The sequence below is a fragment of the Streptomyces sp. NPDC008313 genome, assembly GCF_042956125.1.
In the GTDB taxonomy this organism is placed as follows: domain Bacteria; phylum Actinomycetota; class Actinomycetes; order Streptomycetales; family Streptomycetaceae; genus Streptomyces.
Genome location: NZ_JBIBFR010000036.1, coordinates 1 through 48,331 on the forward strand (window position 1 = coordinate 1; position 48,331 = coordinate 48,331).

Here is a 48,331-nt window from a genome sequence, read left to right on the forward strand (position 1 = left end):
CGGTTACATTCCGAACCCGGAAGCTAAGCCTCACAGCGCCGATGGTACTGCAGGGGGGACCCTGTGGGAGAGTAGGACGCCGCCGAACTACCTTTGAAAAAGGGCTGGTTCCCGAACTTCGGTTCGGGGACCAGCCCTTTTTTGTCGGCCGACACTTGGCGTTCACGTTGTGCGGCCAACATCCCTGCACATGGGGACTGTTGAGATGCTCAGAGCCGCAGGCGTCGGGATGGGCGACGAGGTCGTCGTGCCGGCGTTCGGAAGCGCCGAACTCGCCCAGGCCGTGAGCCTGACCGGCGCCGTACCGGTCTTCGCGGACATCGATCCGGCGACGTACTGCCTTGACGCAGCTGCTGTCGAGGCAGTCGTGACCGCGCGGACGGCGGCACTCGTGGTCGTCCACCGCTTCGGCCGGCCGGCCGACGTGCCCCGGCTGCGGGACGTCGGTGACCGCCGCGGGCTCCTGGTGCTCGAACACGGGGAGACGCGGGAGCCGTACGACGAGATCGCGCAGCGCAGGGTGCGCGCCGCCTATCTGGACGCCCGGTTGAACGGGGTGCGTACACCGGAGGCTGTCGACGGGCACACGTATCAGCAGTACGTGGTACGGGTGCCGGGCAACGGCCGGCCAGACCGTGACGCCTTCGCACGAGCCGTACAGGCCAGGGGAGTCCACTGCCGCGTGCCGGTTCAGACCCCCGTTCACCGGCTGCCGGAATTCCGGCGGGACGTGTGTCTTCCCGAGACCGAGCGGGCGGCGGACGAGACGCTCGCGCTGCCGCTGCGAGCGGCCTCGGACAAACGGGAGATGCAGCGGATCGTGTCCGCGTGCAATGCGCTCGGAGGGCTGCTCCAGCCGGCCTTCTGAACAGCGCTTTCCCTGAACGGCCGGCATGGCGGGTCGAGCGCGGGCAGGACTCGAACAGGGTTGGGAGCACGCTTCTGTTCGGGGTATGCTCTATTCCGTTGCCGCGAGGGAAACCTCGAAAGGGCGACAGGCCCCTATAGCTCAGTCGGTAGAGCGTCTCCATGGTAAGGAGAAGGTCAACGGTTCGATTCCGTTTGGGGGCTCGCAGAGAATAGGCCTCCGCCCGTCAGGGCGGGGGCCTTTCGCATGTGCCGACCGAATTCGGCCCGCCCGGTCCGTGCGCGGTTCAGTCCGTGCGCAGGCCCGGTACGCGCATCGCGAGAATGGCCATGTCGTCCGACGGGGCGTCCGAGGCGAAACGCTCGACCGCGCGCATGATGCGGGCCGCGACCGCGCCGGCCGTCAGACCCGTGCAGGTCGTGAGGACGTCCGCGAGGCCGTCGTCCCCGAGCATGCGGGTGCCCTCCCGGCGCTCCGTGACGCCGTCCGTGACGCACAGGAGGACATCGCCCGGGTCGAGCGTCACCGTCTCCTCGTAGAGCTCCAGGTCGTCCATGACACCGAGCAGCGGCTGGGGTTCGGCGGCCGGCTCGACCGTGCCGTCCTGGCGCAGCCGCAGCGGGAGGGGATGGCCGGCGCAGACCACCTTGAGCAGCGCCGAGCCGTCCTCCTGCGGCCACAGCTCGCCGTAGAGCAGCGTCAGGAAGCGGCTGCGGGCGCCCTCGTCGAGGATCGCGGAGTTGAGGCGCTCCAGGACGGCGGGGCCGCCGAAGCCCTCGCGCGCCAGCAGACGCAGCGCGTGCCGGGCCAGGCCGGTGACCGCCGCCGCCTCCGGGCCCGTACCGCAGACGTCGCCGATCGCGAAGCCGTACGCGCCGTCGCGGATCGGGAAGAGGTCGTAGAAGTCGCCGCCCACCTCGTTGCCCTCGCCGGCCGCCCGGTAGATGACCTCAACCTCGACGTTCGGGACGTCGGGGAGCTCCGGCGGCAGGAGGCTGCGCTGGAGGGACTGGCTGATGGCCGTGCGCTCCGAGTACAGGCGCGCGTTGTCCAGGGCGAGGGCGGCACGTCGGGAAAGGTCCTCGGCGAGTTCCAGGATCTCCTGGCGGAAGTGCTCGTCCGTGGGCTTGCCGAGGGTCAGCATCCCGATGACGCGGTTGCGGGCGACCAGCGGCAGCACGACGGTCTCCCCGCCGACCGCCGAGGCCGTCGACAGGGTCGTGCCCACACCTGAGGTGACCGTGGAGGGTTCGCCCAGGCCGAGGCTGCGCATGGAGGTGCGCAGGGCCGCCTGGTGGGCGGCCTCCGCGGGCGCCTGCCACACCCGGGCCCCGGGGGTCGGCACCGGGTCGGGCGGCGAAATCTTCGACAGCAGGGCCTTGAGGCCGTCGATCCGCTCCTCGTCCTCGTGCAGGACGTACGAGAGGTACGGCTCGGAGGCCTGGTCGGCGATCGTGTAGACGGCGCACCAGGTGGCCAGGGTCGGCACGGTCATCTGGGCCATCAGGGCCAGCGTCTGGTCGCGGTCCAGGGTGCCCGCGAGGAGGTCGGAGGCCTCGACCAGGAAGGAGAGGGAGCCGCGGCGCAGGCGCTCCAGCTCGCCCAGCCGGGCGGACTCCACGGCGAGGGCGATGCGGTCGGCGGCGAACTGGAGGCGCAAGGCCTCCTCGTTCGAGTATCTGCCGGGGCCTTCGGCGGCGACGCCGAGCGAACCGGTGAGACGGCCCTCGACCTTGAGCGGCACGGTGACGACCGAGCGCATGCCGGTCCCGTTCAGCAGGGGGACGGCGCCGGGTACGACGGTCAGGTCCTCGTGGACGGCGGGCATACGGGCCGAGCCGTAGCGGCCGGGGCCGGCCTCGACGGGGACGCGGGCGAAACGCTGGCGGGCGGAGGGCAGACCGGTGGAGGCGCGCACCTCCAGCTCCGTCTCGTCGTCGGTCGCCAGGAGCAGGAAGGCGGAGTCGGCGTCGAGCATGTCGCGGGCCCGCTCCACCGTGCGCTGGAGGAGGCCGTCCAGGTCGTCGGGGGCCGGTGATCCGATGAAGATCTCGAAGGGATCCGAGGGCTGCCCCTCGGAGCCTGCCGAGGCGTCCGAGGAGGACATCCGGGTGGGGGTCTGCAGGACGGCGCGCTCGTGCTCCCGCACGAGGAGGCAGACCGTGGAGGGTTCGCCGGTGGTGTCGCGGACCCTCAGGTGCGAGGCGTACACGGGGACGACGCGGCCGGCGGAGTCACGGACGCCGTAACTGCCTTCCCAGCGGGAGAGTTGGAGGGCCTCGACGATGCCGGTGCTGGTACCCGGGGTGTGCGGCCAGGCCGCCAGGTCGGTGAGGGGTTTGCCGGCGACCTGCTCGGCCGCGTACCCGAAGAGCTCCTCCGCGTCCTCGTTCCAGGACGTGATCGCGCCGACGCGGTCGATCTGGACGACCGCCACGCGCACGCGCGTGTCGGCGAGCGGGAGGAGTTCGGCCGGAAGGGCCGGGCCGGCCGAGCGCGTGCCCACCGGGCGGTCGGGGAGGTCGAGTTGGAACCAGACCTGCTTGTGGGCGGGCGTGTACTCGACGCCCCAGCGGCGCGCCAGGGCCGCACACAACTGAAGGCCCCGGCCGCCCTCGCGGTCGGGGCTGCCCATGTCGACGGACGCGCCCTGGAGCGGGACCTCGCGCTCCGGGTACCGGTCCGCGACCTCGATGCGCACGCCGTAGTCGGTGCGCAGGCAGGTGACGTCGGCTGCCGTGCCCGCGTGCACCACCGCGTTGGTGACCAGTTCGCTGGTGAGGACGACCGCGTCGTCGACGATGTCGGCGCAGCCCCAGCCCTGGAGGGTGTCGCGGACGAAGGAGCGGGCGGTCGCGACCGATCGTCCGACGGGCTCGAAACTGGCGGCCGCGCGCGCGGTGATCACAGAACTCCCTGTCTCTACGTGCGGGGCATGGCCGGCCGGCCCCTGCTGTTCGGGCAGCAGACGGTCCCCCGTCGGCCGGGGATCCTGGGGTTGCCCCCCGGGATGGAGTCCGGTGGTCATGGTGCGGTGCCCCTTCGACGCCTGCCCGCTCGTGGTCGTCCACCGTCCAGGCCGGACGGGTTTCAGGTGGCTGGACAGCCGCATGCAAGGTTACTTACCTTCACCGTCCATGCGGATGCCGGTCGCCAGTGTTTCCCCCGAGGGTGTGCGGACGGTGTGCGAAGCTGCCGAACTGTTATGGCCTGGTTCAGCCATGGTGAAACACTGGGCAGGCTTAGGAGGAAGGTCCGGGCAGGCAGAGTGGTAACCGAGCGGTAGCAGAGCAGTACCTGAGTACGCCGAGCAGTAATGGTCGACCCTTGCGGGAGGGACACAGTGGAGTCTGGCGCAGCGACGCGGGGCACTGAAACGCGCGCAAAAGGCGGACAACCCCACGGTAACCAGCGCAAACCACGCAATGGGACGACCGAGGTGGACACGGCTGCCCTGAATCGGTTGATGGCGGCGCTGGTGTCGATGCGGGACGGCAATTTCCGCAAGCGGCTGACGGTCTCGGGCGACGGGGTGATGTCCGAGATCGCGGCGGTCTTCAACGAGGTCGCCGACCGCAATCTGCATCTGACCGGTGAGCTGTCGCGGGTGCGGCGCGTGGTCGGCCGTGAGGGAAAACTCACGGAGCGGCTGGAGACGGGCGCCTGCGAGGGCTCCTGGGCGTCGGCGATCGACGCGTCCAACGCCCTGGTCGAGGACCTCGTCCGGCCCGTCTCCGAGGTGGGCCGGGTGCTCTCCGCGGTGGCGGAGGGCGATCTGGAGCAGCGCATGGAGCTGCGCACCCAGGTGCCGGACGGCGGCGGGCATCCGCTCCGGGGCGAGTTCCTCAAGGTCGGGCGGACGGTCAACAACCTGGTCGACCAGCTGTCGACGTTCACCGACGAGGTCACGCGGGTGGCCAGCGAGGTGGGCACGCAGGGCAAGCTGGGCGGGCAGGCCCGGGTGCGCGGGATGTCCGGTTCGTGGAAGGACCTCACGGACTCCGTCAACACCATGGCGCACCGGCTGACGGCGCAGGTGCGTGACATCGCTCTCGTGACGACGGCCGTCGCGAAGGGCGATCTGTCCCGCAAGGTCACGGTGCACGTGGCCGGGGAGATGCTGGAGCTGAAGAATACCGTCAACACGATGGTGGACCAGCTGTCGTCCTTCTCCTCCGAGGTGACGCGCGTCGCCCGCGAGGTCGGCACCGAGGGCGAACTCGGCGGCCAGGCGCGGGTGCCGGGTGTGGCCGGCGTGTGGAAGGACCTCACCGATTCGGTGAACCTGATGGCCGGCAACCTGACCGCGCAGGTGCGGGGGATCGCCGAGGTCACCACGGCGGTCGCCAGCGGCGACCTGTCACGGAAGGTCACCGTGTCGGCGCGCGGCGAGGTCGCGCAGCTCGCCGAGACGATGAACCAGATGACCGAGACGCTGCGCACGTTCGCGGACGAGGTCACACGCGTGGCCAACGAGGTCGGGGCCGAGGGCAGGCTCGGCGGTCAGGCGAACGTGCCGGGGGCGGCGGGGACGTGGAAGGACCTCACCGACTCGGTGAACACGGTCTTCCGCAACCTCACCACCCAGGTGCGTGACATCGCGGCGGTGACGACGGCGGTGGCCAACGGTGACCTGTCGCAGAAGGTCACCGTCGACGTGGCCGGCGAGATGCTGGAGCTGAAGAACACCGTCAACACCATGGTCGACCAGCTGTCGTCCTTCGGTGACGAGGTCACGCGCGTGGCCCGGGAGATCGGTGTCGAGGGTGAGCTGGGTGGCCAGGCGCAGGTGCCGGGCGCGGCCGGTACCTGGAAGGACCTGACGGACTCCGTCAACACCGCGTTCCGCAACCTCACCGGTCAGGTGAGGAACATCGCGCAGGTGACGACGGCGGTGGCCAACGGTGACCTGTCGCAGAAGGTCACCGTGGACGTCTCCGGCGAGATGCTCCAGCTGAAGAACACCGTGAACACGATGGTCGACCAGCTGTCGTCGTTCGCCGACCAGGTGACGCGCATGGCCCGGGACGTCGGCACGGAGGGCCGCCTCGGCGGCCAGGCGCGCGTGGACGGCGTCTCCGGTACGTGGAAGGAACTCACCGACTCCGTCAACTTCATGGCGGGCAATCTCACCTCCCAGGTACGGCAGATCGCCCAGGTGACGACGGCCGTGGCGCGGGGTGACCTGTCGCAGAAGATCGACGTGGACGCGCGCGGCGAGATCCTGGAGCTGAAGAACACCATCAACACGATGGTCGACCAGCTCTCCGCCTTCGCCGACCAGGTGACGCGGGTCGCCCGTGAGGTGGGTACGGAGGGCCGCCTCGGCGGTCAGGCGCAGGTGCCCGGCGTGGCCGGTGTGTGGCGCGATCTCACGGACTCCGTGAACGGCATGGCCGGCAACCTCACCGCCCAGGTGCGCAACATCGCCCAGGTGGCGACCGCGGTGGCGCGGGGTGACCTGTCGCAGAAGATCGACGTGGACGCGCGCGGCGAGATCCTGGAGCTGAAGAACACCCTCAACACCATGGTCGACCAGCTCTCGAACTTCGCGGAGCAGGTCACGCGGGTGGCCCGAGAGGTGGGAACCGAGGGCATGCTCGGCGGCCAGGCCGAGGTGCAGGGGGTCTCCGGGACCTGGAAGGACCTCACCCAGTCCGTCAACTTCATGGCGAACAACCTCACCATCCAGGTGCGCAACATCGCCGAGGTGACGACGGCGGTCGCCAAGGGCGACCTGTCGAAGAAGATCACCGTCGACGCCAGGGGAGAGATCCTCGAACTCGTCACCACGGTCAACACGATGGTCGACCAGCTGTCCAACTTCGCCGAGCAGGTGACCCGGGTGGCCCGCGAGGTGGGCACCGAGGGCAACCTGGGCGGCCAGGCCCGGGTGCCCGGTGTCACCGGCATCTGGAAGGACCTGAGCGACAACGTCAACGTCATGGCGAACAACCTCACCAACCAGGTGCGGAACATCTCCCAGGTCGCGACGGCGGTGGCCAACGGCGACCTGACCAAGGAGGTCACGGTCGAGGCGAGCGGCGAGGTCGCGCAGCTCGCGGACACCGTCAACACCATGGTCAAGACGCTGAGCTCGTTCGCCGACCAGGTCACGCGGGTGGCCCGCGAGGTGGGCACGGACGGCATCCTCGGCGGTCAGGCGCGCGTACCCGGCGTGTCCGGCACGTGGAAGGACCTGACCGAGTCCGTGAACGGGATGGCGTCCAACCTGACCGGTCAGGTGCGCAACATCGCGATGGTCACCACGGCCATCGCCAAGGGTGATCTGACCAAGAAGATCGACATCGACGCGCGCGGCGAGATCCTGGAGCTCAAGACCACCATCAACACCATGGTCGACCAGCTCTCGTCCTTCGCGGAGGAGGTCACCCGGGTCGCCCGCGAGGTGGGTACTGAGGGACAGCTGGGCGGCCAGGCGCGGGTGCGCGACGTCGACGGCACCTGGCGGGACCTCACCGAGTCGGTGAACGAGATGGCCGGGAACCTCACCCGGCAGGTGCGCGCCATCGCGCGGGTGGCGACCGCGGTGACCCGCGGCGACCTGAACCTGAAGATCGACGTGGACGCCTCCGGGGAGATCCAGGAGCTTCAGGACTACATCAACAAGATGATCGCCAACCTCCGCGACACCACCATCGCCAACAAGGAGCAGGACTGGCTGAAGGGCAATCTCGCCCGGATCTCGGCGCTCATGCAGGGCCGGCGGGACCTCGCCGACGTGGCCTCGCTGATCATGAGCGAGCTGACCCCGGTCGTCTCCGCGCAGCACGGCGCGTTCTTCCTGTCGATGCCGCTGGTCGACGGCAGGGACCCGAGCGGCGAGGACGAGGACGCGTACGAGCTGCGGATGCTCGGTTCGTACGGGTACTCGATGGGCTCCATGCCGACGTCGTTCCTGCCGGGGGAGGCGCTGATCGGGACGGCCGCCAAGGAGCGGCGCACGATCCTCGTGGAGAAGGCGCCGAGCGGCTATCTGAAGATCTCCTCCGGGCTCGGGGAGGCGCCCCCGGCGCAGGTGATCGTGCTCCCCGTGCTCTTCGAGGGGACCGTCCTGGGAGTCATCGAGCTGGCGTCGTTCACGCCGTTCACGCAGATCCAGCGGGACTTCCTCAACCAGATCGCCGAGATGATCGCGACGAGCGTCAACACCATCTCCGTCAACACCAAGACGGAGGTGCTGCTCAAGCAGTCGCAGGAGCTGACCGAGCAACTGCGTGAGCGGTCGGAGGAGTTGGAGAACCGGCAGAAGGCGCTGCAGGACTCCAACGCCGAACTGGAGGAGAAGGCCGAGCTGCTGGCCCGGCAGAACCGCGACATCGAGGTCAAGAACACCGAGATCGAGGAGGCGCGGCAGGTCCTGGAGGAGCGCGCCGAGCAACTCGCCGTCTCCATGCGCTACAAGAGCGAGTTCCTGGCCAACATGTCGCACGAGCTGCGTACTCCGCTCAACTCACTGCTGATCCTCGCCAAGCTGCTCGCCGACAACGCGGACTCCAACCTCACCCCGAAGCAGGTCGAGTTCGCCGAGACGATCCACGGCGCGGGCTCCGACCTGCTCCAGCTGATCAACGACATCCTCGACCTGTCCAAGGTGGAGGCGGGGAAGATGGACGTCTCCCCGACGCGCATCGCCCTGGTCCAGCTCGTCGACTACGTGGAGGCCACGTTCCGGCCGCTGACCGCGGAGAAGGGTCTGGACTTCTCCGTACGGGTGTCGCCGGAGCTGCCCGCCACGCTGCACACGGACGAGCAGCGGCTCCTGCAGGTGCTGCGCAACCTGCTGTCCAACGCGGTGAAGTTCACCGACACGGGAGCGGTGGAACTGGTGATCAGGCCGGCGGGCGCGGACGTGCCCGTGGCCATCAGGGAACAGCTCCTGGAGGCCGGATCGCTGCGGGACGCCGACGCCGATCTGATCGCGTTCTCCGTGACCGACACGGGCATCGGTATCGCCGCCAGCAAGATGCGGGTCATCTTCGAGGCCTTCAAGCAGGCGGACGGGACGACGAGCCGGAAGTACGGCGGTACCGGACTCGGCCTCTCCATCAGCCGGGAGATCGCGCGGCTGCTCGGCGGGGAGATCCACGCGCAGAGCGAACCGGGGCGCGGCTCCACGTTCACGCTGTATTTGCCGCTGCACCTGAGCGAACTGCCCCCGCAGGGCTACGGGCAGCTCGCGCCCGCCATGGAGCCCGGTGAGCTGCTCGCCTCCGAGGCCGTGCCGTCCGGGCCGGGCGTCGAGACGCCGGCCGAGGTGAAGTCGTACCAGGAGACGCAGAACGGGCCCGCCGCGCTCTTCAGGCGGCGCCGTCGGCCGGCACCGGCCGTGGAGCAGGGGTCCGTGCCCGCGGGGCAGTCGCCGGCCGCGGCGGGCCAGGAACAGTGGGCGTCCGCCGACGGGCAGGAGACGGGGTCGCAGCCGCGGCGCGGCATCCGGTTCGAGGGCGAGAAGGTGCTGATCGTCGACGACGACATCCGTAACGTCTTCGCGCTCACCAGCGTCCTGGAGCAGCACGGTCTGTCGGTGCTGTACGCCGAGAACGGCCGCGAGGGCATCGAGGTCCTGGAGCAGCACGACGATGTGACGGTCGTCCTGATGGACATCATGATGCCGGAGATGGACGGATACGCGACGACCACGGCGATTCGCCGGATGCCGCAGTTCGCCGGTCTGCCGATCATCGCTCTGACCGCCAAGGCGATGAAGGGCGACCGGGAGAAGGCGATCGAGTCGGGAGCGTCCGACTACGTGACCAAGCCGGTCGACCCCGATCATCTGCTCTCCGTGATGGACCAGTGGATGCGCGGGCGGTGACGGCCACGCTCGCCGGGCCCGCGGGCCGGTGCGCGGGCGGCGGACGGCTACGGAGTGTCAGTGGCCCGTCCGCCGGGCCGGCCGTGCCGACGCCGGTGCCACGGGTCCGCTCCGCCGACGACCATGGGGGAGGCTGTGTAGAAGTGTGCGATTCGGGGAACCTTCTGGTCTCCCGCCGCGTTTCCGCTCTGTGCACAGTGACATCGCGGTGACAGGGTGTGGCGACAGGCGGGGTGCGGCTACCATGACCGGCACAAGGACGGGCGGCGCAAGGGAGTCGTCCCCTGAGGCGGCGCCCGGTGCACTGCCGGGGCGAGGAGGGCGGGCCATGGTGCAGAAGGCCAAGATCCTCCTGGTCGATGACCGGCCGGAGAATCTGCTGGCGCTGGAGGCGATCCTCTCTGCGCTCGATCAGACACTGGTGCGGGCATCGTCCGGGGAGGAAGCGCTCAAAGCGCTGCTGACGGACGACTTCGCGGTCATTCTGCTGGATGTCCAGATGCCGGGTATGGACGGTTTCGAGACCGCGGCCCACATCAAGCGACGGGAGAGGACCCGGGACATCCCGATCATCTTCCTCACCGCCATCAACCACGGCCCGCACCACACCTTCCGCGGGTACGCGGCGGGGGCGGTCGACTACATCTCCAAGCCGTTCGACCCGTGGGTGCTGCGGGCGAAGGTCTCGGTGTTCGTCGAGCTGTACATGAAGAACTGCCAACTCCGGGAGCAGGCCGCGCTGCTGCGGCTGCAGCTGGAGGGCGGCGACAAGGCCACGCTCGGCCAGAGCAAGGAGCCGGCCGGTCTGCTCGCCGAACTCTCCGCGCGGCTCGCGGCCGTCGAGGAGCAGGCGGAGGCGCTCTCCAAGCAGCTCGACGACGACTCGGCGGACGCGGCCGCCGTGGCGACCGCGGCCCATCTCGAACGCAAACTCACGGGCCTGCGCAGGGCGCTGGACGCCCTCGAGCCGGGCACGGGCGGCGGCGCGCCCCAGGTGCCGTCGCAGAACTGATCCAGCGGAACCGGCCCGTCGCACGGAGAGCCCTGCGGTGCCCCGCTCGTGAGGACGCGTCAATTCAACGCCTCGGCAAGAGCGACACGAACGGGTGAAACGGTAGGCACACGTGTCGGTGGTGGTCTCCACCGGTAACCTCACACCCATGGCCCCACGTCAGTCCGCAGCCAAGAAGCCGCCCGCGAAGAAGGCGGCTGCTCCGAAGAAGGCTCCGGCGAGGAAGGCCCCCGCGAAAAAGGCGGCTGTGAGGAAGGCGCCCGCCAAGAAGGCCGCGGCGAAGAAGCCGCCGCCGCCTCCGGCACCCAACCCGACCGCGGGCGTGTACCGGCTCGTGCGGGCGCTGTGGCTCGGTGTCGCGCACGCCGTCGGAGCGACGTTCCGCGGTGTGGGGCGCGGCGCGAAGGGCCTCGACCCGGCGCACCGCAAGGACGGCGTCGCTCTGCTGCTGCTCGGCCTCGCCCTGATCGTCGCGGCCGGCACCTGGTCGAACCTGCGCGGTCCGGTCGGCGACCTCGTCGAGATGCTGGTGACCGGCGCGTTCGGCCGCCTCGACCTGCTCGTCCCGATACTGCTCGGCGTCGTGGCGGTGCGCCTGATCCGGCACCCCGAGAAGCCCGAGGCCAACGGCCGCATCGTGATCGGCCTGTCCGCGCTGGCCATCGGTGTGCTCGGCCAGGTCCACCTCGCGTGCGGCGCGCCCGCCCGCAGCGAGGGCATGCAGGCGATAAGGGACGCCGGCGGACTGATCGGCTGGGGTGCCTCCACCCCGCTGACGTACTCGATGGGTGACATGCTCGCCGTCCCCCTTCTCGTGCTGCTCACCGTCTTCGGCCTGCTGGTCGTCACGGCGACCCCGGTCAACGCGATCCCGCAGCGGCTGCGCCTGCTCGGCGTCAGGCTGGGCCTCGTCGCCGACACCGGCGAGGACGACTTCGCCGAGGACGCCTTCGGCGAGGACGACGAACTGTACGAGGATCAGTGGCGCGAGGCGCTCCCGCGCTCCCGCCGCCGCCCGCCCGCCGCCGAGCCGTACGACCCCGGTGACGCCGAACACGAAGCGCTGACCCGGCGCCGGGGCAGGCCGAGGCGGCCCGCCGTGCGCCAGCCCGACCCGAACCGCCCGATGGACGCCGTCGACGTCGCCGCCGCGGCCGCCGCGGCCCTCGACGGGGCGGTGCTGCACGGCATGCCGCCCTCCCCGCTGGTCGCCGACCTGACGCAGGGCGTCGGCACCGAACGGGACGGCTACGAGGAGACGACACCGGTACCCGCGGCGCGGTCCAGGAGCGCGAAGGGCGCGAAGGGCGCGGAGAGGACGCAGGGCGCGCAGAGGACGGAGAACGCGGAGAGCGCCGCGCCCGCCAGGGGAGCGAAGCAGACGGCGTTCGAGTCCGACTCGGTGCCCGACCTGACCAAGTCGGCGCCCGACGCCCCGCGCGAACTGCCCGCCCGCGCCGAACAGCTCCAGCTCTCCGGTGACATCACCTACTCGCTGCCCTCGCTCGACCTCCTGGAGCGCGGCGGCCCCGGCAAGACCCGCAGCGCGGCCAACGACGCGGTCGTCGCCTCCCTGTCGAACGTCTTCAGCGAGTTCAAGGTCGACGCCGCCGTCACCGGCTTCACCCGTGGCCCGACGGTGACCCGCTACGAGATCGAACTCGGCCCCGCCGTGAAGGTCGAGAAGATCACGGCGCTCGCCAAGAACATCGCGTACGCCGTCGCCAGCCCCGACGTGCGGATCATCAGCCCGATCCCGGGCAAGTCCGCCGTCGGCATCGAAATCCCCAACACGGACCGGGAGATGGTCAACCTCGGTGACGTGCTGCGGCTCGCGGACGCCGCCGAGGACGAGCACCCCATGCTCGTCGCGCTCGGCAAGGACGTGGAGGGCGGCTACGTGATGGCCAACCTCGCCAAAATGCCGCACATCCTGGTGGCCGGCGCGACCGGGTCCGGCAAGTCGTCCTGCATCAACTGCCTGATCACCTCGGTCATGGTGCGCGCGACCCCCGAGGACGTCCGCATGGTGCTCGTCGACCCGAAGCGCGTCGAGCTGACCGCGTACGAGGGCATCCCGCACCTGATCACGCCGATCATCACCAACCCGAAGCGTGCCGCGGAGGCGCTGCAGTGGGTCGTACGCGAGATGGATCTGCGCTACGACGACCTCGCGGCGTTCGGCTACCGGCACATCGACGACTTCAACGCGGCCATAAGGAACGGCAAGGTCAAACTGCCGGAGGGCAGTGAGCGCGAGCTGACCCCGTACCCGTACCTGCTGGTGATCGTCGACGAGCTCGCCGACCTCATGATGGTCGCGCCGAGGGACGTCGAGGACGCCATCGTGCGGATCACCCAGCTGGCGCGGGCCGCAGGCATCCACCTGGTGCTCGCCACCCAACGGCCCTCCGTCGACGTCGTCACCGGTCTGATCAAGGCCAATGTGCCGTCCCGGCTCGCCTTCGCCACGTCGTCCCTCGCCGACAGCCGCGTGATCCTGGACCAGCCCGGCGCGGAGAAGCTGATCGGCAAGGGCGACGGCCTCTTCCTGCCGATGGGGGCGAACAAGCCGACCCGTATGCAGGGCGCGTTCGTCACCGAGGACGAGGTCGCGCTCGTCGTCCAGCACTGCAAGGACCAGATGGCGCCGGTCTTCCGGGACGACGTCACCGTGGGCACCAAGCAGAAGAAGGAGATCGACGAGGACATCGGTGACGACCTCGACCTGCTGTGCCAGGCGGCCGAGCTGGTCGTCTCCACGCAGTTCGGGTCCACCTCGATGCTCCAGCGCAAGCTGCGCGTCGGTTTCGCGAAGGCCGGCCGGCTCATGGACCTGATGGAGTCGCGCAACATCGTCGGCCCGAGCGAGGGGTCCAAGGCGCGCGACGTGCTGGTGAAGGCCGACGAGCTGGACGGGGTGCTCGCGGTGATCCGCGGGGAGACGCAGGACTGAGCGGCGGTGGGCGTCGCACGGCTGCGCGAGGGCGTCGCCGCAGGGGTGGGGCGAGGCCATGCGGGTATACGAACGTGACCCACCCGTAAGCAACCGGCGGGCAACTGTTTTCCTTGGCCGTACGTCAAGTTGAGGGAAAGGCAGTCACATGCCCCGACATCAGGATGACCGGCCATTCTGATGGCGTACAAAGTCGTACCGCCCGGTTGCCCCACCCTTTCGCACCCCCCCTAGACTGAACCTCCAGCACAGGTGGCTAGACGCTCGAAAGGCGCCCCCGTGTCCATCGGTACATCCCCTGACGGCAACTCTCCCGAGGACAAGCGTCCGGACGGCCACGCTCTCGAAGACGAGCGTCCGTTCGAACTCGACCGCGTAGGCGATCACGGTCTCGGCCATGAGGCCGACGGCCCCTCGATCGGCCGATCCCTGCGCCAGGCGCGCATCGCGGCCGGACTGACCGTCGACGACGTCAGCAACGCCACCCGCGTCCGCATCGCCATCGTGCACGCCATCGAGCGGGACGACTTCACGCCGTGCGGCGGAGACGTCTACGCCCGCGGCCACATCCGCACCGTGGCCCGAGCCGTCCGTCTCGACCCGGCGCCCCTGCTCGCGCGCTACGACGCCGAGCACGGCGGCCGCCCGGCACCGACGCCGGCCGCCCCCCTCTTCGAGGCGGAACGGATCCGCCCGGAGCGCCGGGGGCCCAACTGGACCGCCGCCATGGTCGCCGCGATCGTCGCGGTGATCGGCTTCGTCGGCTTCACCCTCGTCAGCGGGGAGGACGAGGGCGGCACGAAGACCCAGGCCGCCGAGGGACCGACGCCGACGACGAGCAAGTCCGCCGCCGAGCCGAGCCCGAGCAAGCCCGCCGACCCGAAACCGGACCCGACCGACAGCGCCATCGCGGCCGCCCCGCGCGACCAGGTGACCGTCCAGGTCAGCGCCCCGGAGGGGCGCAGCTGGATCTCCGCCAAGGACCACAACGGACGCCTGCTGTTCGACGGTCTGCTGGAGCAGGGCGACTCCAAGACCTTCGAGGACAAGCAGCGGATCGACCTCGTCCTCGGCGACGCGGGCGCCATCCGGCTCCACGTGAACGGCAAGGAGATCAAGGACGAGTTCCAGCCCGGCCAGGTCGAGCGCCTCACCTACACCAAGGGCGACCCCGAGGTGGGCTGAGGGCCCGCGGGCGGGGCCGGCGGCACTGCCGCGGCACGGACGAACACGGTCAGGCCGGGGCCGGCCAACCCCGTCGACGTGGGCCATCGGTCGGACGAAGTACTCTAGAGCCCATGCCTGAACGCCGTACCGTCGCACTCGTCACCCTTGGCTGCGCCCGTAACGAGGTGGACTCGGAGGAGCTCGCAGGCCGCTTGGAGGCGGACGGCTGGGACCTCGTGCAGGACGCCGAGGAAGCGGACGTCGCCGTCGTCAACACCTGTGGCTTCGTCGAGGCCGCCAAGAAGGACTCCGTCGACGCCCTTCTGGAGGCCAACGACCTCAAAAGCCACGGCAGGACCCAGGCCGTGGTCGCGGTGGGCTGCATGGCCGAGCGGTACGGCAAGGAGCTGGCCGAAGCGCTGCCCGAGGCCGACGGAGTGCTCGGTTTCGACGACTACGCGGACATCTCCGACCGCCTCCGGACCATCCTGAACGGTGGCATCCACGCCTCGCACACTCCGCGCGACCGGCGCAAGCTGCTGCCGATCAGCCCGGCCGCGCGGCAGGACGCGGGCTCGGAGGTGGCACTCCCGGGACACGGCGCCCCCGAGGACCTCCCCGAGGGACTGGCGCCCGACTCCGGTCCGCGCGCCCCGCTGCGCCGCCGGCTCGGCGGCTCGCCCGTCGCCTCCGTGAAGCTGGCCTCCGGCTGCGACCGGCGCTGCTCCTTCTGCGCCATCCCGTCCTTCCGCGGCTCCTTCATCTCCCGGCGCCCCAGCGACGTCCTCGGCGAGACCCGCTGGCTGGCCGAGCAGGGCGTCAAGGAGGTCATGCTGGTCTCCGAGAACAACACCTCGTACGGCAAGGACCTCGGCGACATCAGGCTCCTGGAGACGCTGCTGCCCGAGCTCGCCGAGGTGGACGGCATCGAGCGGGTGCGGGTCAGCTATCTGCAGCCCGCCGAGATGCGGCCCGGCCTCATCGACGTGCTGACCTCGACGCCGAAGATCGCCCCCTACTTCGACCTGTCCTTCCAGCACTCCGCGCCCGACGTGCTGCGCGCCATGCGCCGCTTCGGCGACACCGACCGCTTCCTGGAGCTGCTGGACACCATCCGCGCCAAGGCCCCGCAGGCCGGCGTCCGCTCCAACTTCATCGTCGGTTTCCCCGGCGAGACCGAGGACGACCTGGCGGAGCTGGAGCGGTTCCTCACCGGCGCGCGGCTGGATGCGATCGGCGTCTTCGGGTACTCCGACGAGGAGGGCACGGAGGCGGCGACGTACGAGCGCAAGCTCGACGAGGACGTCGTCGCCGCGCGGCTCGCGCGGGTCTCCCGGCTCGCCGAGGAACTGGTCGCGCAGCGTGCCGAGGAGCGCGTGGGCGAGACCGTGCACGTGCTGGTCGAGACCGTCGACTCCGCCGAGGAGGAGTGGGCCGCGACCGGCCGCGCCGAACACCAGGCCCCGGAGACGGACGGCCAGGTGCTCCTCACGAACAGCGAGGGCCTGACGGTCGGCCGTATGGTCGAGGCGAAGGTGGTCGGGACGGAGGGTGTCGACCTGGTGGCCGAGCCTCTGTCGGGTTCGCTCGGATGTACTGAGGAGGCGGGCAGATGACCGGAATCCCGGCGTCCGCGGCGGGCGGCTCCGCCGGCGCGCAGGGTGCGGCGCAAGCCCCCGGCGCTCCCGCAGGAGTGAAGCCGGCGCGAACCGGGAAGCTGGGAGCGGCTGCCGTGAACCAGGCGAGCGTGTGGAACGTCGCGAACCTTCTCACCATGCTCCGGCTCGTGCTCGTGCCGGGCTTCGTGGCGCTGATGCTCGCCGACGGCGGGTACGACCCGGCCTGGCGGGCCTGGGCCTGGGCCGCCTTCGCCGTCGCCATGATCACCGACATCTTCGACGGCCATCTGGCGCGTACGTACAACCTCGTCACCGACTTCGGGAAGATCGCCGATCCCATCGCCGACAAGGCGATCATGGGGGCGGCGCTGGTCTGCCTGTCCTACCTCGGCGATCTGCCGTGGTGGGTGACCGGGGTCATCCTCGGACGGGAGCTGGGGATCACGCTGCTGCGCTTCCTGGTGATCCGCTACGGCGTGATCCCGGCCAGCCGCGGCGGCAAGATGAAGACCCTGGCCCAGGGCACGGCCGTCGGCATGTACGTCCTGGCACTGACGGGGCCCCTGGCCACGCTGAGGTTCTGGATGATGGCCGTGGCGGTCACGCTGACGGTGGTGACCGGGCTGGACTACGTAAGACAGGCCATTGTGCTGCGCCGCAGCGGGATCGCCGCGCGCCGAGCCGCCGCCGAGGAGGCGGAGCGGTGAGTTCCGTGGCCGCCGACGTGCTGCGACTACTGACGGTCAGGGGCGAGACGCTCGCTGTCGCCGAGTCGCTGACCGGCGGCCTGGTGGCCGCGGAACTGACCGCGGTGCCGGGGGCGTCCAAGGCGCTGAGGGGCTCCGTCACCGCCTACGCCACCGAACTGAAGCACCGGGTGCTCGGCGTCGACGCCACCCTGCTGGCCGAGCACGGGGCGGTGGATCCGCAGGTCGCGGCCCAGATGGCGGCCGGAGTGCGGAAGGCGCTGGGTGCCGACTGGGGCATCGCGACCACGGGTGTCGCCGGGCCCGACCCGCAGGACGGGCAGCCGGTGGGCACGGTTTTCGTTGCCGTCGCGGGGCCGCCCGGGCCCGCCGACGGCGCGGTCGATGGCGGGAAAGTGGCCTCACTGCGGTTGAACGGCGTCCGGGCGGAAATCCGTATGGAGAGTGTACGGAGCGTACTCGCGCTGCTCCTGGAGGAGCTCGAGGGAGAACGGACCGGAAACGAGCGGGCACAGGATACGGAACAGAACGGGGGGACTTGATGTTTGCAGCCCAGAGTGAACACGACATCGCTCCCCGCACGGCCGCGGCGCGAGGCGGTACGGTGGGGCGTGAAGGATGCGGCTACGCGGTCCGAGGAGGGAGCCACCGATGATTCTGCTCCGTCGCCTGCTGGGTGACGTGCTGCGTCGGCAGCGCCAGCGCCAGGGCCGTACTCTGCGCGAAGTCTCCTCGTCCGCCCGAGTTTCGCTCGGCTATCTCTCCGAGGTGGAGCGGGGGCAGAAGGAGGCGTCCTCCGAACTGCTCTCCGCGATCTGCGACGCGCTGGACGTACGGATGTCCGAGCTCATGCGAGAGGTGAGCGACGAGCTCGCGCTCGCGGAGCTGGCCCAGTCGGCAGCGGCCACCGATTCGGTGCCCGCTCCGGTGCGCCGCCCGATGCTCAATTCCGTATCGGTGACCGGTGTGCCACCGGAACGGGTCACGATCAAGGCACCTGCCGAGGCGGTGGACGTCGTCGCCGCCTGATGGCCGGCGTATGACGCCGCGCGCAGCGGTGCAAGGCATGTGAAGCCCCGGTCGGGGTCCCCGGAACACGGGGACCCCGACCGGGGCTTCTTTTTCCCCTGCGCCCGCCGCGCCCGCTGCGGGCGTGTGGACCGCGGCCTGCCGCTCTCACCCCGTGCCCGATTTGCGTCTCATGTGGTGAATGTCATGGTGGATGGCATCGCCTGTCGCAGACCTCGCCGCCAGACCTGGGAGAACCGGATGTCCGTCGTGAAGAGCCCGCTGCCCGACGCCGACCTGAAGATCGTGTCCGGGGCGCTCCAGGGCGCGCTGGTCGACCTGGTCGACCTCTCCCTCGTCGCCAAGCAGATCCACTGGAACGTGGTCGGGCCGCGCTTCCGCTCCGTCCATCTCCAGCTCGACGACGTGGTGGCCTCCGCCCGTCAGCACTCGGACACCGTGGCGGAGCGCGCCTCCACCCTGGGTGTCTCGCCCGACGGGCGGGCCGCGACCGTGGCCGGCAGCAGCGGCATCGCCCCCGCCGCCGAGGGCTGGGTCAGGGACACCGAGGCGGTGGGCACCCTGGTGGACGCCCTCGGCGCGGTGATCGCGCGGATGCGGGAGCGGGTGAACGCCACGGGCGACGCGGACCCGGTGAGCCAGGACATCTTCATCCAGATCACGGCCGACCTGGAGAAGCACCACTGGATGTTCCAGGCGGAGAACGGCTGACCGGGGGCCGGACGCGGGACGGGGCGGGCGTGACGGCGCCGGCACGGCGCTGGGCGGCCGTGGGGCTGGGCGCGCTGTGGTGGTGCGTCGTGCTCCGGCTCGTACTGGCGCCGGGCGCCGGAGTGCTCGAAGGGGCGGTCGTGGCCGGGGGATGGGGGCTGGGCCTGCTGCCGGTGCACTGCGCGCCGAGGACGCGGGGTGAGCGGGCGGCCCGGTGTCAGGCGCCCGTACGCCGCTGAGCGGACCGCGCCCGGCGACCGCGCGGAGCGGGAGCCGGGCCCGGCTGACAGGTGGGGCACCAGTAGGTGGGCCGTTCCCGGGAGCCGTCGCCCTGGTCGGCCACGAGGATCGACGTGCCGCAGCGCAGACAGGGCCGGGGCGCACGTCCGTACACGAAGAGGTTCTGGTCGCGCAGGCCCGTGGTGATACGCGTCGGGCGGTCGCGGTTGGCTTCGAGGAGCCTTTTGGCGAGAGCGGGCAGCTGAGCCGCGCGGTCGGCGGGGAGTGCGCCGACGGGCAGCCAGGGGGTGACGCCGAGCAGGAAGCACAGCTCGCTCTTGTACACGTTGCCGATGCCGGCCAGGTTGCGCTGGTCCAGCAGCGCCTCACCGAGAGGACGGGCGGCGTCGCCCAGGAGGTTCTCCAGGGCCTTGCCGGGGTCCCAGTCGGGGCCGAGGAGGTCGGGGCCGAGGTGGCCCACGGCGCGCTGCTCGTCGGCGGTGCGGAGCAGCTCCAGTACGGGGAGGCGGTAGCCGACGGCGGTGAGGTCGTGGGTGCCGAGGACGGCGCGGATCTGGAAGGCGGGGCCGCCGCTCCAGCGCTGCCCGTTCGCGAACACCTTCCACGAGCCGTCCATCCGCAGGTGCGAGTGGAGGGTCAGCCCGCCTTCGACGCGGGTGAGGAGGTGCTTGCCGCGCGGTGTGACGTCGAGGACGCCGCGGCCGGTGAGGTCGGCGGTCGCGAACTTCGGGACCCGGAGGTCGGAACGCGTCAGCACCTTGCCCGCGAGGGCGGCGTGCAGGCGCGCGGCGGCCTGATGGACGGTGTCTCCTTCGGGCATGGATCCAGGGTGGCACGGGTCGGGGCGGATGGGGCGGTGGTCGGTTCGGCCGGGCCGGCCCGGATCCGTCTCAGGCGCGCAGTCGCAGCCCGCGCGGCGTCGCGATGAAGCCGGCTCCTTCCAGCAGGGTGCCGACCGGGGAGGTCAGGGCCGAGGCGCCGTTGACGCGCTCGACCGTGACCGTGCCCAGGGAGCCCGCGCGGGCGGCGGCGGACAGGGCTTCGGCGGCCGTGCGCAGCCGCGGATCCTGTGTGGCCGCGCTGTCGGGGTCGGAGGGCCAGGCCAGCAGGGTCTTGCCGCCCCGCTCCATGTAGAGGGTCAGTTCGCCGTCGACGAGCACGACCAGGGAGCCCGCCTTGCGGCCCGGTTTGTGTCCCGCGCCCGTCGGCGGCTCGGGCCAGGACAGCGCGGCGCCGTAGGCGTTGGCGGGGTCGGCGGCGGCCAGGACCACGCCCTGGGCGTCACTGCCGGGCCGGGGCCGCGCGCCCTCGCCGGGGAACGCGCCCGCGAAGTCCCACCCGCCGGTCGTGCGGGTGGCGAGGTCCGGCCCGCCGACGGCGTCGTCGGCGAAGCCGTGGTCGGGCACCGGGTCGAAGGGGCCGGCCGCCGTGCCGTTCGAGAACGGGTCGCCGGGGGCGGCGCCCGGCACCGGGGCTCCGTGCGGCAGGCCGTTTCGGAGGTCGGGCCCGGGGAGCGCCGCGCCCCGCTCGCGGGCGTTCGCCGCGGCCCGCAGGCGGTCGACCGCTCCGTCCATCGCGAACTGGGCGGCGCCGAGCCCCTCCACCACGTAACCGCGGCGGGCCTGACCGCTGTCCTCGAAGGCGGCCAGGACGCGGTAGACCGCTGAGAAGCCGCCCTCCACGCCCTCGGCGGACACGGCGCCCCGGGTGACCACGCCGTGCCGGTCGAGCAGGGTCCGGGCCAGGGCGTGCGCGCGCACGGTGGGGTCGGACTCGAGGCCGGGCAGCAGGGACCAGCGGCCCGCGACGGTCGGCGGCCCCGTACGCGAGGCGGTGCGCGCCGCGGCGGTGAGGGAGCCGTACCGCCCCCGGGGGACGGACCGCTTCGCGCGGTGGGCGGTGGAACCGGCGGTGCGGCCGGAGCCCAGGAGGGAACGCATCGGGGCGAGGGTGTCGTTCGTGAGCCGTCCCGACCAGGCCAGGTCCCAGAGCGCGTCGGCCAGTTGGGGGTCGGTGGCGTCGGGGTGCGTGGTGGCGCGGATCTGGTCGGCGATCTGCCGGAAGAAGAGCCCGTACCCCCCGGCGAGGGCGTCCAGGACCGACTGGTGGAGCGCGGTCAGCTCCAGGGGATGCGGGGCGGGCAGGAGCAGCGGGGCCGCGTCCGCCAGATAGAGGGAGACCCAGCCGTCCTTGCCGGGCAGCGCGCCCGCACCGGCCCACACCACTTCCCCGGCGGCGGTGAGCTCGTCCAGCATCGCGGGGGCGTAACCGGTGACCCGGGACGGCAGGACCAGCTTCTCCAGCGCGGACGCGGGCACCGAGGCACCCTGCAACTGCTCGATGGCGCGGACCAGTCCGTCGACACCGCGCAGGCCGTGCCCGCTGCCGATGTGCTGCCACTGGGGCAGGAACTGCGCGAGCGCGGCGGGCGGCACCGGCTCCAGCTCGTGCCGCAGCGCCGCGAGCGAACGGCGCCGCAGTCTGCGCAGCACCGTCGCGTCGCACCACTCCTGGCCGATGCCCGCGGGGTGGAACTCCCCCTGGACGACGCGGCCGCTCGCCGCGAGCCGTTGCAGCGCGCCGTCCGTGACGGCGATCCCGAGGCCGAAACGGGCCGCGGCCGCCGTCGAGGTGAACGGGCCGTGGGTACGCGCGAACCGGGCGAGGAGGTCACCGAGGGGGTCCTTGACCGGCTCGGTGAAGGCCTCCGGGACACCGACGGGCAGGGCGGTCCCGAGGGCGTCGCGCAGCCGGCCGGCGTCCTCGATCGCCGCCCAGTGCTCCTGCCCGGCGATCCGGACGCGGATGGCGCGGCGGGCCGTGGCCAGGTCCGCGGCCCACTCGGGTGCGGCGCCGCGCGAGGCCAACTCGGCCTGCGTGAGGGGCCCGAGCAGACGCAGGAGGTCCGCGACGCCCTCGGCGTCCTTGGCGCGGCGGTCCTCGGTGAGCCACTGGAGCTCCTGCTCCAGTTCGGCCAGCACGTCGGCGTCGAGCAGTTCGCGCAGCTCCGCCTGGCCGAGGAGCTCGGCCAGCAGATGCGAGTCCAGCGACAGCGCGGCGGCGCGCCGCTCGGCGAGGGGCGAGTCGCCCTCGTAGAGGAACTGGGCGACGTAACCGAACAGCAGGGAGCGGGCGAAGGGTGAGGGTTCGGGTGTGGTGACCTCGACGAGGCGGACCTTGCGGGACTCGATGTCGCCCATCAGCTCGGTGAGACCCGGGACGTCGAAGACGTCCTGGAGACATTCGCGGACCGCTTCCAGGACGATCGGGAAGGAGCCGAACTCGCTGGCCACCTGGAGCAGTTGCGCGGCGCGCTGGCGCTGCTGCCACAGGGGTGTGCGCTTGCCGGGGCTGCGGCGGGGCAGGAGCAGCGCGCGGGCGGCGCACTCCCGGAAGCGCGAGGCGAACAGGGCCGAGCCGCCGACCTGGTCGGTGACGACCTGGTCCACCTCGCCCTTATCGAAGGCGACGTCCGCCGCCCCGATGGGCGCCTTGTCGGGATCGGCCGCCTGGAACGCCCCGGTGTCCAGGGGCTCCTGGTCGAGGAGGTCGAGGCCCATCAGGTCGGCGTCGGGCAGCCGCAGCACGATGCCGTCGTCGGCGTGCATGACCTGCGCGTCCATGCCGTAGCGCTCGGAGAGCCGGGCGCCGAGCGCCAGCGCCCAGGGCGCGTGCACCTGCGCGCCGAAGGGGGAGTGCACGACGACCCGCCAGTCGCCCAGCTCGTCACGGAACCGCTCGACGACGATCGTGCGGTCGTCCGGGATGTGCCCGCAGGCCTCGCGCTGTTCGGCGAGGTAGGACAGGACGTTGCCGGCGGCCCACGCGTCCAGGCCGGCGGACGACAGCCTGCCGAGGGCGTCCTCCCTGGCCATCGAGCCGACCTCGCGCAGGAACGCGCCGACCGCGCGGCCCAGTTCGAGCGGGCGGCCCAGCTGGTCGCCCTTCCAGAACGGCAGCCTGCCCGGGACGCCGGGCGCGGGGGAGACCAGGACCCGGTCGCGTGTGATGTCCTCGATCCGCCACGAGCTGGTGCCCAGCGTGAAGACGTCGCCGACGCGGGACTCGTAGACCATCTCCTCGTCGAGCTCCCCGACCCTGCCGCCGCCCTTCTTGGGGTCGGCCCCCGCGAGGAAGACCCCGAACAGCCCGCGATCGGGGATGGTGCCCCCGGAGGTCACGGCGAGCCGCTGCGCGCCGGGCCGCCCGGTGACCGTACCGGCGACGCGGTCCCACACGACGCGCGGCCTGAGCTCCGCGAAGGCGTCCGACGGATAGCGGCCGGCGAGCATGTCGAGCACGGCCGTGAACGCCGACTCCGGGAGCGAGGCGAAGGGCGCGGCCCTCCGGACCGTGGTGAGCAGGTCGTCGACCTGCCAGGTGTCGAGCGCCGTCATCGCGACGAGCTGCTGGGCGAGGACGTCCAGCGGGTTGGCGGGGACCCGGAGCGACTCGATCGACCCGGTGCGCATCCGCTCGGTGACCACCGCCGCCTGGACGAGGTCACCCCGGTACTTGGGGAACACGACGCCCGTCGAGACGGCGCCCACCTGGTGGCCCGCGCGCCCCACGCGCTGCAGCCCGGAGGCCACGGAGGGCGGCGACTCCACCTGGACGACGAGGTCCACCGCGCCCATGTCGATGCCCAGTTCGAGGCTGGAGGTGGCGACCACGGCGGGCAGGCGGCCCGCCTTAAGGTCCTCCTCGACCAGGGCGCGCTGCTCCTTCGACACCGAGCCGTGGTGGGCACGGGCGATGACGGAGGGGGCGCCCTGCGCGGCGCCCGAGCCGCCCATCAGCTGAGCGGGCGCGTGCGCCTCCTCCAGGGGCTCGCCGGTCGCCCGCTCGTGGGCGATCTCGTTGAGCCTGTTGCACAGCCGCTCCGCGAGACGGCGCGAGTTGGCGAAGACGATGGTGGAGCGGTGGGCCTGGACGAGGTCGGTGATCCGCTCCTCGACGTGCGGCCAGATCGAGGGCTTCTCCGCGCCGTCGGCGGCATCGGCGGCCGGGTAGGCGCCGAGCTCGCCCAGATCCTCGACCGGCACGACCACGGTGAGGTCGAACTCCTTGCCCGACGGCGGCTGGACGATCTCCACCTTGCGGCGCGGCGACAGATAGCGGGCGATCTCGTCCACCGGGCGCACCGTCGCGGACAGGCCGATGCGCCGCGCGGGCCTGGGCAGCAGCTCGTCCAGCCGCTCCAGGGTGAGCGCGAGGTGCGCGCCGCGCTTGGTGCCCGCGACCGCGTGCACCTCGTCGAGGATCACCGTCTCGATGCCGGTCAGCGCGTCGCGCGTGGCCGACGTCAGCATGAGGAACAGCGACTCCGGGGTCGTGATCAGGATGTCCGGGGGGCGGGTGGCCAGGGCGCGGCGCTCGGCGGCCGGGGTGTCACCGGAGCGGATGCCGACCTTCACCTCGGGCTCGGGCAGACCGAGGCGCACCGCCTCGTGCCGGATGCCGGTCAGAGGGCTGCGCAGGTTGCGCTCCACGTCGACCGCGAGGGCCTTGAGCGGCGACACGTACAGCACCCGGCAGCGCTTCCTCGGGTCGGCCGGCGGCGGGGTGGAGGCCAGCTGGTCGAGCGCCGCGAGGAAGGCGGCCAGCGTCTTGCCGGAACCGGTCGGCGCGACGACCAGCACGTCCGAACCCTCGCCGATGGCACGCCACGCACCGGCCTGGGCCGCCGTGGGCGCGGAGAACGCCCCCGTGAACCAGCCGCGGGTCGCGGGGGAGAAGCCGTCGAGGGCCCGGTGGGCGGAGCTGACCATGCGTCCATCCTGCACCCGGCCACTGACAACACCCCGGACCCGCACGCCGGACCCGCATCCCGGGCTGCGTGAACGCCGGGGCGGCGGGCCGCGGGGCGGGCCGACGGCGGCCGCGGGTCAGGGCGGCTGCGGCCCACGGAGCGGATCCGCCCGTGGCGCAGAATGGAGGACATGGCGGGTTCCGGTGAGCGGGCACGGCACTGGCAGTACGCGGAACTGCCCGGTGTCGACCTGCTGCGCGCCCGCTACGTCGAGAAGAAATTCGTACGGCACACCCACGAGAACTTCGTCATCGCCGCGATCGCCGACGGCGTGGAGGTCTTCCACCACGGCGGCGCCGACCAGTACGCGGGTCCCGGAACCCTGGCGCTGGTCAACCCGGACACCCCGCACACAGGGCGTGCGGGCGTCCCCGAGGGCTGGCGGTACGGCGCGGTCTACCCGACGCCCGGCCTGGTCGCCGAGATAGCCGCCGAGACCACCGGCATCCGCGGCACCCCCGGATTCACCAGCCCGGTGCTCGACGATCCGTACGCGGTGGGCCTCGTCCACCAGGTGCTCCGAGCCGCCGACGAGGGCAACGGACTGGCCGCCGACACCCTGCTGCGGGTCGCGGTGACCCGCCTGCTGAGACTGAACGGCGGGCCGCTGCCCCAGCGCCCCGTGCACACGGCGGGAGCCAAGGTGGCGGCACGCGCGCGTGCCGTGCTGGAGGAGCGGATGGCCGAGCCGCCCACGCTGGAGCGGCTCGCCGCCGACCTCGGCACCGGCCCCTTCGCCCTGCTGCGTGCCTTCCGTGACGCCTACGGGATGCCGCCCCACACCTGGCTGACCGACGCCCGGGTGCGCCGGGCGCGGGCCCTCCTGGACGCCGGCACCCCACCGTCCCGGGCCGCCGTCGCCGTCGGCTTCACCGACCAGCCCCACCTCAACCGCCACTTCGCCCGCATCGTCGGCGTGCCACCGGGCGCCTACCAGCGGGAGCGCAAGAACGTACAAGACGACGGGGCCGGGCCTCTCGTACCGTCGGGGACGTGGCACAAGAGACAGCACGCGCGGCCCTGGACACCGAAGGCCGCCCAAAACCCGACTCGGCCGTCGTCCGGGACGCCCTCGGAGTCGGGGTGGCCGTCGGGCTCTCCGGTTTCGCCTTCGGAGTGACCTCGGCGGGCAGTGGCCTCACACTGCTCCAGACCTGCGCGCTGAGCCTCCTGGTGTTCACCGGCGCCTCCCAGTTCGCGCTGGTGGGCGCGCTCGCGGCCGGGGGCAACCCGTTCACCGCGGCCGCCGGAGCCTTCTTCCTGGGGGTGCGCAACGCGTTCTACGGACTCCGCCTGTCGCAGTTGCTCGCCCTCCCGCGCGCGGTGCGCCCGTTCGCCGCGCAGTGGGTCATCGACGAGACCACGGCCGTCGCGCTCGCCCAGCCCACCCGCCGCGCCACCCGTCTCGGCTTCACCGTCACCGGGCTCACCCTGTACGTGCTGTGGAACATCACCACGCTGCTGGGCGCGGCCGGCGCCGAGGCCATCGGCGACACCGACGCCTGGGGCCTGGACGCGGCCGGCCCCGCCGTCTTCCTCGCCCTGCTCGCGCCGATGCTGAGGACCACCACCGAACGCGCGGTGGCGGGCGCCGCCGTCGTCCTGGGACTCGGCCTGCTGCCGGTCCTGCCCGCGGGCGTACCCGTGCTGGTGGCCGCGCTGGCGGCGCCGGCCGTCCTGTACGTGGAGGGCCGGCGCCGTGCCGGGACCGGCCAGGACGCACCGGGGGAGGACCGATGAACGTCTGGATCGCGATCGGCGTGACCGCGGTCGGCTGCTACGCCGTCAAGCTCATCGGACTGCTCGTCCCCGCGGGCGCCCTGGAGAGGCCGGTCGTCAGACGTCTCGCGGCCCTGCTGCCGGTGGCCCTGCTCGCCGCGCTCACGGCCCAGCAGACCTTCGCCGACGGGTACCGGCTGGTCGTCGACGCGAAGGCCGCGGGACTCGCCGCGGCCGCTGTCGCCCTCCTGCTGCGGGCTCCGTTCCTCGTCGTCGTCGGGGCGGCCGTCGTGGTGACGGCGGGGGCGCGCGCCGCGACGGGCTGACCTCCGGGAGGGACGGCACCCACACCACCGGCGCGTCCCGGCGTCAGCCGACGGACCGCCCGTACGACCGCAGGGTGCGCAGCGCCTCGATGGTCACGATCGGGCGGCACTCCAGGGCGGTGCCCGGCGCCCACGGACGCCAGCGGATCGGCCAGCCGCCGTCCTCCCGCTGCTCGGCCGCGAGGAAGTCCAGCGAACGCGACATCTCCTCGTCCGTGAACCACGCGCGCGCGAGCGAGTCGGGAGTGCGGGCGTAGTCGTAGGGGAAGTGGTGCTCGCCCGGCGCGTATCCGGGCGCGACCGGGCACGCGTCCTGACGCCCGGGATCCAGAACGGCGAGCCCGTGTTCGCGCACCATCCGGCCCAGCCGGTCGGCCGCGGCCTCCGCGCGTGGACGGTCGGGGGCGGAGTCCAGGAAGGCCACGGCGGCCTCGATCTCGTACGGGTGGGACTTCTCCAGGGAGTCGACCGCCTGCCAGCAGAAGTCGGTGGCCCGGAACAGCCAGGCGTGCCACACCTCGTTGCGGTGCAGCATGCCCACCACGGGCCCGGTGGCGAGGAGTTCGCCGGGCGGATCGTCGACGACGGGAATGAAGGGGGCCGCCGGATAGCCGCGCTGGGCCGGAAGGATCGCCGGCAGGGCGCCCTGGGGGGTCGACACGGCGGTCAGCCAGCGGCACACGCGGTCCACGCGCTGTCCGCCGCAGCGCCCGATGGAGTCCAGGACGCGCAGCGCGTGCCCGGTGTGCAGCGGCTGGCTCACCGGGCCGCGCAGGTCGGGTTCGAGCGCGTGACCGTAGCCGTCGTCCGCGTTGCGGTAGGCGGCCAGCGCCGTCTCCACGGCGTCGGCGTCGCCGTCCAGGAAGTGGTGGGCGAAGCGGCGCTGCTCCAGCACGCGCGCGGTGAGCCACACGAAGTGCTCCGCGCGCGCGAGAGGCGTGCGGGACGTCGGGGCGGGTGGGGTTGCTGTTCCTGAGTCGGCCATGCGTCAGACCGTAGGGGGAAAGCGCCCTCCGCAGGTACGCCCGGCCAGGGCCCACCCCTCAGGGCGGGATACTGGGGTCATGCGGTTGACGGTTTTCTGGGAGCGGATGGCGGAGCACTTCGGTGCGGCGTACGCCGACACCTTCGCGCGCGATCATGTGATGACGGAGCTGGGCGGGCGCACGGTCCACCAGGCGCTGGAGGCCGGCTGGGAGGCCAAGGACGTGTGGCGCGTGGTCTGCACGTCCATGAACGTCCCTTACGAGAACCGCTGACCGGACCGGTTCGGGCGAGCGAGAACCGCTGAGCGGCCTTGTTCGGGAGAGCGAGGACTGGTTCGGGGGCGTGAAGCCCACTGACGGCCGATTCATGAGGCGTGAGGCAGCTCGGTGGGCCGCTTTGTGAGGCGCGCGGGCCGTTCCGCGGGCCGTTGCGCCGGACAGGCGTGACCGATTGTCGGCCGCGTGGGCGAGACTTGCACCGTGGCACCGACAGACGAGACGGCCCAGGCCGTCCAGCAGACACCTTCCTCCGGCACGACGCCGCCCACCCCGCCCCCGGCCGGGGACGCCGTCGGGCAGGGCGGCCGCATGCCGCGCTGGCTGCCGCGCGCCATGGTGCTCGCCCTCGCGCTCATCGCCGTCTTCCAGCTCGGCAGCTGGGCGTTCCACCAGCTCACCGGCCTGCTGATCAACATCCTCATCGCGTTCTTCCTGGCGCTCGCCATCGAGCCGGCGGTGAGCTGGATGGCCTCTCACGGCATACGCAGGGGGCTCGCCACCGCTCTCGTCTTCCTCGGGGCCACGGTCGTGGCGGCCGGGTTCGTGACGTTGCTCGGTTCCATGCTCGCCGGTCAGATCGTCAGAATGGTCGAGGGGTTCCCCGACTACCTCGACTCGGTCATCAACTGGATCAACACGACCTTCCACACCGAGCTGAGACGCGTGGACATCCAGGAGGGCCTGCTCCACTCCGACTGGCTCCGCAAATACGTGCAGAACAGCGCCACCGGCGTCCTGGACGTCTCCGCGCAGGTCCTGGGCGGGCTCTTCCAGATGCTGACGATCGCGCTGTTCTCGTTCTACTTCGCCGCCGACGGGCCCCGGCTGAGGCGTGCCCTGTGCTCCGTGCTGCCGCCCGCCCGGCAGGCCGAGGTGCTGCGCGCCTGGGAGATCGCCGTCAACAAGACCGGCGGCTATCTGTACTCGCGCGGTTTGATGGCCCTGATCTCCGGCGTCGCGCACTACGTCCTGCTCGCGCTGCTCGACGTGCCCTACGCGCCGGTGCTGGCCGTCTGGGTCGGCCTGGTCTCGCAGTTCATCCCCACCATCGGCACCTATCTCGCCGGCGCCCTGCCGATGCTGATCGCCTTCACCGTCAACCCCTGGTACGCGCTGTGGGTGCTGATCTTCGTCGTCATCTACCAGCAGTTCGAGAACTACGTGCTGCAGCCCAAGCTGACCTCCAAGACCGTGGACATCCATCCCGCGGTGGCCTTCGGGTCGGTCATCGCCGGCACCGCCCTCCTCGGTGCTCTCGGCGCCCTGATCGCCATCCCCGCGATCGCCACGCTGCAGGCCTTCCTCGGCGCGTACGTGAAGCGGTACGACGTCACGGACGACCCGCGGGTGCACGGGCACCGGGGCCGAGGCGCGGGCACGGTCGTGCGAGGGGTGCGGCGCCTGCGGCTGAGGCGGCGGGGGGAGCGCCCGGACTCGGAGCGCACGGACGCGGACACGCGTACGGACACGGGGCGGGGACCCGGCTCGGAGGACGGTTCCCCGTAGCGGCCGCTGGGACCGGCCCGGCGGGCGTCGGTGGATTCGGTCGGCGTCCTCGGATTCGGCTGGCGTCGGTGGGGTCCGCGGGTTCAATAGGTGAGGACCGCCGACACACCGGCGGCGGCGACCGCCGCCGCGTAGCAGCCGACCGCGAGCCCCACGATCCGTCGGCGGACCGCCTCGCTCCACGGCGTCCGGGACAGCAGCCAGGCCAGCGCGGGCAGCACCAGGACGGCGTGCAGGCTCACTCCGTGGAGCGGCTTGAGCGGCTCCGTCGAGTGGTACGCCATGCTCTGGTGACCGGTCCGTGTGAGGTACACGCCCCGGGCGATCATCGCGGCCCCCGAGAGCAGGGCCACGAGAAGGAGGGCGAAACCGGAGCGCACCGCGAGCGGCATCCCGGCGGGGCCCGAGGGCCGGTGCCGGAACGATACGAGCGCGAAGACGGTGAGCACGGCCACGAGCACACCGCCGCCGACCGCGAGGGTCATGGACACCGCGCTGTCGAACCCGGTCTCCATGTTGAGGTGCGAGGGCACCCGCCGCCACGCCTGGAGGGTGATCCCGCCGGCCTCCACCACGCAGTCGGCGGCGAACACGGCGAGCAGTGTCGTGCGCAGCCGGGGCGCCACCCGCAGATACGAGGTCACCCAGGTGATCGCCATCAGCGTCAGCCCGAAGGAGAGCCCGAACGTGACGGGCTTGCGCCAGGAGACGGGCCCGTACCAGGGGCCGCCGTCGACGGCGAACACCGTGAGGTGGAACAGACCCGACACGACGAGCGCGGCGCCGGTCGCGTGGCAGAGACGCTCGGCGAGGGAAGCGGCCGCAGCGGGCGCGGGGGCTGTCGAGGAGGCGATGGTGGCGGGGGCGACGGCGGGGTTCCGGGGCCGGGTTCCTGGACGGCTCTTCATGGGGCCAGCTTCCGGCCTTCCGGGGTACGCGGTCGTCGTACGGCCGGAGGCTTCCGTATTACGACGCGCGGAGTAGCGGCCCGGTGGCGGTGGGGCGGTCGGGGCGGTGGTGCCGCAGTGATCCGGTGGTGCCGCGGTGATCCGGTGACCGATGCGTTTCGTGCGGGGGGAGGCACGTGGCGCGCTTGACACCAAAATCGAACATCCATTCTTATGGAGATGCCGACAGGGCTCCCGACAGGGGTTTTCACGGTGAAGTGTCCCGAGTTATCCACAGGCAGGACGGCCGTCGGGGCGCATTGTCAGTGGCAGGCGTTAGCGTCTTTGACGTGAAGCGATCGACTCAAGCAAATCGGGTGGAACCCATGGCAGGAACCGACCGCGAGAAGGCGCTCGACGCCGCGCTCGCACAGATTGAACGGCAATTCGGCAAGGGCGCCGTCATGCGCCTGGGCGAGCGGCCGAACGAACCCATCGAGGTCATCCCCACCGGGTCCACCGCGCTCGACGTGGCGCTCGGCGTCGGCGGCCTGCCGCGCGGCCGTGTCGTGGAGGTGTACGGGCCGGAGTCCTCCGGTAAGACCACCCTGACGCTGCACGCTGTGGCGAACGCCCAGAAGGCGGGCGGTCAGGTGGCCTTCGTGGACGCCGAGCACGCCCTCGACCCCGAGTACGCGAAGAAGCTCGGCGTCGACATCGACAACCTGATCCTGTCCCAGCCGGACAACGGCGAGCAGGCCCTGGAGATCGTGGACATGCTGGTCCGCTCCGGTGCCCTCGACCTGATCGTCATCGACTCCGTCGCCGCCCTGGTGCCGCGCGCGGAGATCGAGGGCGAGATGGGCGACTCGCACGTGGGTCTCCAGGCGCGGCTGATGAGCCAGGCCCTCCGGAAGATCACCAGCGCGCTCAACCAGTCCAAGACCACGGCGATCTTCATCAACCAGCTGCGCGAGAAGATCGGTGTGATGTTCGGCTCCCCGGAGACAACGACCGGTGGCCGTGCGCTGAAGTTCTACGCCTCGGTGCGGCTCGACATCCGGCGTATCGAGACGCTGAAGGACGGTACGGACGCCGTGGGCAACCGCACCCGCGTCAAGGTCGTCAAGAACAAGGTCGCCCCGCCCTTCAAGCAGGCCGAGTTCGACATCCTCTACGGCCAGGGCATCAGCCGCGAGGGCGGCCTGATCGACATGGGCGTGGAGAACGGCTTCGTGCGCAAGGCCGGTGCCTGGTACACGTACGAGGGCGACCAGCTCGGCCAGGGCAAGGAGAACGCGCGCAACTTCCTCAAGGACAACCCCGACCTGGCCAACGAGATCGAGAAGAAGATCAAGGAGAAGCTGGGTGTCGGCGTGAAGCCGGAGGAGCCCTCCACCGAGCCGGGCGCGGACGCGGCGGTCCCGGGCACTGCGGACGCGGCCGCGAAGGCGGTGCCCGCGCCGGCGGCCAAGACCACCAAGTCCAAGGCCGCGGCGGCCAAGAGCTAGCCGGTGACACGGCGAACCGACTGGGCCGAGTACGCCGACCCCGTTCCCTCCGGGGGGAAGGGGCACGGGGGAGAGGGCGACTCGCGCCACAGCGGGGCTCCGGACGAGGCGATGCCGCACGACGGCGCGCGCGGCCGCCGCAGAGGCCGTGGCCGTCGCGGTTTCGGTGATCCGTCCGACGGCCCACAGGACCCAGGTCCCCCTTTCCCGTCGAGGGCCGGGAAGGGGGAGTCTCCGGGGGACCCGGGTGAGCGGGCGAGGGCGATATGCCTGCGCCTGCTCACCGGGACCCCGCGCACGCGCAAGCAGCTCGCGGACGCGTTGCGCAAGCGTGAGATCCCCGACGACGTGGCGGACGAGGTGCTGTCGCGGTTCGAGGAGGTCGGCCTCATCAACGACAGCGCCTTCGCGGAGGCCTGGGTGGAGTCCCGGCACCACGGCAGGGGCCTGGCCAGGAGGGCGCTCGCCCGGGAGCTGCGGACCAAGGGCGTGGACCCGACGCTGATCGACGAGGCCGTCGGACAGCTCGACTCGGAGCAGGAGGAGACGACCGCGCGCGAGCTCGTCGCGCGCAAGCTGCGCTCCACCCGGGGGCTGGACCGTGACAAGCGGATCAGGCGCCTCGCGGGCATGCTCGCCCGCAAGGGCTACTCCGAGGGCATGGCCCTCCGACTGGTGCGACAGGCGCTGGAGGAGGAGGGCGAGGACACCGACGACCTCGGGAGCGACCCGTTCTGACCGGCGGGCGGGCGCCCTCGCACGACCGGGGGCGTCAGGTCTTCGATCAGCTCTTCGACGTCATGCCGCCAGATCATGCCGGCGGTGCCGCTGCCACCGGGAGTCCGGCCGCCCTCCAGGCCTGGAAGCCGCCGACCAGATCCGTCGCACGGCGCAGCCCCAGTTGACGCAGGGACGCGGCCGCCAGACTGGACGCGTACCCCTCGTTGCAGATCATCACCACCCGCAGGTCGTGGCTGGTGGCCTCCGGGGCGCGGTGGCTGCCCCAGGGGTCGAGCCGCCACTCCAGTTCGTTGCGTTCGACGACGAGCGCGCCGGGGATCAGGCCGTCCTTGTCGCGCAGCTTCGCGTACCGGATGTCGACCAGGAGCGCCTCGCCCGCCCGCGCCGCGTCGTGCGCCTCCTCGGCCGTCACGCGGTCCAGGCCCTCACGTACCCGTTCCAGCAACTCGTCGATGCCCACCGGGCGTTCGGGGTGTGCGCTCACTGCCAGTCCTCCGGTCGTTCGACCTGCTCCAGCCGCAGCACCTGCCCGGTCCGGCTGTAGCGGCGGATGCGGGGCAGGGGCGGATAGTAGGCGTGGACGGAGACCGCGTACTCTTCGGTGGCCTCGTTGAGCACCTCGTGCACATGGTGAGGGCCGAAGGACCGCCCCTGGCCGGCCGTCAGCCGCCGTTCCCGGTCGACGCCTTCGCTGAGTTCGAGGGTCTTCCAGCCGTCGGAGGGCAGGCGGGCGGCGAGCGCGTTCTCCTTCAGCGCGCCCGACGCGGTGACGAACGCGCCGACCGAGTCGGCGTGGTCGTGCCAGCCCGTCCCGGTGCCGGGCGGCCAGCCGATCAGCCAGGCCTCGCTGGCTCCCGGGCCGTCGAGACGGACCCAGGTACGGCCCTCCGGGTCGAGCGGCAGGGAGGCGATCAGTGCGGAGTCGGCGGCCGTACGGCGCGCGAAGTCGAGCAGTTCGGCCTGCGTGGGCGAGTGGGCAGGCGCGGAGACAGAGGGTGACAGGGACACGGGTGACCGTCCTGGGCGTTCGCGTGGGCGCGCGGGCTCACGGAAGGGAGCCGCGCGAGGAAGAGGGGATGCGAATCAGCGGGACGGACGACACACGCAGCCCGCATAGCGGACCAGGTCCATATGGACCCTCCGCCACAGGCGCACACAGGTGTCGGTCACGATCCGGAGTGAACCACGACGGTTCCAGGGGGTCAACTCGACCTGGCCGTCGCGCAGACCGGACCATCGCGCAGGCCGGACCGTCTCACCGACTGATCCATCGCACGGACGGGGCCGTCTCACCGACTGATCCATCGCACGGACGGGGCCGTCTCACCGACCGTGCCGTCTCACCGGCCGGCCGGTCGCGCGGAAGCCGGAAGCCGGTGGCCGGCAGCGGCTAGCGACGTGCCGCGGTCTCCGCCCCCGCTCCCACGCCTGTCCGGCTCCCGCCGTCGCCACCGTCACCGCTCGCGGTCTCGTCCCCGCCCCCCGCCGGCCCGCCCAGCGTCGCCTCGGCCGCCGCGTACAGCGCCGCCGGGCGCACACCGCTGAGCGCGGTCACGAGGTGACCGTCCGGCCGTACGAGCAGGACGGTGTGCGGGGCCGCGCCCGGATAGCTCTCGGCGACCAGCAGTTCGGCGGGATGCGGCAGCGCGGTCACGGCGGCCGCGAGCCGGGGCATGATCCCGGCCGACACCCAGTGCTTGCGCTCCCACACCCCCGTGCCCGGCGCGATCAGCACCACCAGCAGAGCTCCGCGCCCCAGCCGCTCCCGGAGCCTGACGAAGGAGCCGTCCTCGGCGGTCACCCGTACATCGACGACCTGGGCGCCCGGAGCCGTGTCGACCTCGGCCTCCGTTCCGGCGAGCGGAGGCATCAGCGGCGAGTCGGCGTACGCCCCCGGCGCACCCACCGCGCCCTGCCCGAGGTGACCGTCCGTGAGCAGGGCGTCCTGACCCCGGCCCGCGCCGGGCAGGACGTACGAGCGCAGCCCTCCGCCGCCGCGCAGGAGCGGCAGTGCCTGGTCGGCGGCGCGCAACCGGGCGGCGACGATCGAGCGCCGCTCGGACTGGTAGCTGTCCAGCAGGGTGTCACGCGGCCCGTGATGCCAGCTCAGCGCCAGTTTCCAGGCGAGGTTGTCGGCGTCCCTCAGGCCCTCGTCCAGTCCCTGTGTGCCGAGCGCCCCGAGCAGGTGTGCGGCGTCCCCGGCGAGGAAGACCCGGCCGGACCGCCACCGGCGGGCGAGGCGGTGGTGGACGGCGTGGACTCCGGTGTCGAGCAACTCGTACGGGGGTGTGGAGCCGCCGCTCCAGCCCGCGAGGGTCTCCCGGATGTGGGCCACGAGCAGGTCGGGTGTGACGAGGTCCTTGCCCGGCGGCAGCAGCCAGTCCAGCCGCCACACGTCGTCGGCGAACGGGCGCGCGGTCACCTCGCCGGCCGAGGGCACCGATGTGCGCCACGGCGGCGTCCGGTGGTACAACGCCTCGCCGGACCACGGTAGTTCCGTGCGCAGCGTCGCCACGGCGTGCCGCTCGACGGCGGTGCGGCCGGGGAAACGGATGTCCTGCAGTTTGCGCACGGTGGAGCGCGGCCCGTCGCAGCCGACGAGGTAGCTGCCGCGCCACCAGGTGCCCGTGGGGCCGCGGGTGTGCGCGGTGACGCCCGAGGTCTCCTGCTCGATGGCGTCGAGTCGGCTGCCCACGGCGACCTCGACGAGCGGCTCCTCCGCGAGGGCCAGGCGCAGGGCCGCGGTCAGCACGTGCTGGGCGATGTGCAGCGGGGCCGCCGGGCCGTCGGGGCCGAACGTGATCTCGCGCGTCACCTGCTTGCGCCGCATCGACCGCCATCCGGCCCAGCGGAAGCCGGCCTCGGACAGCGGGGACCCGGTCAGCCGCTCCAGGAGCGCCGCGGTGTCCTCACGCAGCACCACCGTCCGCGCGAGCCTCTGCTCGTCCTTGCCCGGCCCTTCGTCGAGCAGCACGGAGGGCACGTCCTGACGCGCGAGCGCGAGGGCGAGCGTGAGCCCCACGGGCCCCGCTCCGACGATGATCACCGGGTCCACGGCGCGGCGCTCCCTGCCTGGAGCGGTGTACTGCTGACGAATGTTCGGGAACAGGCAGTCGGAGCGGGGTGCACGATCACAGAACGTATGCAACCTACTGCCGGTGCTTGCGTCAAGCGACGGAGGCAGTGGCGAACACGCCACTGCCTCCGTCGACGCACTTCTCGTCGGTCCCGCGAGCCGGCCACCGTGCCGGCAGGGTGTCAGGGTCCCTTGGTGACGTCCGTGTGCTCGCCGGGCGCCGAGAGCTCGTCGACCGCGTCGGCGCCCACGACCGCGCCGGTGGACTTCTTGCCGCGGCGCAGCCGTCCCTCCAGCCAGCTCGCGAACGAGGTGAGGGAGAAGTTCAGCGCGATGTAGATCAGGGCCACGACCGTGAAGCTGGCGATCGTGTTCGCGCCGTAGTACGCGCTCATCGAGCTGACCGACGCGAGCAGTTCGGAGAAGGTGAGCACCGCGCCGCCGAGTGCGGTGTCCTTCACGATCACGACGAGCTGGCTCACGATCGCCGGGAGCATCGCGGTGACCGCCTGCGGCAGCAGGATGAACCGCATGACCTGGTTCTTGCGCAGGCCGACCGCCATGGCGGCCTCGGACTGACCCTTGGGAAGCGACAGGATGCCGGCCCGGACGATCTCCGCGAGGACCGAGGAATTGTAGAGCACGAGTCCGGTGACGACGGCGTACAGCGGACGGTCGTCCGAACTGACGTTCGTGTACTCGGAGTACAGGGCGATACCGAAGATCATCAGGATCAGTACCGGAATGGCCCTGAAGAACTCGACCACGACACCCGCCGGAACCCGGATCCAGCGGTGGTCCGAGAGCCGGGCGATACCGAAGAGCGCGCCGAGCGGTAGCGCGATGACCATGGCGAGAGCCGCGGCCTTCAGCGTGTTCTGCAGACCCGGCAAGAGGTACGTGGTCCAGGCCTCCGACGTGACGAACGGCTTCCACTTCGCCCAGGCGAGCTGGTCCTTGTCGTTCAGCTCGTCGAACACCCACCACAGCACCGCGGCGACGGCGACCAGGAAGACGACCGAGTACAGGATGTTGCGCCGCTTGGCGCTCGGGCCCTGGGCGTCGTAGAGAACGGAGCTCATCGCTTCACCGCCACCTTCTTGCCCACCCAGCCCAGGATCAGGCCGGTCGGCAGCGTCAGACACACGAATCCGAAGGCGAAGACCGCGGAGATCAGCAGGAGCTGCGCCTCATTCTCGATCATGTCCTTCATCAGCGCGGCCGCCTCGGCGACGCCGATCGCGGCGGCCACCGTGGTGTTCTTCGTCAGCGCGATCAGTACGTTCGTCAGCGGGCCGACCACGGAGCGGAATGCCTGCGGGAGCACGATCAGCTTCAGGACCTGGGTGAAGTTGAGGCCGATGGCGCGCGCCGCCTCCGCCTGGCCCACGGGCACCGTGTTGATGCCGGACCGCAGTGCCTCGCAGACGAAGGCCGAGGTGTAGGCGATCAGACCCAGCACGGCGAGCCGGAAGTTGATGGCGTCGAACGTGCTGGCGCCGAGGGAGACACCCAGGGTCTGGTTCAGACCCAGCGACGCGAACAGGATGATCACGGTCAGCGGGATGTTTCGCACGATGTTCACGTAGGCGGTCCCGAAGCCGCGCATGAGAGGCACTGGGCCGACCCGCATGGCGGCCAGCAGGGTTCCCCAGACCAGGGAGCCGACGCCCGAGAAGACGGTGAGTTTCACCGTCACCCAGAACGCTCCCAGTAGGTCGTAACCTTCAAGAAAGTCGAACACGATCTCCCGCGCTTCCGCGTGTGTCGATGCCCGGGTGCGCCGCCGTGGGACGGCGCACCACCTGGCCCTGCATCAGCTGACGACGTTGCCGATCTTCGGAGCGGGCTCGTTCTTGTAGTTGGCCGGGCCGAAGTTGTCCTTCACGGCCTTGTCCCAGGCCTTGTCGGCGACCATCTTCTCCAGGGCGGTGTTGATCTTCGCCTTGAGGTCGCTGCCCTTCTTGACGCCGATGCCGTAGTTCTCGTTGGTCATCTTGAAACCGCCGAGCTTGAACTTGCCCTTGAAGGTGTCCTGCGCGGCGTAGCCGGCGAGGATCGAGTCGTCCGTCGTCAGGGCGTCGATGGCCTTGTTCTGCAGACCGGTCAGGCACGCCGAGTACGTCGGGAGCTTCTGCAGCTGCGCCTTGGGGGCCAGCTTGTCCTTCACGTTCTGCGCCGAGGTCGAACCCGTCACCGAGCACAGCTTCTTGCTGTTCAGGTCCTTCGGGGACTTGATCGAGCTGTCGTCGGCGCGGACGAGGACGTCCTGGTGCGCGAGCAGGTACGGGCCGGCGAAGTCGACCTTGGCCTCGCGCTCGGGGGTGATCGAGTAGGACGCGGCGATGAAGTCGACGTCACCGCGCTGGAGCATGGTCTCGCGGTCGGCGCTCTTCGCCTCCTTCCACTCGATCTGGTCCGCCTTGTAACCGAGCTGCTTGGCGACGTAGGTCGCGACGTCGACATCGAAGCCGGAGTAGCCGTCCGGGGTCTTCTGACCGATGCCCGGCTGGTCGAACTTGATGCCGATGGTGATCTTCTTGCCGCCGCCCGACGAACCACTGTCGTCCTTGTCGTCGGAGCCACACGCGGTCGCGGTGACGGCGAGGGCGAGTACGGCGGCCGAGGCGGCGGTGACCTTGCGGAGCTTCATGGTGAACATCCTTTGCGTGATGAAGAGATGCGGGCCGTCAGTGGCGGAGAGGGGGCCGTCAGTGGTGCAGGATCTTCGACAGGAAGTCCTTGGCCCGGTCACTGCGGGGATTGCTGAAGAACTGATCCGGCACAGCCTCTTCGACGATCCGGCCGTCCGCCATGAAAACCACCCGGTTCGCAGCCGAACGGGCGAAGCCCATCTCATGGGTGACGACGATCATGGTCATACCGTCTCGAGCGAGCTGCTGCATGACCTCCAGCACCTCGTTGATCATCTCGGGGTCGAGCGCCGAGGTCGGCTCGTCGAAGAGCATGACCTTCGGGTCCATGGCCAGCGCGCGCGCGATCGCGACGCGCTGCTGCTGACCGCCCGAGAGCTGCGCGGGGTACTTGTCCGCCTGCGTGCCCACGCCGACCCGGTCGAGCAGCTCGCGGGCCTTCGTCTCGGCGGCCTTCTTGTCGGCCTTGCGGACCTTGATCTGGCCCAGCATCACGTTCTCGAGCACCGTCTTGTGCGCGAAGAGGTTGAAGGACTGGAAGACCATCCCGACGTCGGCCCGCAGCCGCGCCAGTGCCTTGCCTTCCAGGGGGAGCGGCCTGCCGTCGATCGTGATGTCGCCCGAGTCGATCGTCTCCAGACGGTTGATCGTGCGGCACAGGGTGGACTTCCCGGACCCCGAGGGTCCGATGACCACGACGACTTCGCCACGGGCGATCGTCAGGTCGATGTCCTGGAGCACGTGCAACGCGCCGAAATGCTTGTTGACGCTCTTCAGGACGACCAGTTCGTCGGTCGCGGCCGCGGCATCCTTGGCCACCGATACTTCGGTCATCGCTCTATGGCTCCGTCCTCCTCGGTTTCGGAGGACAGTAGTAACCCGCGACGACCAGCGTCATTACATCTGAGGGGAAATTGAGGATAACGATCTGGTAGCAGTCGGCCACGGCGCGTAGTGGGCGACGCACCGCGCGTACCGGCTGGGTAACGGTAGCCGGGCGGAACCCGCCCGCTCTTGACGCCGTCCTCATCCATCGGAGTCACTGCCATGATGCACGCGCGCGTGCCCGCGATGTAAGAGACCGTACCGAACGACCGATGAACTTGAGGGGGCCGGAATGAGACTGCTCCTCGTCGAGGACGACAACCACGTCGCCGCCGCCCTGTCGGCGATCCTGGCGCGGCACGGCTTCGACGTCACGCACGCCCGCAGCGGCGAGGAGGCCCTGCGGGCACTGGTCCCGGAGGGCGACGGCTTCGGCGTCGTCCTGCTCGACCTCGGCCTGCCCGACCAGGACGGCTACGAGGTCTGCGGCAAGATCCGCAAGCGCACCAGCACCCCGGTGATCATGGTCACCGCACGCGCCGACGTACGGTCCCGCATCCACGGCCTCAACCTCGGCGCCGACGACTACGTCGTGAAGCCGTACGACACCGGTGAGCTGCTGGCCCGTATCCACGCAGTCAGCCGGCGCACCGCCCACGACGACCCGGCGGCGCCCGGCGGGAGCGCCCTGCGCCTCGGGGCCGTCCACATCGAGCTGCCCACCCGCCAGGTCAGCGTGGACGGATCCGCCGTCCAGCTCACCCGCAAGGAATTCGACCTGCTCGCCCTGCTGGCCCAGCGCCCCGGCGTCGTCTTCCGCCGGGAACAGATCATCAGCGAGGTGTGGCGCACCAGTTGGGAGGGGACCGGACGCACCCTCGAAGTGCACGTCGCCTCCCTGCGCTCCAAGCTGCGCATGCCCGCGCTGATCGAGACAGTCCGGGGCGTCGGGTACCGGCTCGTCGCCCCCCAGGCGTAGCGGGCCCGGGTGCGCACACGGCTCCTCCCGCTGCTCATCGTCCTGATGGCAGCCGTACTCCTGGCCCTCGGCGTCCCGCTCGCCGCGAGCGTGGCCGCCGCCCAGCAGCAGCGGGTGGTCGTCGACCGCATCGACGACACGGCGCGCTTCGCGTCCCTCGCCCAGTACGTCACCGACCGGCCCTCCGGCTCCCGCGTCGCGTCCGTGGACGAGCGCGGTGAGACGCTGCGCACGGAACTCGAGACGTACTACGAGGCGTACGGCATCCGCGCCGGCGTCTTCTACCGCGACGACCACCCGATGGCCCACGCGCCGCAGACCTGGTACCTGCCCGAGGAGGGCGAGGGGCGCGACGCCTACAACGAGGCGCTTCTGGGGCGCCGCAGCCACGACCCCAAGCAGGTCTGGCCCTGGCAGCGCAACCGGCTCGTCGTCGCCTCCCCGGTCATCCGGGACGGCGACGTCGTCGCCGTGGTCGTCACCGACTCGCCCACCGGACAGATGCGGTCCAAGACCCTGCACGGCTGGCTGCTCATCGGCGCCGGTGAGGTCGCCGCGATGCTGCTCGCCCTGGGAGCCGCGCTGCGCCTCACGGGCTGGGTCCTCAAGCCCGTCCGGATCCTCGACGCCACCACGCACGACATCGCCACCGGACGCCTGAAGTCACGCGTCGCGGCCGCCGGCGGCCCTCCGGAACTCAGACGGCTGGCGAGGTCGTTCAACGAGATGGCGGACAACGTCGAGGACGTCCTGGAGCAGCAGCGCGCCTTCGTCGCCGACGCCTCCCACCAGCTGCGCAACCCGCTCTCCGCGCTGCTGCTGCGCATCGAGCTGCTCGCTCTCGAACTGCCCGAGGGCAATGAGGAGATCGCCTCGGTCCGCACCGAGGGCAAGCGCCTCGCCCAGGTCCTCGACGACCTGCTCGACCTGGCGCTGGCCGAGCACGCCGAGGCGGATCTGCGGCTGACCGACATCGGCGAGCTCACGGCGGAGCGCGTCGCCTCCTGGGAGCCGGTCGCCGACAGCAAGGGCGTCCGGCTGACCGGTACCTGCCCGGCCACCACCGCCTGGGCCGACCCCGTCACCCTGTCCAGCGCCCTGGACGCGGTGATCGACAACGCGCTCAAGTTCACCCCCCCGGGAGAGGGCGTCGAGGTCACCGTGGCGTCGAACGGCGAGGTGGCCACGGTCGTCGTCACCGACGGCGGCCCGGGACTCGGCGACGAGGAGCTGGCCCGCATCGGCGACCGCTTCTGGCGCAGCGCCGGGCACCAGAACATCAAGGGGTCGGGCCTGGGCCTGTCCATCTCCCGGACCCTGCTGGCGGCGTGCGGCGGTTCGATCTCGTACGCCCGCCACGAGCCGCACGGTCTGCGGGTCACGGTGACGCTGCCCCGGACGGGCTGACGCTGCCCCGTACGGGCTGAGGCCGCCCCGGACGGGCTGACGGACGGGTCCCGGAGGCCGGTGGGCGCCGGCCGCGCGCGCCGTCGCACGTCCTACGGTTTGACCGACCGGTAGTACCGCGTGGCGCCCCGGTGCAGCTTCAGCGGGTCCGTGAAGATCGCCGTGCGCAGGTCCACCAGCTGGGCCGCGTGCACCTCGTGCCCGATGCCGTCCCGGCTGTCGATCACCGTGCGCGTGAAGTGCTCGGTGAGGGTCGGGTCGGTGTCGGCCCGGGTGACCAGGAGGTTCGCCACCGCCACCGTCGGTATGGCCGCGCCCTGCTGGACGCTCGGGTAGGCGTCGGCGGGCATGTCGGCGGCCCGGTAGTAGCGCGAGATGCCGCCCTGCCGGTGCAGCTTGTCGACGAGGCCGGCCCCGAGCGGGATCAGGCGGATCTGGAAGTTCCCGGCGAGATCGGCGACGGCCCCCGTGGGCAGCCCCCCCGACCAGAAGAAGGCGGCGATCCGTCCGTTCTCCAGCTCGGCCGGCATCTCGGAGATCCCGGTGGACACCGGCTCGATGTCCTTGTCGGGGTCGAGCCCGGCCGCCATCAGGATCCGGTCGGCGATCAGCCGCACCCCGGAACCCGCCTGGCCCACGGCCACCGTCCTGCCCCGCAGGTCCTCGATCGACCGCACCGGCGACGAACGCGGGACGACCACCTGGACGTAGTCGTCGTACAGCCGGGCGCAGCCGCGCAGTTGATCCGCCCCGGGGCGGCCCTCCAGCTTGAACTTCTCCACGGCGTCGGCCGCCGCGATGGTGAAGTCGGCCTTGCCGGTGGCCACCCGCTCCACGTTCTCCTGCGACCCCTCGCTGCTCAGCAGCCGTACGTCGAGGTCGGGCATGTCCTTCGCCAGCTCGTGCTTCAGCAGCACCCCGTAGCGCTGGTAGACGCCGCTGCGCGTGCCTGTGCTGAGGGTCACCGTGCCGCTCGGCGAGCTTTCCCCGAGCGGCAGCAGCCACCACAGCAGCAGCCCGAGCACGACGAACGCGGCCGCGGCCGCCTGTAGCGCGCGGCGCCTGCCGATTCGGGGGAGGGCCTGGACCATGCGCGCGATCCTGCCAGGCCGGACGGGCGGATGACCAGGCCGAGGCCGCCGGTGCCCGCTCCCGGGCGGGAAGCCACAGGTGTGGACGGATGGCACTCCGGGTACCGCCTACCCTTGTCGCATGAGCAGCAGCGACCGGAGCCAGGCAGTGGACGTCCAGGAACCCCGTACGGAAGCCAAGACGTACGAAGTGCGCACCTACGGGTGCCAGATGAACGTCCACGACTCCGAACGGCTCTCCGGGCTCCTCGAGGGCGCCGGGTACGTCCGTGCCCCCGAGGGCGCGGACGGCGACGCGGACGTCGTCGTCTTCAACACCTGCGCGGTCCGGGAGAACGCCGACAACCGGCTGTACGGCAACCTCGGCCGGCTCGCCCCGATGAAGACCAGGCGCCCCGGGATGCAGATCGCCGTCGGCGGCTGCCTCGCCCAGAAGGACCGCGACACCATCGTGCGGCGGGCCCCCTGGGTCGACGTCGTCTTCGGTACGCACAACATCGGCAAGCTGCCGGTCCTGCTGGAGCGCGCCCGTGTGCAGGAGGAGGCACAGGTCGAGATCGCCGAGTCGCTGGAGGCGTTCCCCTCGACCCTGCCGACCCGCCGCGAGAGCGCGTACGCGGCGTGGGTCTCGATCTCCGTCGGCTGCAACAACACCTGCACCTTCTGCATCGTCCCGGCGCTGCGCGGCAAGGAGAAGGACCGCAGGACCGGCGACATCCTCGCCGAGATCGAGGCGCTGGTCGGGGAGGGCGTCAGCGAGATCACGCTGCTCGGCCAGAACGTCAACGCCTACGGCAGCGACATCGGCGACCGCGAGGCCTTCAGCAAGCTGCTGCGCGCCTGCGGCGGGATCGAGGGCCTGGAGCGGGTCCGGTTCACCTCGCCGCACCCGCGCGACTTCACGGACGACGTGATCGCGGCCATGGCCGAGACGCCGAACGTGATGCCGCAGCTGCACATGCCGCTGCAGTCCGGCTCGGACACCGTCCTCAAGGCGATGCGCCGCTCGTACCGGCAGGAGCGGTACCTGGGGATCATCGAGAAGGTGCGGTCGGCGATCCCGCACGCGGCGATCACCACCGACATCATCGTGGGCTTCCCCGGCGAGACCGAGGAGGACTTCGAGCAGACGCTCCACGTGGTCCGCGAGGCCCGCTTCGCGCAGGCGTTCACGTTCCAGTACTCCAAGCGTCCCGGCACCCCGGCGGCGACCATGGAGGGCCAGATCCCCAAGGAGGTCGTCCAGGCGCGGTACGAGCGTCTCGTCGCCCTGCAGGAGGAGATCTCCTGGGACGAGAACAAGAAGCAGGTCGGCCGCACCTTCGAACTGATGGTCGCGGAGGGTGAGGGCCGCAAGGACGGTGCCACCCACCGCCTGTCCGGCCGCGCCCCGGACAACCGCCTCGTGCACTTCACCAAGCCCGACGCCGAGGTCCGTCCCGGCGACGTCGTCACCGTCGAGATCACCTACGCGGCCCCGCACCACCTGCTCGCGGAGGGCGCCGTCCTGGACGTACGCCGCACGCGGGCGGGAGACGCCTGGGAGAAGCGCAACGCCGCCGAGGCGGCCAAGCCGGCGGGCGTGATGCTCGGACTGCCGGGGATCGGCGCCCCCGAGCCGCTGCCGGTGGCCACGGGCAGCGGCTGCGGGTGCGACTGAGCGACGGACCCGGCCGGCGAGCGGCTGACCCCGGCCGTCCGCCGGCGGCGTGCTGATGACGCACGGCTGACCGTCGTGCGCGGTGCGCGTTACGCTGCGGATCATGCTTGTCGCCGCCGCAGTCTGCCCCTGCCCGCCGCTGCTCGTGCCCGACGTGGCCGCCGGCGCGGCACCCGAACTGGATGCCGCACGCGCCGCGTGCACCGACGCGCTGGGCGTGCTCGCCGCCTCCCGCCCCGACCGGCTCGTCGTCGTGGGCCCCGCCGAGCAGGAGGCCCGAGGGGCGCACCCCGAGGGCACCCCCGGTTCGTTCCGCGCGTTCGGTGTGGACCTCGACGTGCGGCTGGGCGCCGGCGCGCCGGAACCCGCGTCACCGGAACGGTCGCTGCCGCCGTCGCTCGCGGTCGGAGCCTGGCTGCTCCAGCGGGCGGACTGGTCCGACGCCCCGGTGGAAGGACTCGGCGTGGGCGAACCGCTGGCGCCCGAGCGGTGCGTTCAGGTGGGGGCGGAGATCGCCGCCGCGGCCGGCCGTGTGGCGCTTCTCGTGATGGGCGACGCCAGCGCCTGCCGGACACTCAAGGCGCCCGGGTACTTCGACGAGCGCGCGGCCGGTTTCGACACGGAGGCCACCCGGGCGCTGGGCACGGCCGACGTGGCCGCTCTGAAGGCGCTGGATGCCGGGCTGGCCTACGAGCTCAAGGCGTCGGGACGGGCGGCCTGGCAGGTCCTGGCGGGTGCGGCCGAGGGAGCGGGCCTCTCGGGCGAGCTGCTCTACGAGGACGCCCCCTACGGAGTGGGGTACGTGGTCGCGACCTGGACCTGACGGACCGGGAACCCAGGGCGGCGCGGGGACGGCCGGGAGTCCGGACTCCCGGCCGTCCGCCGGCGCGCCCTCGCCGGACAGATCGCGTCGCCTCCGGACGCTTCCCGGGCCTCGGGTGCCTCCAGGTGTCCTCGACGCCCTCAGGGGGCCGGAGGGGGAGGCGGCGGGTCGGGCGGCGACATGTCGCCCCCGCTCATCCCGGGACTCGTGTCACGGCTCGTGCCCGGCGTCGGCCGGTGGCTCGTCCCCGGTGCGGCGTGATGACCCGTACCGGGCGTGGCGCCCGTGCCGGGCGTGGCGCCCGTACCCGTGCCGGGCGTGGCGCCCGTGCCCGTGCCGGGCGTGGCGCCTGTTCCCGTGCCGTGGGCGGTGCCGTCGTGCGTCCCGGACCTCTCCTTGTGGGCGAGCCGGTCCACGGCACCCTTGGCCTTGCCGCTGCCCGTCCGGATCCTGTCGCTGTACTTGCCCTTGGTCCTCTCGTCGACCGCTCTGGCGGCCTTGTCGAGACCTTGACCGATCTTGTCCCCGTGCTGCAGTGCGAGGTCAGAGACCTTGTCCTTGGCCGGGGCGAGCCTGGCCTTCACATCGTCCAGGAGACCCACTGGTCCACCTTCCCTCGCGGGCGGTCTACTTCCGGGCGCCCTCGTCGGCCTCGCTGTCGGCGGACTGCTCCGCGGACTGCTGTTTCGGGATCTCGACATCGGTGCCCGCGCCGTCGGCCGCTTTCGCGGTCACGGCGGTCGCCTCCGCCTCCGCCCCGGTCCCGGCGTCCGAGGAGCCGGTCGCGGGGGAATCAGCCGCGGGCCGACCCGCCGCGGCAGGACCGGCGTCGGACACCCCGGCATCGCGCCCGTCGGCACCGGTGGCGGCACTGGCGTCCGCCGCGTCCGCCGCGTCCGCCGCGTCCGCGTCGGCGGCCTCGGTGGAATCGGTCCCGGGGGTCCGCTCCGCCTCCTCCGCCGTTCCGGACGCGGATTCGACCGTCCGGGTGTCGGCCGTCACCTCGGCGGTTGACGCCTCCTCCGTAGCAGCCTTCGACCTCCGAAAAAGCCGTGCAAAAACGCCCATATCCACTCCATACGGTACTCGTGAGAGCGAAATTCCGCGTTACCCGGTGCGTCCCATTGCGTCGCGCGGGTCACCGGCTCTCGAAAACCGGCGGCCGGAACCTCGCAACAGGCAACGACCCCGGACCCGTGGCGTCACGTAGCTCGTTCGAGGAGAGGGGCCGGGGTTTGCGAGACTGGGGCGGTGAGTAGTGCAGCTCCCGCCCCGCGGGTCATCGCCGTCGTCGGGCCAACCGCGGCAGGAAAGTCCGATCTGGGCGTCTTCCTCGCCGAGCGGCTCGGCGGCGAGGTCGTCAACGCCGACTCCATGCAGCTCTATAGGGGGATGGACATCGGCACCGCCAAACTGACGCCCGAGGAACGCGGCGGGGTCCCGCACCACCTCCTGGACATGTGGGACGTGACCGTCACCGCCAGCGTCGCCGAGTACCAGCGGCTCGCACGCGCGCGGATCGACGCGCTGCTCGCCGAGGGCCGCTGGCCCGTCCTGGTCGGCGGTTCCGGGCTGTACGTCCGCGGCGCGATCGACCATCTGGACTTCCCCGGCACGGACCCCGAGGTGCGCGCGCGGCTGGAGGAGGAGCTCGCGCTGCGCGGCTCCGGCGCCCTGCACGCGCGGCTGGCCGCGGCCGACCCGGAGGCCGCCCAGGCGATCCTGCCCGGAAACGGCCGCCGCATCGTCCGCGCCCTCGAGGTCATCGAGATCACCGGGAAGCCCTTCACCGCCAACCTCCCGCGCCACGACTCCGTCTACGACACCGTTCAGGTCGGCGTGGACGTGGCCCGCCCCGAGCTGGACGAGCGCATCGCACGCCGCGTCGACCGGATGTGGGAGGCCGGCCTCGTCGACGAGGTGCGCGCGCTGGCGGAGCGCGGCCTGCGCGAGGGGCGCACGGCCTCCCGCGCGCTGGGCTACCAGCAGGTGCTCGCGGCGCAGGCCGGGGAGTGCACGGAGGACGAGGCACGCGCCGAGACCGTACGCGCCACCAAACGCTTCGCGCGCCGGCAGGATTCGTGGTTCAGGCGCGACCCGCGGGTGCACTGGTTGAGTGGGGCTGCGGCGGATGTCACAGAACTTCCGCGGCTCGCGCTGGCGTTGGTCGAACGACCGGTTACAGCCTGATCACGTCATGGCATCGGGACGCTCCGGCCGTCATCGCGGCCTCTGACGCCGTGCCATCATCGAGCTTCGATCGACCGAGTGAAGTCCGAGTTGGGAGGGCGCGTGGCGATGGAGGCCGGCCCTCGCGACACGACAGAAGGCACGCAGCAGGACACCGGGCAGGACATCGGGCAGGACGGGGATCGGCTGATCCCCGACGGGCCCGACGAGACGCCTGACGGCGTGACCGCCGACGGCCCCGGGCCGGACGAGATGTCCGCCGGGCCCGAGGTCGAGGTCGAGCTGCGCCCCCAGCGCAGGCTGCGGATCTGGCAGCTCGCCCCCATCGTGGGCCTGGCCGCGACCGGCTCACTGATGTTCGCCTTCCCGCTGGCCTTCGAGTTCGGCGACGGCGGTGCCGTGGTCGCCATGCTCGGCCTGCTCATCTGCTCGTGCGCCGCGGGCTGGGGCATGATGGCCGCCCGCCGCGTCGGTTACACGTGGCCCGGGTTTCCGCAGCGCGGCTCCGGACGCCGCCCGGACTGGCGGGTCGTGATCGCGTACGTCGCCGTGGTCGCCGCCGTCGCGGTCCTGGCCGTCTGGCGGGTCGCGCGCCTGCGCTGAGGCGCCGGCCGCCCCCTCCCCGTTATCTTTTTCGCGGTCCTGCAACGGGGCCGCTGGCCTCCGGGCTCGGCATGACTGTGTCCCCCTGTCGAAGGAATGACCTGGGGG

40 protein-coding genes, 1 tRNA gene and 1 rRNA gene are annotated in these 48,331 nt (G+C 71.6%); 26 read left to right on the forward strand and 16 right to left on the reverse strand.

The window, feature by feature from the left end:
• From rrf to ACFY93_RS32380, 3 genes are all read left to right on the forward strand, one after another.
• Positions 1 to 88, forward strand: a 5S ribosomal RNA gene (rrf, locus tag ACFY93_RS32370); the annotation flags it as partial.
• Positions 89 to 205: 117 nt separating this feature from the next.
• Entirely contained in the window at positions 206 to 868 is a 663-nt protein-coding gene (locus ACFY93_RS32375) for a DegT/DnrJ/EryC1/StrS family aminotransferase (protein WP_391365518.1), read from the forward strand.
• Positions 869 to 998: 130 nt separating this feature from the next.
• Positions 999 to 1,071, forward strand: a tRNA-Thr gene (locus ACFY93_RS32380).
• Between the two features lie 83 nt (positions 1,072 to 1,154).
• On the opposite strand, the gene ACFY93_RS32385 is transcribed toward ACFY93_RS32380, so the two are convergent.
• The gene (locus ACFY93_RS32385) at positions 1,155 to 3,896 is read right to left on the reverse strand and encodes a SpoIIE family protein phosphatase (RefSeq protein WP_391365481.1); all 2,742 of its coding nucleotides are present in this window, start codon (positions 3,894 to 3,896) and stop codon (positions 1,155 to 1,157) included.
• 315 nt (positions 3,897 to 4,211) lie between these two features.
• On the opposite strand from ACFY93_RS32385, the gene ACFY93_RS32390 reads away from it, so the two are divergent.
• The 10 genes from ACFY93_RS32390 to ACFY93_RS32435 all read left to right on the forward strand — a co-directional run bounded on the left by ACFY93_RS32390 (position 4,212) and on the right by ACFY93_RS32435 (position 19,147).
• Positions 4,212 to 9,707, forward strand: coding sequence for a HAMP domain-containing protein (locus ACFY93_RS32390; RefSeq protein WP_391365482.1), 5,496 nt, complete (start codon positions 4,212 to 4,214; stop codon positions 9,705 to 9,707).
• Between the two features lie 328 nt (positions 9,708 to 10,035).
• Positions 10,036 to 10,719: a response regulator gene (locus ACFY93_RS32395; RefSeq protein WP_391365483.1), complete on the forward strand. Its 684-nt coding sequence runs from the start codon at positions 10,036 to 10,038 to the stop codon at positions 10,717 to 10,719.
• A 112-nt stretch (positions 10,720 to 10,831) separates the two neighbouring features.
• A complete protein-coding gene (locus ACFY93_RS32400; RefSeq protein WP_391365484.1) occupies positions 10,832 to 13,675 on the forward strand; it encodes a DNA translocase FtsK in 2,844 nt (947 codons plus the stop codon).
• A 279-nt stretch (positions 13,676 to 13,954) separates the two neighbouring features.
• Positions 13,955 to 14,860, forward strand: a complete 906-nt coding sequence (locus ACFY93_RS32405; RefSeq protein WP_391365485.1) for a RodZ domain-containing protein — start codon at positions 13,955 to 13,957, stop codon at positions 14,858 to 14,860.
• Between the two features lie 113 nt (positions 14,861 to 14,973).
• A complete protein-coding gene (gene rimO / locus ACFY93_RS32410) occupies positions 14,974 to 16,458 on the forward strand; it encodes a 30S ribosomal protein S12 methylthiotransferase RimO (protein ID WP_391365486.1) in 1,485 nt (494 codons plus the stop codon).
• Positions 16,455 to 17,168: a CDP-diacylglycerol--glycerol-3-phosphate 3-phosphatidyltransferase gene (pgsA, locus tag ACFY93_RS32415; protein WP_391365487.1), complete on the forward strand. Its 714-nt coding sequence runs from the start codon at positions 16,455 to 16,457 to the stop codon at positions 17,166 to 17,168. The genes rimO and pgsA overlap by 4 nt, the downstream gene beginning before the upstream one ends.
• Positions 17,165 to 17,710: a nicotinamide-nucleotide amidohydrolase family protein gene (locus tag ACFY93_RS32420; protein WP_391365488.1), complete on the forward strand. Its 546-nt coding sequence runs from the start codon at positions 17,165 to 17,167 to the stop codon at positions 17,708 to 17,710. Before pgsA ends, ACFY93_RS32420 begins: the two co-directional genes overlap by 4 nt.
• Before the next feature lie 109 nt (positions 17,711 to 17,819).
• Positions 17,820 to 18,197: a helix-turn-helix domain-containing protein gene (locus tag ACFY93_RS32425; RefSeq protein ID WP_391365489.1), complete on the forward strand. Its 378-nt coding sequence runs from the start codon at positions 17,820 to 17,822 to the stop codon at positions 18,195 to 18,197.
• 240 nt (positions 18,198 to 18,437) lie between these two features.
• Entirely contained in the window at positions 18,438 to 18,908 is a 471-nt protein-coding gene (locus ACFY93_RS32430) for a ferritin-like domain-containing protein (RefSeq protein WP_391365519.1), read from the forward strand.
• Between the two features lie 29 nt (positions 18,909 to 18,937).
• Positions 18,938 to 19,147 (forward strand): hypothetical protein, encoded by a 210-nt coding sequence (locus ACFY93_RS32435; protein WP_391365490.1) that lies wholly within the window; start codon positions 18,938 to 18,940, stop codon positions 19,145 to 19,147.
• On the opposite strand, the gene ACFY93_RS32440 is transcribed toward ACFY93_RS32435, so the two are convergent.
• The gene (locus ACFY93_RS32440) at positions 19,126 to 19,968 is read right to left on the reverse strand and encodes a DNA-formamidopyrimidine glycosylase family protein (RefSeq protein ID WP_391365491.1); all 843 of its coding nucleotides are present in this window, start codon (positions 19,966 to 19,968) and stop codon (positions 19,126 to 19,128) included. The two genes, ACFY93_RS32435 and ACFY93_RS32440, sit on opposite strands and share 22 nt — an antisense overlap.
• A 70-nt stretch (positions 19,969 to 20,038) precedes the next feature.
• The gene (locus ACFY93_RS32445) at positions 20,039 to 24,919 is read right to left on the reverse strand and encodes an ATP-dependent helicase (protein WP_391365492.1); all 4,881 of its coding nucleotides are present in this window, start codon (positions 24,917 to 24,919) and stop codon (positions 20,039 to 20,041) included.
• Between the two features lie 171 nt (positions 24,920 to 25,090).
• On the opposite strand from ACFY93_RS32445, the gene ACFY93_RS32450 reads away from it, so the two are divergent.
• The 3 genes from ACFY93_RS32450 to ACFY93_RS32460 are packed head-to-tail and all read left to right on the forward strand — an operon-like array spanning position 25,091 to position 27,005.
• Entirely contained in the window at positions 25,091 to 26,080 is a 990-nt protein-coding gene (locus ACFY93_RS32450) for an AraC family ligand binding domain-containing protein (protein ID WP_391365493.1), read from the forward strand.
• Positions 25,981 to 26,700 carry an AzlC family ABC transporter permease gene (locus ACFY93_RS32455; protein WP_391365520.1) on the forward strand — a complete coding sequence of 240 codons (720 nt, stop codon included), beginning with the start codon at positions 25,981 to 25,983 and terminating at the stop codon, positions 26,698 to 26,700. Before ACFY93_RS32450 ends, ACFY93_RS32455 begins: the two co-directional genes overlap by 100 nt.
• Positions 26,697 to 27,005: an AzlD domain-containing protein gene (locus ACFY93_RS32460; RefSeq protein WP_391365494.1), complete on the forward strand. Its 309-nt coding sequence runs from the start codon at positions 26,697 to 26,699 to the stop codon at positions 27,003 to 27,005. The genes ACFY93_RS32455 and ACFY93_RS32460 overlap by 4 nt, the downstream gene beginning before the upstream one ends.
• Before the next feature lie 43 nt (positions 27,006 to 27,048).
• On the opposite strand, the gene ACFY93_RS32465 is transcribed toward ACFY93_RS32460, so the two are convergent.
• Entirely contained in the window at positions 27,049 to 27,990 is a 942-nt protein-coding gene (locus ACFY93_RS32465) for a hypothetical protein (RefSeq protein ID WP_391365496.1), read from the reverse strand.
• Positions 27,991 to 28,069: 79 nt separating this feature from the next.
• Here ACFY93_RS32465 and ACFY93_RS32470 point away from each other — a divergent pair, with 79 nt between their 5' ends.
• On the forward strand, positions 28,070 to 28,264 hold the full coding sequence (locus tag ACFY93_RS32470) for a DUF3046 domain-containing protein (RefSeq protein ID WP_391365497.1): 195 nt from the start codon (positions 28,070 to 28,072) through the stop codon (positions 28,262 to 28,264).
• 207 nt (positions 28,265 to 28,471) lie between these two features.
• The gene (locus ACFY93_RS32475) at positions 28,472 to 29,776 is read left to right on the forward strand and encodes an AI-2E family transporter (protein WP_391365498.1); all 1,305 of its coding nucleotides are present in this window, start codon (positions 28,472 to 28,474) and stop codon (positions 29,774 to 29,776) included.
• 83 nt (positions 29,777 to 29,859) lie between these two features.
• Here ACFY93_RS32475 and ACFY93_RS32480 read toward each other — a convergent pair whose 3' ends face one another.
• Positions 29,860 to 30,684, reverse strand: a complete 825-nt coding sequence (locus ACFY93_RS32480; protein ID WP_391365499.1) for a hypothetical protein — start codon at positions 30,682 to 30,684, stop codon at positions 29,860 to 29,862.
• 365 nt (positions 30,685 to 31,049) lie between these two features.
• Between ACFY93_RS32480 and recA the strand changes: the two genes are divergently transcribed.
• On the forward strand, positions 31,050 to 32,174 hold the full coding sequence (recA, locus tag ACFY93_RS32485) for a recombinase RecA (protein ID WP_391365500.1): 1,125 nt from the start codon (positions 31,050 to 31,052) through the stop codon (positions 32,172 to 32,174).
• A 3-nt stretch (positions 32,175 to 32,177) separates the two neighbouring features.
• Positions 32,178 to 32,912 carry a recombination regulator RecX gene (gene recX, locus ACFY93_RS32490; RefSeq protein ID WP_391365501.1) on the forward strand — a complete coding sequence of 245 codons (735 nt, stop codon included), beginning with the start codon at positions 32,178 to 32,180 and terminating at the stop codon, positions 32,910 to 32,912.
• A gap of 73 nt (positions 32,913 to 32,985) precedes the next feature.
• Here the strand turns inward: recX and ACFY93_RS32495 are convergent, their stop codons facing one another.
• From ACFY93_RS32495 to ACFY93_RS32530, 8 genes are all read right to left on the reverse strand, one after another.
• Positions 32,986 to 33,399 carry a rhodanese-like domain-containing protein gene (locus ACFY93_RS32495; protein ID WP_391365502.1) on the reverse strand — a complete coding sequence of 138 codons (414 nt, stop codon included), beginning with the start codon at positions 33,397 to 33,399 and terminating at the stop codon, positions 32,986 to 32,988.
• Positions 33,396 to 33,923 carry a cysteine dioxygenase gene (locus tag ACFY93_RS32500; protein WP_391365503.1) on the reverse strand — a complete coding sequence of 176 codons (528 nt, stop codon included), beginning with the start codon at positions 33,921 to 33,923 and terminating at the stop codon, positions 33,396 to 33,398. Before ACFY93_RS32500 ends, ACFY93_RS32495 begins: the two co-directional genes overlap by 4 nt.
• 75 nt (positions 33,924 to 33,998) lie before the next feature.
• Complete coding sequence (locus ACFY93_RS32505) at positions 33,999 to 34,220, reverse strand: putative leader peptide (protein ID WP_391365504.1); 222 nt, start codon at positions 34,218 to 34,220, stop codon at positions 33,999 to 34,001.
• Between the two features lie 85 nt (positions 34,221 to 34,305).
• The gene (locus ACFY93_RS32510) at positions 34,306 to 35,970 is read right to left on the reverse strand and encodes an FAD-dependent monooxygenase (protein WP_391365505.1); all 1,665 of its coding nucleotides are present in this window, start codon (positions 35,968 to 35,970) and stop codon (positions 34,306 to 34,308) included.
• A 203-nt stretch (positions 35,971 to 36,173) separates the two neighbouring features.
• Positions 36,174 to 37,073: an ABC transporter permease subunit gene (locus ACFY93_RS32515; RefSeq protein ID WP_391365506.1), complete on the reverse strand. Its 900-nt coding sequence runs from the start codon at positions 37,071 to 37,073 to the stop codon at positions 36,174 to 36,176.
• On the reverse strand, positions 37,070 to 37,735 hold the full coding sequence (locus ACFY93_RS32520) for an ABC transporter permease subunit (protein ID WP_391365507.1): 666 nt from the start codon (positions 37,733 to 37,735) through the stop codon (positions 37,070 to 37,072). The genes ACFY93_RS32515 and ACFY93_RS32520 overlap by 4 nt, the downstream gene beginning before the upstream one ends.
• Before the next feature lie 72 nt (positions 37,736 to 37,807).
• The gene (locus ACFY93_RS32525) at positions 37,808 to 38,644 is read right to left on the reverse strand and encodes a transporter substrate-binding domain-containing protein (protein ID WP_391365508.1); all 837 of its coding nucleotides are present in this window, start codon (positions 38,642 to 38,644) and stop codon (positions 37,808 to 37,810) included.
• A gap of 58 nt (positions 38,645 to 38,702) precedes the next feature.
• Complete coding sequence (locus ACFY93_RS32530; RefSeq protein WP_391365509.1) at positions 38,703 to 39,479, reverse strand: ATP-binding cassette domain-containing protein; 777 nt, start codon at positions 39,477 to 39,479, stop codon at positions 38,703 to 38,705.
• A 283-nt stretch (positions 39,480 to 39,762) separates the two neighbouring features.
• Here ACFY93_RS32530 and ACFY93_RS32535 point away from each other — a divergent pair, with 283 nt between their 5' ends.
• Positions 39,763 to 40,449, forward strand: coding sequence for a response regulator (locus ACFY93_RS32535; protein WP_391365510.1), 687 nt, complete (start codon positions 39,763 to 39,765; stop codon positions 40,447 to 40,449).
• Between the two features lie 9 nt (positions 40,450 to 40,458).
• Positions 40,459 to 41,856, forward strand: coding sequence for an ATP-binding protein (locus tag ACFY93_RS32540; RefSeq protein ID WP_391365511.1), 1,398 nt, complete (start codon positions 40,459 to 40,461; stop codon positions 41,854 to 41,856).
• A 92-nt stretch (positions 41,857 to 41,948) separates the two neighbouring features.
• On the opposite strand, the gene ACFY93_RS32545 is transcribed toward ACFY93_RS32540, so the two are convergent.
• The gene (locus ACFY93_RS32545) at positions 41,949 to 42,947 is read right to left on the reverse strand and encodes a TAXI family TRAP transporter solute-binding subunit (RefSeq protein WP_391365512.1); all 999 of its coding nucleotides are present in this window, start codon (positions 42,945 to 42,947) and stop codon (positions 41,949 to 41,951) included.
• 121 nt (positions 42,948 to 43,068) lie between these two features.
• On the opposite strand from ACFY93_RS32545, the gene miaB reads away from it, so the two are divergent.
• Both miaB and ACFY93_RS32555 read left to right on the forward strand, forming a co-directional pair.
• Entirely contained in the window at positions 43,069 to 44,607 is a 1,539-nt protein-coding gene (gene miaB / locus ACFY93_RS32550; RefSeq protein ID WP_391365513.1) for a tRNA (N6-isopentenyl adenosine(37)-C2)-methylthiotransferase MiaB, read from the forward strand.
• Positions 44,608 to 44,710: 103 nt separating this feature from the next.
• On the forward strand, positions 44,711 to 45,430 hold the full coding sequence (locus tag ACFY93_RS32555) for a class III extradiol dioxygenase subunit B-like domain-containing protein (RefSeq protein WP_391365514.1): 720 nt from the start codon (positions 44,711 to 44,713) through the stop codon (positions 45,428 to 45,430).
• A gap of 140 nt (positions 45,431 to 45,570) precedes the next feature.
• Here ACFY93_RS32555 and ACFY93_RS32560 read toward each other — a convergent pair whose 3' ends face one another.
• Positions 45,571 to 46,032: an Rv0909 family putative TA system antitoxin gene (locus ACFY93_RS32560; protein ID WP_391365515.1), complete on the reverse strand. Its 462-nt coding sequence runs from the start codon at positions 46,030 to 46,032 to the stop codon at positions 45,571 to 45,573.
• 25 nt (positions 46,033 to 46,057) lie between these two features.
• A complete protein-coding gene (locus ACFY93_RS32565) occupies positions 46,058 to 46,432 on the reverse strand; it encodes a hypothetical protein (RefSeq protein ID WP_391365516.1) in 375 nt (124 codons plus the stop codon).
• A gap of 249 nt (positions 46,433 to 46,681) precedes the next feature.
• On the opposite strand from ACFY93_RS32565, the gene miaA reads away from it, so the two are divergent.
• Both miaA and ACFY93_RS32575 read left to right on the forward strand, forming a co-directional pair.
• The gene (gene miaA, locus ACFY93_RS32570) at positions 46,682 to 47,620 is read left to right on the forward strand and encodes a tRNA (adenosine(37)-N6)-dimethylallyltransferase MiaA (RefSeq protein ID WP_391365517.1); all 939 of its coding nucleotides are present in this window, start codon (positions 46,682 to 46,684) and stop codon (positions 47,618 to 47,620) included.
• 108 nt (positions 47,621 to 47,728) lie between these two features.
• Positions 47,729 to 48,223, forward strand: a complete 495-nt coding sequence (locus ACFY93_RS32575; protein ID WP_391365521.1) for a hypothetical protein — start codon at positions 47,729 to 47,731, stop codon at positions 48,221 to 48,223.
• Positions 48,224 to 48,331: the final 108 nt, after the last annotated feature.

What these genes read in the sequence shown, in the direction of transcription:
- ACFY93_RS32445 (WP_391365492.1), bottom strand. Translation starts at nt 24,919, where the DNA reads ATGGTCAGCTCCGCCCACCGGGCCCTCGACGGCTTCTCCCCCGCGACC.
- ACFY93_RS32440 (WP_391365491.1), bottom strand. Translation starts at nt 19,968, where the DNA reads ATGCCCGAAGGAGACACCGTCCATCAGGCCGCCGCGCGCCTGCACGCC.
- ACFY93_RS32460 (WP_391365494.1), top strand. Translation starts at nt 26,697, where the DNA reads ATGAACGTCTGGATCGCGATCGGCGTGACCGCGGTCGGCTGCTACGCC.
- ACFY93_RS32470 (WP_391365497.1), top strand. Translation starts at nt 28,070, where the DNA reads ATGCGGTTGACGGTTTTCTGGGAGCGGATGGCGGAGCACTTCGGTGCG.
- ACFY93_RS32385 (WP_391365481.1), bottom strand. Translation starts at nt 3,896, where the DNA reads ATGACCACCGGACTCCATCCCGGGGGGCAACCCCAGGATCCCCGGCCG.
- recA (WP_391365500.1), top strand. Translation starts at nt 31,050, where the DNA reads ATGGCAGGAACCGACCGCGAGAAGGCGCTCGACGCCGCGCTCGCACAG.
- ACFY93_RS32465 (WP_391365496.1), bottom strand. Translation starts at nt 27,990, where the DNA reads ATGGCCGACTCAGGAACAGCAACCCCACCCGCCCCGACGTCCCGCACG.
- ACFY93_RS32450 (WP_391365493.1), top strand. Translation starts at nt 25,091, where the DNA reads ATGGCGGGTTCCGGTGAGCGGGCACGGCACTGGCAGTACGCGGAACTG.
- ACFY93_RS32535 (WP_391365510.1), top strand. Translation starts at nt 39,763, where the DNA reads ATGAGACTGCTCCTCGTCGAGGACGACAACCACGTCGCCGCCGCCCTG.
- ACFY93_RS32395 (WP_391365483.1), top strand. Translation starts at nt 10,036, where the DNA reads ATGGTGCAGAAGGCCAAGATCCTCCTGGTCGATGACCGGCCGGAGAAT.
- ACFY93_RS32525 (WP_391365508.1), bottom strand. Translation starts at nt 38,644, where the DNA reads ATGAAGCTCCGCAAGGTCACCGCCGCCTCGGCCGCCGTACTCGCCCTC.
- miaB (WP_391365513.1), top strand. Translation starts at nt 43,069, where the DNA reads ATGAGCAGCAGCGACCGGAGCCAGGCAGTGGACGTCCAGGAACCCCGT.
- ACFY93_RS32530 (WP_391365509.1), bottom strand. Translation starts at nt 39,479, where the DNA reads ATGACCGAAGTATCGGTGGCCAAGGATGCCGCGGCCGCGACCGACGAA.
- rimO (WP_391365486.1), top strand. Translation starts at nt 14,974, where the DNA reads ATGCCTGAACGCCGTACCGTCGCACTCGTCACCCTTGGCTGCGCCCGT.
- pgsA (WP_391365487.1), top strand. Translation starts at nt 16,455, where the DNA reads ATGACCGGAATCCCGGCGTCCGCGGCGGGCGGCTCCGCCGGCGCGCAG.
- ACFY93_RS32505 (WP_391365504.1), bottom strand. Translation starts at nt 34,220, where the DNA reads ATGGATCAGTCGGTGAGACGGCCCCGTCCGTGCGATGGATCAGTCGGT.
- ACFY93_RS32575 (WP_391365521.1), top strand. Translation starts at nt 47,729, where the DNA reads ATGGAGGCCGGCCCTCGCGACACGACAGAAGGCACGCAGCAGGACACC.
- ACFY93_RS32515 (WP_391365506.1), bottom strand. Translation starts at nt 37,073, where the DNA reads ATGAGCTCCGTTCTCTACGACGCCCAGGGCCCGAGCGCCAAGCGGCGC.
- ACFY93_RS32430 (WP_391365519.1), top strand. Translation starts at nt 18,438, where the DNA reads ATGTCCGTCGTGAAGAGCCCGCTGCCCGACGCCGACCTGAAGATCGTG.
- ACFY93_RS32425 (WP_391365489.1), top strand. Translation starts at nt 17,820, where the DNA reads ATGATTCTGCTCCGTCGCCTGCTGGGTGACGTGCTGCGTCGGCAGCGC.
- ACFY93_RS32375 (WP_391365518.1), top strand. Translation starts at nt 206, where the DNA reads ATGCTCAGAGCCGCAGGCGTCGGGATGGGCGACGAGGTCGTCGTGCCG.
- ACFY93_RS32545 (WP_391365512.1), bottom strand. Translation starts at nt 42,947, where the DNA reads ATGGTCCAGGCCCTCCCCCGAATCGGCAGGCGCCGCGCGCTACAGGCG.
- ACFY93_RS32480 (WP_391365499.1), bottom strand. Translation starts at nt 30,684, where the DNA reads ATGAAGAGCCGTCCAGGAACCCGGCCCCGGAACCCCGCCGTCGCCCCC.
- ACFY93_RS32555 (WP_391365514.1), top strand. Translation starts at nt 44,711, where the DNA reads ATGCTTGTCGCCGCCGCAGTCTGCCCCTGCCCGCCGCTGCTCGTGCCC.